Here is a 57,671-nt window from a genome sequence, read left to right on the forward strand (position 1 = left end):
AGAATCATGAAAGGTTTCAGAGGCATACGCCAACCGGGCAAAAACCGGGAACACGAACAATCCGGGGAACACCGGACGGCCGAAGACAAAAACAACATGAGCATGTCCAACTTCAGTGTTAAACAGAAGCGCGTTCAAGCTTCGCGCAAATGGATCATCACGACAGCATGTGGATTGTTTATTGCTGCATCGATCGGATTTGCAGGGAAACAGTATGTTGCAGCCAACACGGTTCCATATTATAACGTAATCGTCAAAGGACAGGCTATCGGCAGCATTACAGACGAAGCGCAATTACAGCAGCTATTTGCAGACAAAACAGAGGAATACCAAAATAAATATCCACAAGCGGAAATGGTACTTAATACGGACGGTATTACCACCGAAACGGTAAAAGCATACAAACCGGAGATTAACAGTTATGAAACACTGAATAAACTCGACGATATGCTTACGGCTTACGCTAAAGGCGTGGAGCTGAAGGTCAACGGTGAAGTAATCGGCATTGTGAAGGATCAAGCAACAGCAGATGCGATTCTTGAGCAAGTGCAAAGCAAATACATATCGGCATCGGCTGTGCGTAGCTCGCTCAAGACGAAGTCGGTATCGGCGAACTCTTCGAAGAAAGCTGAAGGGCCGAGTACAACGTTGAAATCCGTAGATATCAAAGAAGATGTGGAGACGGATGCAGTTAAGGCAGATCCAAACAAAATATGGGATGTTTCTGAGGCGGTTAAAGCATTGACGGTCGGTAAAGACGCGCCTGTAACCTATGTGGTACGAGAAGGAGATACCATCTCTTCCATCGCTGCCAAATACGAGCTCACACAAAGTGAGATTCGTAAAAATAACCCTGGCATTAAAGAAACGTCTATGCAAATTGGAGACGAGCTGACACTTACCGTTCCCAAACCGGCGGTTACTGTGAAATCAGTCGAACAAGTTGTTGAGCAGATTGAGATCAAACCACAGGTTGAAGTACGTAAAAGTGCTGAGCTAAAAGCAGGGATAACCAAAGTGGTACGTCCAGGTCAAAGCGGCTTGAAAAATATGCAATATCGGATCACGAAAGAAAATGGCGAAGTTGTTCAAGAGGAATGGTTAGGTCAGGAAGTGGTTAAGTCAGCAGTGACCGAAGTCGTTCTTAGCGGTACGAAAGTAGTCGGCGAAGGTACGGGCGAGTTCGCATGGCCTGTCTCCGGCGCAACAATGAGCAGCAGCTTCGGTGAACGTTGGGGTCGTCAGCACAAAGGTGTAGACCTTGTTGGGAACCGGGATGTGAAATCCTCGGATGAAGGTGTAGTGACGTTTGCTGGACAGAAGAGCGGTTATGGCAATGTTATTATCATTAACCATCGTAACGGGTACGAAACATTATACGGACATCTGAACAGCATTGGTGTTAAAGTTGGACAGATCGTCGAAAAGGGCGAGAGCATCGGTGTAATGGGTAATACTGGACGCTCGACAGGAACGCATCTGCACTTCGAGATTATTAAGAATGGTACGGCAGAGAATCCAATGACATATTTGAACTAGTAATTATATAAAAGGAAAATTCCGCGATATGCTTGTATCAAAATGTGGGTTTTTCTTGTCATGAAGGTCAGCTTAGGCTGGCCTTTTTTCTATGGCGCGCTTCAAATATGTAAAAAAATATCATTTTGTCGCCGATCAATTGCCAATCGGGATGTGACACTGGTTCAGGTATGATAAACTATATATATTCAACCTAATAGATAGACAGCTAAGATGGACAACTAAGATCATAACTACCAATGATGACAGAACAACTTATATAAAGAGACAGACCGCATATGCGGATCAAGCAGGATACAGGGGTGAATACAGTCGATGCAAGGGAAGATTTTGGTGGTGGACGATGAACAGCCTATTGCAGACATTCTGAAGTTTAATTTGGAAAAAGAGGGATATGAGGTCATCTGCGCTTTCGATGGAATTCGCGCTGTCGAACTGGCGTTAGCCGAGAAACCAGATCTCATGCTACTCGATCTGATGTTACCAGGCAAGGATGGAATGGATGTATGCCGTGAGGTACGTGCACATCTGGAAATGCCAATCATCATGCTGACTGCGAAGGACGGCGAGATTGATAAGGTGCTTGGCTTGGAGCTGGGTGCGGATGATTATGTAACGAAGCCTTTCAGCACGAGAGAGCTGCTTGCACGGGTGAAGGCGCAGATGCGTAGAAGGCAGAAGCCTGCGACTACGACGGAAGCACAAGAGGATGAGAAACAGGTCATGCGGCTGTTTGACTTGGTGTTTGATATGGACATGTATACAGCGTACAAAGGCGGAGAGCCACTGGATCTGACCCACCGTGAATATGAACTTCTCTATTACATGGCTAAGCATTCAGGCAAGGTGATGACACGGGAACATCTGTTACAGGCCGTATGGGGATATGAATATTTCGGGGATGTGCGTACTGTGGATGTAACGATCCGTCGTCTGCGCGAGAAGATTGAGGAGAATCCGAGCAAACCGGAGACGATTCTGACGCGCCGTGGATTAGGTTATCTGGTGCGTAGTCCCAAAAGCGTGGGGATATAATGGGGCGATTCTCGCGATTTTCGTTCTTCCGAACGATTCAGGCGAAGCTAATTATTATATATGTACTGCTGATTCTCATTGCGATGCAATTGATTGGCGTTTATTTTGTCAGTGCGATGAAGAATTCTCTAACTAGTAACTTCACCGAGGATCTACAAGCGAGAGCGGAGATGCTGTCGGTGCTGGTGGGAGAGACGATGGCTGGCGGCGAAGTGGAGGCTGGCGAAGACAAAACGGAAAATCTGCGCGTACTGGTGAACAATCTGTTCAACATTAACGGGGCAGAGATTCAAGTGTTGGACGCCAGTGGTAAGGTGCTGACCACCTCACTAAGCTCTCATTCAGACTATGTTGGGCGTAAAAATACACAGACCGTTGTCAGCCGTGCGTTGCAGGGCATTCGAGACAATGAGGAATATATTGTTGACGAGGACAATGTCCGGAAAAAGGTGGTTGCTAAGCCGGTATTATCCGGCGGCAAGATCATTGGCGCGGTATATATTGCTGCATCGATGAATGAGTTATATGCCACTATGGAGGGCATTAACAAAATTTTCATTTCGGGCATTCTTATTGCCCTTGTGTTAACAGCGGTGCTCGGCGTCATTCTATCTCATACGATTACACAACCAATTAAGGAAGTGACAAGGCGGGCAACAGCGGTGGCTGAAGGGAACTTTGACCAACAGACCCCTGTATTCGGCACGGATGAGATCGGCCAGCTCAGCCGGGCATTTAACTATATGACCAGCCGTCTGCGTGACGCACTCTCTCAGAATGAAGAGGAGAAAGAGAAGCTGACCTCTATTCTGACTAACATGAGTGACGGTGTAGTTGCGACAGACGAGTATGGCAAAGTCATTCTAGTCAATCGCCGTGCAAGTAGCATTCTGGGAATGCGTCCGGCAGATATTGAGGGCAGGCACTTCGCTGTATTGCTCGGTATCGATCCTGAGGATGCGGAAGCACTGGCGAGTGGCTTCACAGGTTCAACTCTGTTGCAGATTGCTCCTGCAGGTCAGGAGGAGCCTGTTGTTATTCGTATGACGTTCACGCCTGTTCACAGGCGTGAGTTAGGGATTACCGGAACGATTGCGGTTCTCCAGGATGTCACGGAACAAGAAGAGCTAGAAGCATCCCGGCGTGAATTCGTGGCGAATGTATCCCATGAGCTACGTACGCCGCTGACCACCATTAAGAGTTATGCCGAGGCACTTGATGATGGTGCCCTGGAAGATCCACAGCTCGCTGGTCGCTTCGTAGGCGTGATCCAGAATGAGACAGAGCGAATGATCCGCCTGGTTACGGATCTGCTGCACCTCTCCAGACTGGATTCCAAAGAGGCTCTTCTGCGGAAACAACCTACAGATATTTTGGAGATGCTGGAGGAAGTGACGGATCGATTCTCATTCCAGATGCATCAAAAGGACATTCAGCCTGTGTTATCAGTGGAACGGGACCTTCCCGCGGTACCGCTGGATCGGGATCAGATTGATCAGGTGCTCGATAATGTTGTGTCCAATGCGCTGAAGTACACACTTGAGGGTGGTACGATCACGATGGCAGCACGGAAAACGAATGATCAGACGCTCGCAATCTCGGTAACGGATACGGGAATGGGTATACCACAGCGGGATTTGGATCGTATATTTGAACGGTTTTACCGTGTAGATAAGGCTCGTTCGCGTAGTATGGGCGGAACAGGGCTTGGACTATCCATTGCCCGGGAAATTGTAAAAGCACATGATGGCAGTATAACGCTTGAATCGGAGCTGGACGTTGGCACGACCGTAACATTCACATTGCCGATGCGTGATGAAGGAGGTGAGCACCGTGAAGGAACGGATTAAATCACTGGTGCTTACCACACTCGTTGTTGCCAGCTTAGTTCAGAGTTACTTTCTAATTTACCGTCTACCAGGCGGTGGAGATTCGGTTGTGACATCTGAAACGAACTATGTAAAGACCGAGAATATGGGTCAAGAGCGTAACATTGAGGAATTAATTTTTCCGGATCAGATGATTATTCATCTAGGTGAGGATAAACATACTGTGTTTTACCCAGGCAATACGTTCTATCAATTGATCTTCTCACGGCTGCAGGGACGAACGTTTGATGATTTTCAGCGGCGTAGTGTGCAGTCTGTGAACTGGGATCAGATTCGAAAGGACAACCCTGGCTTTGAGCTCTCCTTCAAGGAGGGTATTCCAGTGGCTTTGTTACAGCGCGTGATGCGACTAGGCACGGATTCCCTCTTCCAAGGAGAGACGATTAACCGAATTTCAATCTATACCGCCAAAAATGAAACGAAGGCGCATGCACTATTCTTCAGCGCCAAGGGAGATGTCGTTTACGAGGCTACGCAGGCTGACCTAACGGTACAGGATGTGCAGCAGCATGTGGACTTCGGCAGCAACTGGACGCCTTATACGCTGATGGATGGTCGCTACTATATTCCGTCCGAAGCTATTGAGACGATTGAAGCGAGTATGCCAACAAGCCAGTTTACGGTAGAGCAGATGCAGCGCAGCTTGTTCTTCGACCCTAGTATGACCCGGAATATTCGGGAAAAGGATGGGTCAGAGATCTACACGGATAGTAAGCGGAGTTTGCAAGTGAAGCAGGATCAGCGATGGATTAGTTACACCGATCCAGCTGCACCACCTGCGGGACAGATCGATGCGGCCAAAGACGCCTTATCTGCGGTGGATTTTGTCAATCAGCATGGGGGCTGGAAAGGACGGTCACGTCTGATGCTGGAGACAGCGGATAACAAAACACAGCTTCAGTTCCAGCAGTATTACGGTAGCTTTCCGATTATGGACTCGATGCAATTCCGTTTCGGTACGATCAACATGGAAATGCGGCAGGAGACCGTATCCAGCTATGAGCGTTCATTGGAGTATCTGAACGAAGGAACGGAGACGAAACAATCGGTCAAGCTGCCTGGCGGGGACAAGCTGAAGGCACTCATACAGAAGGTAGCTGGTGCGAATCGTGAGGTTGTAGATGTATATCCAGCGTATCGACCGTCTGCGATTGAGGATGGCCTCAAGCTGATCCCGGTATGGGTGATTCGCTTCGGCAATGGGGAGGAAACGACGGTTTCTTGATGGTTCGTAGGGTGGAGCAGAGAGCTAACGAATCTGACACACCTTAAATGGCGGAATCAGCATAGGAGCAAAATCTAACGAATCTCAGCGATGCTATTGTTGTAGAGTACCGGTGAAAAGCGATAGAAAGTCTATACATGCTAGAAATAACGTCTCTCAGGTTCGTTAGATTAGAAACTTGCGGAAAATGGAGCTAATAAGATGCGTGGAGTTCGTTAGTAATTGAGTATTTTATTCAGTTAACCAGTGGGGGTGAATGTTTTGGATTGGGGACGGGCGAAAAATGTATTAATCTATGCCTTTCTGTTACTGAATCTAGTGTTGGGATATCAGATCTGGATGGATGCACGGGAGACGGCCGGAGCCAATCTGGACTTCACCTCGCTGGCCGATAATACACAGCAGGCGATGGAAGAGAAGGGGATTCAGGTGCTCGCTCCTATCCCTAATGAAACACCGAAGCTACCGAAACTGTCCTATGAATTCATAGAGGAGGACGAGGCAGGTATCCGTGTTGAACTGGAACAGCCTGTAGACAGCAAGCTAATCTTCTCACAAAGTGAGCTGGAGGATGCGCTGCAAGGTGAAATTCCGCAGATTGGCACGTACCGGCTGGATCAACTGATGGCGGAGGATGGGGCATTTGTCCTTCACCCATTGGTGGATGGGAAATGGCCGCTCTTCAATGTCAGTCTGGAGCTATTCTACAGCGATCAGAAGATCACAGGTTACCTTCAGACTCCGGTGAAGATTACGACAGCGGAGGAGAGCGAGCAGCAGGTGCTTCCTGCGTCGAAGGCGCTGGGTACGCTGATCGAGAACTTTTTGCCTAATGATTCTATTGTCAAAGATATTCAACTTGGCTATTACGGCCAGTTGTTCAATTCAGATCTACAAGTTGCGATGCCGGCATGGCGATTCGTGCTGGAAAGTGGCGAAGTGTTGTACGTGCAGGGCATCAGTGGGGATGTATTCAGTCCCAAGACAGATAAACCAGGGGAGTAATGAGTTATGGGGATTTATTTTACCGTATTGTCTAGTGGTTCTACAGGAAACGCCACAGTCATACAGCATGGAGGCACGTCACTTATGATTGATGCAGGCCTCAGTGCGAAGCGGCTGGATGCACTGTTTCAGGAACGGGAGATCGCAGGAACAGAGCTGGACGGCATTCTGGTCACACATGAACATTCCGATCACATTAAAGGACTAGGCGCGATGTCTCGGAAATATAATTTACCAATCTACGCAAACACAAATACGTGGGCGGCGCTGGAGAAGTCGGTTGGGGCAATTCCAGAGGAGAACCGGCGGTTATTTGAAACGGGTGAAAAGCATGATTTTGGCTCGCTCCGCGTGGAATCCTTCGGTATCTCGCACGATGCAGCAGAACCTGTAGGGTACACGTTCGATGATGGCAGTGAAAAGCTGTCTGTTGCGACCGATCTAGGCTATATGAGCGACAAGGTTCGGGATGCCATCTCGAATTCTGACGTGCTCGTGCTCGAATCGAATCATGATGTCGAATTGTTGCGGATGGGACGTTATCCTTGGAATACCAAGCGCCGAATCTTAAGCGATATCGGGCATTTGTCGAATGAAGCAGCAGGGGCAGCACTCAGTGAATTGATGAACGGACGCATCAAGCGCACGTATCTTGCACATCTCAGCCGGGATCATAATATGATGGATCTGGCGAAAATGACCGTGCGCGATGCGATGGAGAGTCGTGGATGCTTCTATCGGGATCATGAGTTCAAACTCTGTGATACGTATTATGACCGTCCTACACCATGGGATAGGGTGGGTGAGCCATAAAGCTGTCTAGCTCAGCGGCTTTGCGCTCTACTTCCTCGCGGGTTAAGATGCCTTTGTCCACGAGTAGCTCAATGATGGTGCTTAGGGCTAATGTATTGCGGTAATGCTCTTCTTTGAGATCGGCCAGCTTGGCCGCCATATGAACCTCTTCCATGGCTGTGAGTGTACGTGTGCGTTCCATAAGTAAATCCTCCTTCTATGAACCTTCGAATTCTTCTTTAGAACAACCTTTTTACTATTATTGTAGTCAGGCTGGTTGGAAAACATTCCTCTTTTTGCCGCTATAAATGAAAGAAGAAGGCATGTATGCTGAAACAGTAGCTTATCGGAATAGAAAAAGTTTGCCTGAAAGGGTAAATATGCGCTTAGCGAACTGGATTTTGTGGTGATAGATATAGTATGAACCTTTATCGTTAGCTGCAAATTAGCGGAAATTTGCGATATTCTTCGTATTTATGCAACTTTTTCAGATTTAGCGTGTTTAGTATATAAGGAGCACTTGGAAATAGGCTGGAATGTGAGCGAACTGGTGAGTGTATTGGCATATCAAAAAAATGCGAGAGCGTGATTGATAGAGTCACTGGCAGAGTGGGAGACCCATTCTGTTGTACATAGACGCTTCATTTCGTGTACTTGGGAGTGCGGCGATATGCAAAAAAATGATTTTGGGAAATGCAAAAAAGCATGGGGAAAGAGCTGGTATTTACGCCACGCACGTAATGGAGGACACAGAACGAAGCTGGAGAAGCGTAGCTCAGAGCTTTCTGAAAGGAAGCTGTATCGGGAGCATTGACTCGCCTTCATCCCCGGATTTCACCTTTAAACAAAGGGCACAAGAAATCTAGGGGTAACAGCGATCGGAAGCTCATCTGTCGGCGGAGTGGGGTATGTGAGAACACCATCGACGTCCCATGCGACAATGATCAGGCGGCAGTCAGGATCTTGATGCGTGACAACGAAGGGGAGAGGATCACGATGGGATTGTTCGGAGACGATTTTTATTCAACTAAAGTTTCAAGACGCGCCGAACCTGTGCAGAAGGGCAAACTTCAGATTCTCCGCCCAGGAGGGCGTGATCGGTGGCAGAATCCGCGCAGATCGCGTTCGGGTATTAGCTCCACGGTCAAAGTAGCCGTGATCAGTTCTGTGATCAGCTCCATCGTTACCGTTACCCTGTTCAGTTTCATCATGCAGCCAGCATCTGTACCGTTATCCAATGCTGCAATAGGCAATGGTTCAGGTGGCGGTGCGCCCTCTGCTCAAGCGGTTGATCCGTACGACCGGATTATTCAGGCAGCTGAGAAGGTGCGTCCTTCTGTAGTGAGCATTGTGAATCATAAAACGGGCAGCAGCCTATCTATGGAGGACTCAGCGCTAGGATCAGGTGTCATTTTCAAGAAGGAAGAGGGCACAGCCTACATTATGACTAATCACCATGTGGTGGAAGGCGCGAGTGATCTTGAGATTGTAACGGTGGACGGCGAGACACATAAAGCAAAGCTGGTTGGAAAAGATCGGGTGAGTGACATTGCGGTGCTGTCGACAGAGGATAAAGGGCTGGGAGCTGTAGCGGAGATTGGCGATTCCAGTAAGCTTAAACGAGGTCAGACCGTACTTGCCATTGGTAATCCGCTCGGTCTGGGTGGTACACTGACATCCGGGATTGTGAGTTATACCGATCGCATTCTACCCGTGTCGATTAATCAGGATGGCGTGTACGACTGGGAGCAGAACGTGATTCAGACAGATGCGGCGATCAACGAAGGTAACAGCGGCGGCGCACTGGTTGACCTGAACGGCAAAGTGGTCGGCATTAACACGATGAAGATATCGGATACGGGCGTTGAAGGTCTTGGATTTGCGATTCCGATGAACGAAGTAATGAAGACTGTCGATTCGCTATTGCTACACGGTAAAGTATCTCGTCCATACCTGGGTGTGTACACTGTCGATCTGAGCAATCCTTATGCTCCGTTGGATGACGAGCAGCGGAAGGATCTAAAACTACCATCCCATGTAGATAGCGGTGTGGTCGTGCTCGAAGCATCGGGGCCTGCATCGGAAGCAGGTATGAAGCTCAACGATGTCATTACTGAATTTGACGGGCAAAAGATTACCTCTACGCTTGATCTTCGTAAGTATCTGTACGATAAGAAGAAAATCGGCGATACGATTGAGGTAACCTTTTATCGGGACGGCAAAGCCGAGAAGGTATCGGTGAAGCTGTCGGATAAACCGGAGTAAAACATATATCCAACATATGCTATGGTGAGATTGTGTTAGGGAATAATAGAAAGAGCTGGTCAGGTGGCTGATCAGCTCTTTTTTAACATGATAGGAACTATACGTTACCAAGGTTCGCGCAATGTTCTGAATAGCAGCTTAGCAAAATTTTTATTAATTTGGATTATGATAAATATTTGGCTGTCTATCGTCATTTTTGCTGTCGAAATGGTTCAACATTCCGGGACAGAGGTTATTCTTTTGACAAATGATCGGACAGGATCAGAGCCTAAGACTCAGTTACATTAGACCTTTGCTATGATAAACTGTTGTCAATGTGTCCGTAATGCACGGTGTGCAAGTAACAGGTCTTTGACGATCTGGATGTTCTAAATCATAGAAGAGGGGTTATTCAATCATGAAACGTACAATGAAAGGAATGCTGGGGGGAACGGCTCTACTTGTGTCGCTGACTTTCTTATCTGCATGTACTTCCAAGGAAGCTACACCTGGGGCTGTAGATACAAATGGGTTGGAGGATAAGATTGCAGGTCTAGAGCAGCGGCTTGCGGAGCAGGTTCAGAAGAGCGGGGAGCAGGATAATAAGATTGCAGAGCTGGAGAAAAAGCTGAATGAGCTTAATACGACTGTTATTGCGGTAAAGGACGCTGGAGGAACAGCTACAGGCGCACCTGCCAATAATGGATCGGCCGGAAAGGGCGATGGGATACTCATTACCTTTGCACAGTACGAGAAGCTTGAGGTGGGCATGACGGTGGAGGAAGTAATCGCGATCCTCGGCGGCGAAGGCGAAGCATTGAGTGAAGCTGAAAATATGGTGGTCTATAACTATAAGGGTACCGGGGATACGGGAGCGAATGCGGTTATTGCTTTTCAAAGTGGCAAATTGCTGACAAAGGCTCAATCTGGGCTGCAATAATAGAAAATAGGTTTATAAAGAGAACCAATCAGAATATTCTGGTTGGTTTTTTTGTGATGTTTTCGATGAGTATGGTGTGGGATTTATTTCTTAAAAGTAGGCTGTCAGAATGAGAGTATCCAAGAGTTTGGGTTATACAACTTCCGGTGAGAGTAGTGCCTTCGGTTGATTTGGGTGCACCTATTGGAGTGAAAGATGCTTGCTAGAGAAGAGCTAAAACTTTAGATTTTTAAAAAAATGTAGAGATAAGTCCTTGACATGCAGTTTAAGTTGTAACTATAATAGTCACATATTAAAAGTTGTAACTACAGTAGTTACATAAAAGTGGGAAGGGGTCTTGTTTGATCAAAGTAAGAGAGCGTTGTGTGTATTGCGATGTGTGTTATGAATCGGACTATTTCCGTCGTTCAATGTTAATTGTGAAGTCAAGATTTGAATTGTAGACATCGTAGGAGCAAAAGCTAGATCAAAATGTAATATCCAAAAAGGGTAACCAAAAAGCAAACCCAAAAAGCGTAAGATAAGACGTTTAACCAAAAATGCAAAAACCAAAATTAAAAACATACTGCACTGCGCCTTATTAATCTAACTGGCGACAGTATTATGAGAGGAAGATGAATAAAGTGTTTCGTAAAAAATCATCCATTGGAGTCATGCTACTCCTCAGTATCATGTTAATCTTGAGCGCTTGTACAAGTACCGCAAGTAAAACGGAAAGTACGACAGACACCTCGTCCAACGCGGCAGGTGCGAACAATACAACGGGCGATGAAGCAAATACATCAACGGCTGAGCTTAAAGTGACTACATTTAATCCAGGGGAGAAAAGTATTTTTGGTGTTTCCTCTAACCTGATTGAAGGGCCTACTGAGGTGGTGCTCGTCGATGCCCAGTTCCAGAAGAATGATGCGGAGCAACTGGTGAAAATGATTAAGGATACAGGTAAGAAACTTACGACCGTATTTATCAGCCATAAAGATCCAGATTATTACTTCGGTCTGTCGGTCATTCGTGAAGCATTCCCAGATGTGAAGATTGTCGCAACGCCGGGAACAGTGGAAGGCATTAAGGAAACAATCCAAGTGAAGAATGATTACTGGAACCCAATTCTGAAGGAAAATGCACCAACAGCACAGATTGTGCCTGATGTTCTGGATGCAGATCAATTTACGGTAGATGGTGAACCTGTACAGATTATTGGTCTGGACGGGCCAGATCCGTCCCATACCGTTCTGTGGATTCCATCCAATAAAACGGTTCTTGGCGGTGTTCCTGTGTATGAGAATGCTCATGTCTGGATTGCGGACAACCAGACACCAGAGAGCCGAGAGGAATGGCGTGGATTGTTGGACAAAATCACTGCGCTGAATCCGGAGAAAGTCATTCCAGGACATTATTTGGGCACGAGTGCTGGCGATCTATCTAGTGTGACGTTCACTCGTGATTATATTGCGAAGTTTGAAGCAGAGGCAGAGAAAGCGAAAGATTCCAAAGAGCTGGTTGCCGCAATGGAAAAAGCTTATCCAGACTTTACAAATACAGGCGATCTGGAAACGAGTGCACAGGTAATCAAAGGTGAAATTTCTTGGCCATAAGTAGTTGCAAGAGCGCGGTAATTTAAGAAATGAAGTAGGGTCTAGTGGATATGGAGAGCTAAAATGTGCTTGTACATTGATTAGTGCTGTTTATAAATGTTATAAGCAATGAGATTAAGAGCAACATCTGTCCCTTTAGTTGAGGGAATGGATGTTGTTTTTTTTGCTTAGGTGTAGTGGGCGAGCATCCGTCCTGACTCTGAATGATTCATTCTAGTTATGTATTTTCAACCGATCTCTGCGGGAATATTCTATAAGGGGTTTCTTTTACGTCCCAGGTGTGATAGAACAGAGAAGTGGCTATCCTATATGGATAAGCGGTTGTGAATCGGGAGCATAGCTGGTTACAGAAAGGATGCTTGAACGGATGTACGTTGTATGCAAAGAACACGTGGACATTGCGATCGACAAGTTTGTCGATGAGTATGAGGACGCTCCAGATATCGTGGATTTGAAGGAGACGGAATTTGCCGACTGGGATCCGCCTGCGAAGTGCGCTGAGTGCGAGCAGCATGCGGAATTTCTTGTCGTTTAGCGTACTGTAGGAATTGAAGGCGGCAGAAGGCGTCACATAGGTGGTACTTCTCCGCTGGAACTCACTTTCCATCCGGTATGAACATCACAGCAAGGAGCGAAGAGAGCGTGTTGAGCGCTCTTTTTGCTTTTTTGGTAGGGGAAGATGGGGCGTTGGAGTGATGGGGTGGAGATAAGGAAACCTGATTACACTAAATGCGTGTCCTGCCTGACATGTGCCTTAACGAGTTGGTCGTGGAAGGTGGCTAGCGCCTTACGGATTAACTATGAGTTGAGGTAATAGTAATAGGGTGCTCAGCCGCGTAAGGGAAGCCTATGTGAGGTGGGAATTGTGGCGTGCGAGCGATAGCGTTGTGTGTTGTAATATGGTGGTAACTTTGCATTAGTATTGTAGTAGCTGTGCAGTAGCTTTAGAGCTCTAACGAACCTGAGACCTCTTATATGGTGATATTGCTTCCTGGTTGAAATCTAACGAATCGTAGGCACGCTATTTAATTGAAATGACCTTTAAGTGTTGGGAAACGCTTGTTTCTACTGTGATAACATGTGTGAGATTCGTTAGATTTTAAAAGAGGCTAAATTGGGCTGAATAAGGTGTCTGGGGTTCGTTAAATTATGCGGATGCGAAGATATAACGTGTAACTGAAACAGTAGATTGAACGATGCACTGATGCATCTTACTTATAGATTTTTTTGCAGGACATTTAGGAGGAATGGATATTTATGTTGATTCAAATTATTGGCGTAGGCAAATTGAAGGAAAAATATTTAACGCTCGGCATTCAGGAATATGCCAAGCGGCTCGCCCCGTACATCAAGTTTCAGATGATCGAGGTCGCAGACGAGAAAGCGCCCGATACCCTGAGCGAAGCTGAGGTACGGGCGGTGAAGGAGCGCGAGGGCGAACGCATCCTCGCGCATGTGAAGAGCGAGGCGCATGTTGTCGCGCTCGCACTCGATGGCCAGCTCTGGAGTTCCGAGGAGCTGGCTATGGAGATCGACAAGCTCGGCACGTATGGGACGAGCCATGTCGTTTTTGTCATCGGAGGCAGCCATGGGCTCTCCGATGAGGTGCTGCGCCGCGCGAAGCAGCGCTTGAGCTTCGGGCGCATGACACTGCCGCATCAGCTTATGCGGCTGGTGCTGGTGGAGCAGATTTATCGTGCGGTGAAGATAAATCGTAATGAACCGTACCACAAGTAGGGCGGCGAAGTTTCGTTATTTTCACAAAAGGTGTTGGAGGAGTGGTAAAATTAGAAAGAGTTATTAAAAAGAGGGAGGACTCTCCATGTCGACCACCGTTCAGAATGGGGAAACAGTCTGGGCATTCGTATTTCAAGCCAGATCGCAAAAAGAATTGCGATAAGTCAAGGCTCCGAAGTGGAATTAGTTGTAAGGGATGATCATACACTCATCATAATACCTATATAAGATAAAGCCGACATTGGAAGAATTGCTGGCACAATGTAAACCTGAGAATAAGTCTCCTTTTCTTAGGTCTTGATTTTTTTGGGAACTCCTCCAGCAGATACGGCTGTGAGCGTTACGCAGTCTTTTTTTTGCTTCTCTTAATCTACTCTTAAACTGAAGCCGATACTATTGGTATAGTACCCCTATTATGTCTGATGGGCATCTGGAATGCTATGAATCATTCTTTTCAATTACATATATAACAAAGGAGAAACTACGAGTGAATACTAGTCTGGAAACGGTAACCCTGAAAAAGATAGTTGCGGTCATCCTCGCTTTGGCAATCATCTTCAACGTTTATTCGGGGAGCGCTCAAGCTCAAGATCAGGGGACGGCGACACTGAAGATTTCAACAACGTCCATAGACTCCACTTTTGGGGAGGAGGTAACCTTTAACGTTACTGCACTCGATCCGATCATCGGTGGCAGGACTCCCAGCGGGACAGTTACCATTAGGGATGGTAATCAGGATCTTATGTCAGTTGGACTAACTACGGCCGAGCCATTGATTACGACTACGGCCTGCGGTTCTTCTTGCCCTCTTATACAATGGGGGGAATACACCTTCCGGGCTTACAGTTTTGGGGATAATCGCATTGCGATGAACATTGTTACTTACGACGCATCCGGGATGATGATTCACCAATTGGAAAAGCCAGGCGCACGGTATTTATCGGACATTAAGATGGATGCGGCTGCTCAGACATTTACCTTCTGGGGTCAAGATAACATGACGGTCACGGTGGGATGGGGAGAGCTCTTAAGCGCCACGTCCAGCGCCAGCTTTACCACATCCGATCTGGCGATCGGTACACACACGATTACCGCTGCCTATTCAGGAGATGACACCCATCCTGCTAGCGAAACGACCACTACAGTTACCGTACACCCTAAGTATACCGTGGTGTATGACGGCAACGGCAGCACCGGAGGAGACGTACCCGCTAATAGCAGCTCCTATAACGGCATCAAGGCCTCGATTTCTTCCAATAACGGAAGTCTGGTGAGGTCAGGCTACACATTCGGGGGCTGGAATACGCAGGCGGACGGACTTGGGGTGGACTATAGCGCAGACGCTGAAGGCGTGATCACGTCCGATGTGACGCTTTACGTGAAATGGATCAAGACGTTAGACGTTGGAACGGGCACGGCAAGTGATCCTTATCAGATTACAACCGCTGAGGAGCTGAATACGGTCAGGAATTATTTGGATCCCGATCTGTATTTCAAGCTGGCGGCGGATATTGATTTGAGCAGCTATGGCGAAGCATGGTTGCCAATCGGCGAGGGGGTTCATGGCCGATTCAGGGGGCATATAGATGGCAATGGACACAAAATCACAGGTTTAACGATCAATAGACCGAATGATAATTACGCCGGACTGTTTGGTTACATAACCTATGATGCAAGTGTTTCCAATGTGATTCTGGAAAATGTAAATGTTACAGGCAGACAATATGTAGGCGGCTTGGCTGGCCGTATCGATGGCGGTGGGATAAGCAACAGCTCTGTATCTGGAAGTGTAAAGGGAACAGGTACTATGGTAGGTGGTATGATTGGCTACAATTACTATGGAACCGTGAATAACAGCTTCGCAACAGCTCATATAACAGGCAACAGCAATAATGTAGGTGGTTTGGTGGGCAGCAATTTTGGCGAGATCAGTTACGGCTATGCAGTAGGAAACGTAACAGGAAACGGCAATAATATAGGCGGCTTGGTGGGCAACAACGGTGGAGAAATCAACTATAGCTATGCGGCAGGGGGTGTAACAGGAAGCGGGAGCAATATCGGCGGTTTGATAGGTAATAATAGCAGTGGACCGATCAGCAACAGCTTCTATGACTCGGGTACGACAGGGCAATCGGATGTAGACAAAGGTATTGGCCGGTCAAGCACGGAGATGAAGACACAGAGTACTTATGAGGATTCAAATTGGGACTTTACAAGCAGGTGGGGGATAAGCCCATCGCATAATAACGGATATCCCTATTTGCAGGCCATACAAAAGTTCGTGACCTATGACGGGAACGGGAATATTGGCGGGAGCGCACCAACGGACAGCAAGTCTTATGCGCCAGGAGAAACTGTCCACGTATACAGTGATACGGTCACTTTGATGAAGCCGCATTATACGTTTGCAGGATGGAATACGCAAGCGGATGGGTCGGGAACAGACTATGCTCCTGGCGTTGCGTTCAGTATGAGCTCGTCCGATCTGACGCTCTATGCCAAATGGATACCGAACCTGACCTATAAGGTGACGTATAACGACAATGGCAGTACCGGAGGAAGCGTACCGACCGACAGCGGCTCGTATGAGGAAGGCGATACGGTATCGGTATCCGGCAATAACGGCAATCTGGAGAAGACGGGCTATACGTTTGCAGGTTGGAATACAGCGGCAGATGGAAGCGGCATTAGCTATGCACGTGAGATGAATTTCCTTATGGGCACTCAGCATGTTACCTTGTATGCTCAATGGGTGTCAGCGAACGCTTTATTGTCCGGCCTGTCATTGGAGCATGGGGTGCTCCAATTCTCTCCAACGCAGACGAATTATGCTGTGCGGGTTGAGCATTCGGTTACTAATCTTAGCCTTTTTCTAAATACAGAGGATGCAACCCAATCCCTGAAGGTGACGGGGGCGGACTACGATTCGGTAACGGGTAATAAATATACCTACAATGCTTCAAGCTTGATCGTCGGGCCAAACACGGTTCAGATTACAGTGACGGCGCATGATGGCTCACACACGACATACGTGGTCACCATCACGCGAGAAGGTATTCTGGGAGAACCGATGCCATTAGATCCTTCGGTTCGTACATTGGCATTCCCGGGCGGCCTTGTCATCGAGCTGCCTGACGGACTGGTGATTCCCGAAGGGGCGATATTGACGGTAAGGAATTCGGACGCTGTTCCTTCCGGGGAGATTAAGCTGGCTAAAGCCGGACAAGTGATCGATTTCCAATTTGAAGGCATGACCATTACTCAACCGGTACAGATTACCCTGGGGTATGACGAGAGTGCAGATCGGAGTAAGCTTGCTATTTATTATTACAACGAGTCTACAGGCAAATGGGAATATCGTCCTTCTCAAGTAACGGACCACGGCGCTAAGACGACAGTCAACCATTTCTCCACCTACGGTGTGCTTGCGGACACAACCGCACCGGATCAGGTCATCATCACATCGGGCGCAAAAACGACACACTCGATTACTCTTCATCTTGCCGCGAACGACGATTCGGGTGTGGCTAAGTATAGGATCTACCGTGACGGGATACTCCTTGTAGAAACAACTGAAAGTACGTTTGTCGATACCGGACTTTCTGCTTCCAAGCAGTATATTTATACGGCTAAGGCTGTTGATAGGCTGGGAAACATCTCGGATGCCAGCGAAGGCATCACGGTTAAAACGAATAGTGATGGCGGCTCAAGCACCCCTGGGGGCGGCTCATATACGGCACCCCCGCCAGCAATCGGCCCCAAGGTGGCCGGCACAGATGGGCGCTTGACGCTACCAGCAGGCCAAGCGGGAGAAGTGAGCTACAGCGATGAGATCAAGATCGTCATTCCTGCTGGCGCTGCCAGCAGAGAGTTAATCGTAACGATCGATAAGGTCTCGGATTCGGATGTAAAGACGTTAATCACAAGTAAGGATGCTCTGGTTAGCCCGGTATTCGAAATTCAAAAAAATGTTGTGGAGAATTTCGACAAACCGGTCAGCATCTCATTCACATTGGACTTGAGCAGCTTGAAGGACAATGAAAAGCCGGTCGTCTTCTATTATGAGGAAGCTAAGAAGGAATGGGTGAGGGTCGGCGGCACAGTGAGCGGCAACAGCATTACCGTAGAGGTTGACCACTTCACCAAATTCGCCGTATTTGCAGTGGCCGATGCGCCCCTTCCCACAACGGAAGACACAACGAAAGTGAGTTTTAGCGATATTACCGGACACTGGGCAGAAGCCCGGATCAAGCAAGCGGTAAGTGCGGGCATCGTGGGCGGCTATCCGGACCACACTTTCAAGCCAGGCCGCACCGTGACACGCGCGGAATTTGCGGTCATGCTGATGAATGCATTGGGCCCGCAAGGAGCTGGCGCCGCCTTGGCGTTCACAGACAAGGCCTTGATCGGCGCCTGGGCGCAGCAATCGATCGCCCAGGCGGTGAACGCGGGGATTATTACTGGTTATGAAGACGGCTCCTTCCGTCCGAATGCGGAGATCACTCGTGCAGAAATGGCTACGATGATTGCAAAGGCCTTGGGCCTGACGGACAGAACAACGGAGACATCTGGTTTTGCAGATGATCAAGACATTCCGGACTGGGCGCGGGGCGCAGTGGCCATTATAAAAAATCTGGGTATCATTGAAGGCAAAGGCGCGAACCAATTTGCTCCAGGAGATAAAACGACAAGAGCAGAGGCGGTATCGGTACTCTTAAAAATGCTGGAACAAAAAAACAAGTAAAGCTCTAGACCAAGGCTGCTCTGAAGTCAAATTCAAAGCAGCCTTTTTTTGATATATATGCGTTTATATGTTTCACCTATTTATCAGCTTATACATCAACGGAATAAAACTGTAATGAATTCCTCAAACATAAGCCCGGCTGTTTCCAGCCTCGTCAAATGACAGGGCTTTGTACATTGCAGACAGAGCCAGGAAAAACAACATGAATAATGGATGCATTTAAAATACCTTGAAAGATCCGAGGGTAAACATAATGAATTATCATTATATACATAACACTTCGCTCCACCCTATAAATTCACTACCCTATGAGGTGGTGGATTTTTTGCTGTTCGGGGACTCTTTGCTATTGTTAAAAGCTATGACCAGTCATGCGTTTTTCATATAACATGTAATTATTTCGATCATGCTATACTCAGGAAACTAAAAGTAAGAAGGAGATTTTTTTATGATACCATTTCGTAATGATCATGTAGGTAGCTTTCTACGTCCTGCAAACTTAAGCCAGGCGCGTGAACAATATAAATTAGGCAACATCACATATGAAGAATTAAGAGCTGTGGAAGATCAAGAGATTATTCGAATTATTGAGAAGCAAAAGGAAAATGGTGTATTTGCAGTTACGGATGGTGAATTCCGCAGAAGCTGGTGGCACTTTGATTTTCTGGGCGGATTGGATGGAGTAGAGCTGTATGAGGAGATTGATGGGCCTAAATTCCATAACATGCAGACTCGCAAAGGCGGGATTCGCGTTGTTGGTAAGGTTGATTTCTCAAGCCATGCCTTTGTTGAGGATTTTAAGTTTTTGAAAAAGCATGCAGGTGACGCGGTAGCCAAACAAACCATTCCAAGTCCGAATATGCTTCTGTATCGATTGGAGAATGGCGCTAATAGTTATACGGATCGAGAGCAATTCCTTCAGGATACGATTGTGGCGTATCAAAAAGCTATTCAAGCCTTCTATGATGCGGGATGTCGATACCTGCAATTAGATGATACCGCTTGGGCAGATCTGTTCTCAGAAGCTGGTCACGACAAGCTTCGTGCTAAAGGCCTCGAACCGGCCGAAGAGTTGAAAACGATGCAGCGCATGATTAACGAAACGTTGGCTCATAAACCGGCAGATTTAGCGGTGACGATGCATATTTGTCGGGGTAACTATAAATCCAATTATTTCTCAACTGGTGGTTATGATTACGCGTCTAAAGTTATCTTTGGCGGTTTAAACGTAGATGGATTATTTTTGGAATTTGATGATGAGCGTTCAGGTAGTTTCGAGCCATTAAAATATGTGAATCGTAAAGATTTGAAAATTGTGCTTGGTTTACTGACATCGAAAACAGGCGAGTTAGAGGACAAAGAACAAATTAAAGCTCGAATCGCAGAGGCGGCAACCTATGTACCCCTTGAGCAACTTTGTCTGAGCCCACAATGTGGCTTTTCGTCTACGGAAGAAGGCAATATTCTAACGGAAGAACAACAATGGCGGAAACTTCGTTATGTGAAAGAAATTGCAGAAGAAGTTTGGAAGTAATCCATCTAAATAACGGAGGGGATGTAAAATGGCAATTCAAGCAGACCAAGAGACAGTTATCGTTGAAGCGTTCATTAATGGTCAAAATGTAAAATCCCTTTCACAGTTAGCAAAAGAGAACCCGACAAACCCAACGGAGATCGTAGGTTATTTCCCTGTCACTACGAAAGAACAAGCAGTTGAAGCGATTGAAGCGGCGGCAGGGGCTTTTCAAACATGGAAGCAAACCTCCATTGATGAACGCATTGTCAGGATGCGCAAGGCGATTGAGAAGATTAGAGTAGCTGAGAATGAAATTGTTCATCTGTTGTCCAGAGAGCATGGCAAGCCCCTGTATGATGCACATGGTGAGATTTATGTTGCGTTAATGTGGATGGAGTTTGCTTGTAATGAAGCTACATCGGCTCTACAAGAAGAGATCCAAGAGCATGACCATGGTAAGACGATTCTTTCCTATGATCCAATGGGTGTGGTGGCAGCAATTAGTCCTTGGAACTACCCTATCGCGTTATCTACGATTAAGATCGCTCCTGCCTTACTTGCGGGCAACACGATTGTGCTTAAACCAAGTCCATTTGCACCACTGGCGGCGGCGAAAGTGGCAGAGATTATCGCGAGTGAGTTCCCGGCTGGTGTAATCAATGTCGTTTATGGGGATGCGGATGTGGGAGCAGAGCTGACTAGTCATCCTCTTGTGTCTAAAATCACCTTTACAGGTGGAACCGCAACAGCGAAACATATTATCAAAGCTGCTTCGGAAACGATTAAGGATATGACGCTGGAGCTTGGTGGTAATGATGCGGCTATCTTCTTGGAAAGCTTTGATGTTCATGATGAGCGAGCAATGCGCCGGATTGTCATTTCTAATTTTTTGACAGCAGGCCAGATCTGTATGATTGCCAAACGTGTATATGTACACCGTTCGATTTATGATGAATTTGTGGAAAAATATATAGAGGCGGCAAATCGCTGGATCCGAATCGGGGATCCGTTTGATTCTAATACGACGGTAGGCCCGTTGAATAACCTTAAGCAGAAAAACTACGTGCTTGGTTTGGTTGAAGATGCGCAAAAGCGCGGGGCTAAGGTCATCCCTCTCGGCCAAATTCTCGATCAGAAGCTGTTTGAACAAGGTTACTACCTCCAACCTACGCTTGTTTTGGGTTGCGATGTTCATGACCCGATTGTCGTGGAGGAACAGTTCGGTCCTACGGTTCCGATTCTGCCATTTGACGATGAAGAGCAGGTTGTTCATCTACACAATGAGAGCATATATGGGTTGACGAGTTCTGTGTGGGGGAAAGAAGAGGATGCCATCTCCGTCGCACGTCAACTCGAAGCTGGAACGACCATGATCAATACAGCTGCTGTACAGGGGCTCGACGTTCGATTCCCATTCGGTGGAGTTAAGCAATCCGGTATTGGCCGTGAATACGGCGCGGAAGGCATCCGTACTTATACCGAAAAGCATGTCATCAACGTTCCGCAGACACTGGATCTTCCGTATATACCAGATTAATAAAGAAGCCACTCCATTTTTGGAGTGGCTTCTATTCGGCTATATACGATGAAGTACTGCTATTTTCTACCTAGTGTCTCCCAAATTCCATGGAGCCAGGAGTCGAACTCAGCATCTTTGTCGCCCTCGTAAGTATCATAAATATCCAAACGAGTCTTTTGCAGTTTTTCCTTAAACTGCTCGAATGTGTGACCTTCAGGCAGGCTTTTTTTAATCCGTAGCAAAACTTTGTTAAGACCTTTAAACAGCTCGCCTTTGCTTTTGGCAGGCATTTGTACGTCTTCATCCAACTGCTTAAGCTTGCGATATGCGGCTTCGCGTACTTGAAACACTTGATCATTTTTCAAAACATTATGCAACACCTGAATGGTAGGGGCTGTATCCCAGTTTCCCAATTCGTTCACCGCATTGAGTCTGTCTCTCCAGCTAGACGTCCGATTAGCCGCCCGTTTGAGCTCATCAAAGTTTTCAGGTAGTTCGTTAACTGCTCCAGTATCATGGTTGTTCGTCAAAATTCAATCTCCTTAATCATCGCCATCTCGGCAGATGATGAATGTTATTTATGTGAACACTATTATAGCACGAACCTGACTAAACTACTCCTATGAAGCCGATTAGTTAACCTAAAAGTCACATGCACCAATTCATGTTGTTGCAAGTGTAACAGGATGAAGGCCGCGTGTTTCTGTATGCAATCACTCATAATGATGTACAACCGTCCTCCTTGACATTCTATTTTTTCTTAATGAAGTCCACCATATACACCCAACCAATAAGTCCACATAAGACAAAACCAAACGCATGCAGAGATCCGTAGATGGGAATGAAATCGAGTATGGTTAAGGAAAATAGATTTTTCAGTAACGGATAGAAGATGGAAAGGACGATAACTATGTAAAAGGCTAGGCAGGAAAGGCCTAAAAAGAAGGTTGCAGTATTACTTAAACGTAAAGCGTTTTTCCTCAAGTAAGCAAGGAGATAAGCGGTGTAAACCACAATATTGCAGGCGAACAACGTGACACCGATGTATTCAATGGGCTTGGAGAAAATCATCCCAATGGCAATCAATATCGGTCCGACGATATCGATGACAACGACCCAGGGATACCAGCTTTTTTTCGTCATGATCCGTCCCAATGCACCAATAAATATCGGAACGATCGCAGATGAAAAATGAAAGTGGATCGAGCTTAACGCGTGCGTTGCAGGGGTGGCTTGAAAGAGGTTAACTTGGTATTGATATAAGGTAAACCATATACCCCCGATAAAGAAATAAACGAGTCCCGCGCCAATTGCTATTTCCGCTGCTTTTCCTTTAGCAATCACAATGATGGTCAACCCATAGATGCCAAGTAGTAGTGTGAACAGTAGCCACCCAAGGGAGAGAAGCCCTGGTACCGTATTTCCTAACCCCCACATCTTGCTGCTCATTATCGAGGCCAGGGTAAGAAGAGCTGCGGGAAATTGAAGCCATTGGATAGCAGTATAAACCATTCGTTGCTGTTTATTCTTGTCGTCATATTTCAATAGCAAGATTACAAGAGGTACAATGACGAAAGCGGCAAACAGTAGAAATTTCTCAACAAGTTCGAATTGGAAGTAATCCAAATAAAATATAAGAATAGTAATGATTCCACCGGGGATGACCGGTACTAATAATGACTGCGTTAGTTGTTTTAGAGAACTATTCATGGCGATCCTTTCTCAATATATTTGGCGTATGACTGTATACATCCGATTGTGTATTGTTTTTTAGTATAGATAGGTACTTCTCGTTGTAGTTTAACACATTTATTTGCAGTATATTGCCTAGGTGATTTGTTCCGGTATAGTTTTATTAGACCAAGATACAAAACATAGTGAGGCGTACATATGTAGGGCGAAATGAATCACTTCGATATGTTACATTTGTAAGTAGTAAGACTTATAACGAATTAAGTTATTGATATATTGCATCAGGGACATACTATGAAACAATGCTCTAATAAAGGAGTTGTGGTGCCAAATGAGTAAGAATGAAGGTTCAGAAATGAAGCTTTCTTCAAAAGCAGCAGACATCCTATCACAGATCAATAGTAAAACGAGGCTTGGCGACTTACGAAAAATCGCGAAAGAGATTAAAAAGGATCACGAACTAGCTATGGAACTTTGGTCAACCGAAGAGTTTCTGCCTAGACTATTAGCAATCTTAATTATGGATAAAAAACTTCTTTCACATGACGTGCTAGATAAGCTTGATCAGGATATGCAGAATCATACTTTTGATGAGCGAAATAACTTAATGGATTGGTTAATGGCTAATCAGCTCACCAAAGACAAGAAGACCATTGCATTGATAGAGTCATGGGAAAGTAGTCCTTCTGCTCTTCAAAGGCGAACTTTCTGGTATTATCAAGCGAGATTGAGATGGACTGGACAAGCACCACCTGATAACACCGAGGACTTACTAGCAGCAATTGAAGCTAATATTGAGCAGGAAGAACCGGAAGTTCAATGGGCTATGAATTTTATTGCAGGCTGGATCGGCGTTTATGATCCAAAGTATCGAACACGTTGCATTAAACTTGGTGAGAAAACGGGTCTTTATAAAGGCGAAATGGTATCAAAAGGCTGTACCCCTAATTATTTGCCAGAGTTCATTGCAATTGAAGTTAACAAGCGAAACAAGAATTAGTATCCCTTTTCGCTTGGAGGGCAATTTCAAAAGTTTATTCTAAAAAAAGAACCTCAACCTGGTGAGGTTCTTGAACATTATAACGATGTTACTCCTCACTATAATTTGTCGTAAACCATTCTTTCAATTCCTCACTCATGATCTCATACTTCGTTTGTGTAGCATCTGGATGCAGTTCAATCCCTCCAGAGGAGCCCCAAATCACAAGTTCTACGCTAAGCCCGTCCATAAATGTAATCTTACCCGCATTACTCGATCCAAAGGCATTGCCTGTATCAAAAGGTCTAAGTTCTGCATGTTGTATCAATTGCACAACGGTATTTGTTTCTTCCTCGCTTAATGTTGTGGGATTAAACATGCCGATACTAATTTCTTTCACTTGACCTGCATCAAGTTTCTTTTTAAATTGTTCCGCCCACGTATGATTCGATTGGCTGCCTGTGGAGCAGCTTGAAACGATTAGAATAAGACCAATGATGACCAAGACGACACCTAGAATCCGGTCAACACTTAAGGCTAAATCACTTGGCTCCGCGTCTTTAAGCCTCCATCCCAGTCTTAGATACCATCCTAAGTAAGGCCAGATCGCGAATAATGCTCCTAATATTAAAGCCAAAACACCGATAAACGCTGACATACAATCACACCCTCAAATATAGTTCTATGAAAAATAGCGAGAACCCCGCTCTACATGTTTGCTCCCATCACAGATTCAATGATACCGTACCTTCACTTACCCTGGAAGCCACTTCAGAAACGACAAAATGAATCTATATCATTTTGTTCAGTATTTGTTCAGAGCGAATGAGTATACTAAATTTCGCAATTCACTTTTGAGATAGGAAGAAGGTCATAAGAGCTGCGAGAGTTATTTGATGAAATACGCAGATGGCAGACAAAGAAAACAGGTGCTTACGCTAGTTGAATTTTGGGAACACGAAACTATACTCCTAAAGTCATCTGCTTTGCTAGAAACGTACATGCATGGATCTAACATGGATTACGGCGTTCATAATTAGATATCTAGCTTACATGAACTGGAAGCGGATTCAGGATAATCTACCAATGGAAGTTGTACGTTTCAATTCAATACTAATTTATACGGAGGCATGAAGTATGAATAAAAGTTTCACCAAATTGATTTCAATTGTGCTTACGGTGTGTCTACTATTGGGGATTAGCGGTCTATCTCCTTTGGGTGGCTCAGTAGCCCATGCGGCTAATATTCCGACGATGGCGGAGACGAACTATGGCCCGTACCAGGTCAAGTTAACTGCTGACCCAGTTACAGATACAGCACCTAGCGGTTTTGGTACAGCCGATTCGGACGGACGAATCTGGACTGACAAGAGCGTTACGGCAGAGAGTGACGGCAGCTTCAATGTGAAGCTATCTGCATTGGCACAAGAATATAAGACGATAAATACGACCAATCCAGGTGTTGGTGGAAGCACTAATATTAACGGGCCTGCAGCGGACGTCACTTTTGTTTTGGACATGAGCTCCTCTATGGGAAGTATGAATGGCCAAGAAATAGCTGAAACAGCGGGTGGGCCAGGGGTTTACTATCGTGTGGAGGCTATGGCCAAGGCGGCGAATGATGCAATTCGCACTGTGATGGATGCAAACCCCAATAACCGTGTCGGGGTGTATTGGTTTGGTGGAGCTGCTAACTCGGCCCATCTCGGAACGTTTATGGAACTAGGGCATTACGAATTTAATTCAGGTCATGGAACGGAGAAATATTTGAAGTATGATAATTCGAACCAGACCATTACAGTGAATGGTAATTTAACCAAGGATGGTAGCATCGCAGTGCAGCCAACGGAGGTAAGGCTAGGGGGAGGAACGCCCACACAGGACGGCATTATGTATGGTCTCTCCAAGACGATGAGCAATGTGGGAAATAAGGGATCAGGGCCTAAACGTCAACCTTATATATTCTTGTTATCGGATGGGGCTGCAATTCATGCGAAAAAAGCATGGTTTTCTTCACCAAGTGGTAGATCGTTCGAGACCAACTATAATAATGCGTTAACCGATGCTACAACGATTGCAAACTATACTCAGAGTGCAAATGATAACGCAAAGTTTGTGCCAGGCAGAGCCTCTGACGGTTTGAGTTTGGCAAGTACAGGAGACCCTGAGATCGCTGCATTAACCATTCTCACGGGAGCCTATATGAAGGATCTGATCGATCGTAGATACACGACCTACAATGAAGGAGAATCGACTCAGGCAAAAGTATATACGGTGGGATTAGGCTCCTCAACAGCGATCAACGGCCCTTCTGGTAATAAGCCTGTCTACGCTTGGGCGGGTTTGGATCCGAAGAGTGTCAAAGACAATAAAGACAGTGATTTTAGAAACGGTTCAGCAAAGAGTGCCTATAACAGCTTGCAGACCTATGCAGCTCAAGGGCCGAGTGGCTTTAACTATGCAGATGCATTTGTTTACAGCAATTATTATACATTTGCTCCGACGTATGACATTGTCAGTTCAGCCTTCGCTGGATTGGCAAACGATGTAGAAGCTACCACAACGATACTTCCGCTTCTCAACATACCGGAAACTACCGATCTTGGCTCTGAAACCGCTGATATAGCGAGCGCCATCGTCGTTTCAGATGAAATCAGTAATGACTTTACTGTCGATCTGTCCACGTTGAAAATTGGCGATGCCGTTGCATCGGTGGACACAAGTACGACGATCTCCGGCGGTACAGCATATAAGTTTGCTGGATACGGGAGTCGAGCCGTGATCAAGACGGTGTCAGGCGTTAGCAGCTTAACTTGGTATATTGATGCAAGCGATATGCAGCCACACATCTACCGCTTTAAGAACCGGACGAGTCCACAGTCGGGGGAGTATAGTCCTCCAGCAGAAGGTACTTTTAAGCTAAGCTATACCGTAAAACCGACATTTCAGGTACCACCTGATAATGTAGGAGAGATAACCCGCTACCTTAATGCGGGCAACGACGCCGATGGGGCTAAAACAGCAGCATATTTCTTCCCACCGACCGACAGCCCGTATTACGATGCCTTAAAAAGTAAGCAGACGGTATCCAAAACGAACGGAATCGGTGCAAGCTATGTTAGTGAGGAGTGGCTGAGTGATACAAAAGCCACGATGAGACTGGGCAACAACGGTAAGCTTGATTTGTTAATGGGAATTGACAAAAAAGGCCCAGCAACGGTTCAAACTAACGGATCTATTGACTATACGGTTACAATTTATAACTACACAGATACAGTGAAGACAGGTCTTAGCGTAACTAGTGACGGTCAAACGCAAACGGGGATCGATGTTCCCGCGAATGACAGCAAAGAGCTGACATTCACGATAACCGCACCAGGCACGCCACAGTCTGTAACGAGTGGTACGGCTATATTGTCTGGCATTGGGCTTGTATCTAATACAGTTACTACCGATGTAACGAATGTGACAACAGCGGTAATCAACACACATATCATCGGAGGTAACGGTGGTACGACGACAGGAGATAACACGTATAACATTGGTGACCTAGCTACAATTACGGCAATACCAATGCTAGGTTACGCATTCACGGGATGGTATGACAACCCAGCAGGATCAGGTAATCCTGTGAGTACGAATGCAGAATATGATGTAACTGTTCAGACAGATACAGATTATTATGCAAAATTTGTGATGATGCCATATGCCGAAGATGACAGCTATAGTGTGGTAAGAGGAGAAACACTCACAGTTCCGGCGCTTGAAGGTATCTTGTCGAATGATTCGGATACAGAGGGTCGTCCGCTCACAGCGGCAAATCCTAGCACTCTTAGCGATCCAAGCAAGGGTACGCTGACTACAGTAGATTCTGATGGATCGTTCACTTTCGTGGCTGATGATGAAGCATCCGGTACGGTGACGTTTACGTACCAAGCCGATAACGGCATCGCCAAATCAAACGTAGCTACAGTAACGATCACGATTACTTTACCCGTGGCTACACATGAGCCTATCGCAGAGAATGACACCTATCGGGTGAAAAGGGGAGAAACGCTCAATATTACACCTGAACTAGGTATACTTACAAACGATAGCGATGATGAGAATCATTCACTTACAGCGGAAAGAATCAGCACCTTGAGCGATCCAAGCAAGGGCACGCTGACTACTGTAAACCCTGACGGCTCATTCACATTTGTAGCTGATGGTGAAGCGTCCGGTACGGTGACATTTACGTACCAAGCCTTTGACGGAACTGCTTATTCGAGCGTGGCTACAGTGACGATTACAATCACGCTTCCCATCACGACGCATGTCATTGTAAATGTTGGTGGTACGACTGCCGGAGATGGTGACTATGCACCTGACGAAGTAGCAACACTTACGGCTAGTTCATACGACGGATACACATTTGTGGGATGGTATGACAACGAAGCAGGTACAGGCACTCCTATTAGCACGAACACGACATATACGTTTACGGTTGTTACATCAGCCGGAGAGTATTACGCCAAATTCAGAGTATTACCTTTCGCTCAGAATGACAGCTATCGAGTTGTGAGAGGTGACACTCTAACTGTTCCAGCCGAAACGGGCATTCTAGCGAATGATACAGCCACAGGGAATGGTACACTTACAGCTGTAAGTGTTAGTCCACTCAGTGATTCCAGCAAGGGGATTTTACTGACAGTCAACGTCGATGGATCCTTCTCATTTGTGGCGGATGATGAAGCATCCGGTAGTGTGACGTTCACGTATCGAGCTTCTGAAGAAACGGGCCAGTCGAACGTAGCGACGGTAACCATTACGATCACATTGCCCATCACAACACATGTGATAGGAGATGTTGGTGGAACGACCGAGGGTGACGGTACTTATGGGCTCGGCGAATCAGCAACGGTTAAGGCTATTCCAGCCTCAGGTTATGCATTTGTAGGATGGTATGATAACGAATCAGGAACAGGTACTCCTGTAAGCACGAATGCCATATATACATTTAACGTTACATCAGTCGGAGACTATTATGCTAAATTCAGTTCTTTACCTGTCGCCGAGAATGACAGCTACCAGGTGGTTAGGGGAGGTAAACTGACTGTTCCAGCGGCAAATGGTATTCTAGCCAATGATACGGTTGTAGGCAATAATACACTCACAGCCGTGAGTATTAGTTCAATTAGCGATCCAAGCAAAGGTACGCTGACTGTAAATACCGATGGTTCATTCTCCTTTGAGGCGAAAGAAGATGCGTCAGGCAGTGTGACATTCACGTATCAAGCCTCGGATGGCGTAGGTCAGTCAAACGTAGCTACGGTGACGATCACGTTTACCAATCCAAGTATTAACGGAACGGTGAAGGATAAGAAAACGGGAGATCCGATATCCGGTGCGACAGTAATTTTGCGTGATCTTGCAGGGAAAGAGAAGGGACGGGTCACAACAGGTTCAGATGGTAAGTACAACTTCAATAATGTTGTGATCAATAAATATATTTTAGAAGTCGTTAGTAATGAGTATAGCCCCGCTCATAGAGAGGTTTCAGTATCTACAGTCAACGGCAATGCGAATGGCATTGTTACCGAGGACTTTGAGCTCGTCGAGTACAAAATTACACTGACAGCTAATCCATCGTCCATACTCGGGAATGGTACAGCGACATCGGTCTTCAAGGCGGTAGTGACTGATATTGAGGGCCGTCCTCAGGCCGGAGTTCAAGTTGTATTTGATGTGCCGGATACAATGTACGGTCATTTTACAGGTAACTCGAATACGGTGAGCGTCTCAACGGATGCACAAGGCATCGCAACCACAACCTTCACCGCAGGAACCCTTGGAGGTACAGACCCAATATCTATACCGTTGACGGCAACGGTTGATGATAGTCAAAGAGGTCTCTATGTGAGTAATACCATCTATATTACGTTCACTCCAGGCGTTATTACAGGTGTGGTGACAGACTCACTGGGTCATCCTATAGCAGGTGCAAGTATTACCGTAAGTAAAGATTTTGACGGTGACGGTATTGTTGATTTTCATGCTGTCGCAGTTACTGAGGCTGACGGAGCTTACACCATAGCTATACCGAAGGGCAGTGAGACATATGATGTCTCCATTACCAAACCCATTGAGATTGGTGGCAAGAAAACGTCCGTTACGTTTCATCAGAGCGTTCCGGTGAATGCCAATATTGATGGACAATCCTATAAAGCGAACAAAACGGTATCGGGTGTTGTTTTGATTGGATCACCCCAGAATGGTACCTCTGCGCTCAACGGAACGGTAGGCGGAGGTTATACCATCTCACTAACCGATGGTAATGGAGCCCATACAGGCTCAATCGACCTTAATGGCGTATTCAATATCGATAGCGTGCTAGATGGTAGCTATACTGCCGATGTGATCTATAACATTCCGCTGCCAGAAGGCGGAACCAAGCCTGTTGTTATTGGTCATACGAAGGTGGAAATCAGTTCAAATGGACAAATCAGCATCAGTGAGGTACTTATTGACCCATACGGCACAATTACGGATTCCGTTACGGGTAATCCAATACCAGGTGCAGTCGTTAAACTTCATTATAGCAACGGAACAGAAGTCATCTTGCCGCCTGTGAATGGCTTCCCGCCAGCGGATAATGCCAACCCACAGACGAGTGATGCAACAGGACAGTATGCATACATGGTATTTCCGCATACAGATTATTATTTAACAGCAACCAAGGCAGGATATAAGGATTTTGACAGTAGACTTGTTGACCCAAGTCAGCCACTGATTCATGTGGGTACGGAGATTGTGCTGTATGACTTTAGCATGACACCTTTATCTTCATCCGGAGGGGGGGCTCCAATCGGAACACCTGCTACTCCACCAGTGGTGACAAATCCTGTTACACCGCCAATTGGCACAACACAGCCTGCTGACCCAACATCAGGAACGGCAGATTCGATTGATCTTGCTACAGCCATTCTTGTCGATAAAATGAAAGTCAGAGAAGGCGATACGGTGACCTTCACCGTTATTTATGCCAATAAAACCTTGACTGAGGCAGACGATGTTTATGTTAAAGCGAATATCCCAGCAGGAATGAGCTTAGTTGATGCAAACGGCGCTGTGGTAACAGGTCAAGAACTGAAGTGGACACTCGGTAAGCTGGCAAGAGGCACGCAGGGCAAACTGACGTTCAAGCTCAAGGTCAATGAAATGAATGCAGGCGAGAACTACGCTGCCGTAACGGCCTCCATTGGTACAGATGATAAGCGTAAGCTGGCAAATATTCAGGATGACACATCTTTAATTAAAGTAATGATGTATTCTAACCGTTACGAGCATCAGCATGATCGATACATTATGGGTTACCCTGATGGCAATGTGAAGCCTGAGAAGCTCATAACGCGTGCAGAGATTGCTGCTATTTTTGCCCGTACACTGAAACTGCAAGATGAGGTTAGACATGTGAAGCTGTTCGATGACGTTGCTACAGATTACTGGGGCGCTGAGTATATCGAAGCAGTGACAAATAAAGAAATATTTAAAGGCTATGCCGATAATACATTCAAACCGGATCAGCCTATTACAAGAGCAGAGCTCGCAACAGCCATTGCCCGTTATCTTGGCGTTGCCAAAGAGCTGCGGATTGATCCTATTTTGAGAATAAGCTCGTTTACAGATATTGAGAAGAACTGGGCGGAGCAGTCGATTGAGGAAGTGTTCCGTTTCGGTATCGTATCGGGTTATAAGGACGGTTCCTTCCAGCCTGAAAGTCAGCTCACTCGTGAAGAAGCTGTTAAAATGATTAACGGTATGCTGTACAGAGGTCCTTTAACCGGAGTTGAACCTTCGTATCCAGATAACCTTCAAGACAAGTGGTCATTCGGACAGGTTGAGGAAGCAACAAGAACGCATACGTACCAAATTAATGAAGATGGTTCTGAAACGATGATCAAGTATATCCCAGAAGATCTGTGGTAATCTTGTTTTATCCATAAGAAGAGGCAATCCCTTTGTGATACAGCGGGGTTGCCTTTTTTGTTGAGGTTTTGTATAGGTCTCTACATTAGAATGGTCGAATATGCCAATAAATTGGCTCACTTTGTCACTTTCTTGAGTGTAAGAGATCAGGAGAGAACGTACATAAGTGGCAGACAGCAACTAAAATTTTCAGAAGTGGAGGAGATTTCGATATTGAAACACAAACGCAGTATAGGTAAAACAATGCTGTCCATCTGCTTGGCAATCATGCTTGTCTTGCAGACCGTAGCATTCCCTGCTGCTGCATTGGCGAATGACGATTCCGGCTCAATGAACGTAGTCGAATCGCAACCGACATCAGAGGTCGTGGACGACGCAACAGGCGGGCTTCCATCGGACAATTCTTCCTCGGAAGCGGAGGAAGTGAGTGATCCGTCAGATGAAACGTCGGAGAACAATCTGCCGCCAGCATCAGAAGAAGAGGAAGCAAACGATGCAACAGAAGAACCTTCTTCAGACAGTCCAACGTTGACACCTGAGGCGGAGCCCAATCCGCAGGCTAATAGCATGGTGGGGCTAATGGCCGTCGATCCATCGGACAAAACAGCAGTATTCATGGATGCGAATGCAACCTTTCCACTGAAAGTAACGCAAGGAACTGAAGTTGCTCCAGGCGGTACCATCCAGGGGAGACAGGCATTTACCCTTACATCAGAGGGGCTCAAAGTGCCGGTAATGGGTGATTATGTTGGTACACAGGATCAGAACGATCCGACGAAGTACATGCAGAAGGGTGACTTCATTGAGCTAAAAAGAGACACCTACTTCAAGGAAGTCGTTCTGCCAACAACGACCAGAGACTTGAATGCCACGACTGAATCTGGTTTGAAAAAGCTTGGTACCGTTTATTTCACTCCGAATAGTATCCGGATTGTATTTAATGGTGATGATCTGTTTTTCAATGGTATTGGTAAAGCGGTCACATTCAGCTTTGATACCACTGCCAATTCGGATGTAACAGGCTTGAATTATGGTGATAGCAAGCCGATCTCGATTTTTGGTGGAGCATATCAGCTGAAGAATCCGGATGTTACTCCAGCGTATAGCATCAACTTGGCAGGAGATAACTGGCCTAAGAACGGAAGTTGGACTTGGTGGTATATAACCGTGCCAGCCTATCAGGATGGTTATCTGACCATCCAGTCTACTCCGTCCTCGTTTGATGTGCTTGATGCAACTAACAAGCTATCGCTAGATGGAATGACATTCTATTCCAAGCCTTCTGATTACCGTACGGTCTATGTACCTGGATCTTTCAAGGTAAACGGTAATGCGGTACAGCCAACTATTGATGTAGATGGTGGGCTGAGCTATATCTTCCCGGCGGAAACTGGAATAGATCCAAAAGTTGAGTATAAAGTGTGGTTTAATAAAGACTTATTTTATAAAGAGTATCGTGACGTAGGCATGGATCCTGGTCGATCTGGGGGACAACGCTTTGATCCGAAAGTTGAACTGAGGGATGCGAATGCCAGTGTAAAAGCTAGCGCAGTACGGGAAACGTGGATAGCACCCGACTGGATTCAAGCATCTGCTTCATATGACCACTCCAGTGAAACGATCACATGGAAAGTTGTAGTTAACCAGTATAACAAAAAAGGGTTGAAGGACTTTACGATAACCAATGTACTACCTCAAGGGCTGGAATTTGAATCAGCTACGTGGCAGACATGGGTAGATGGCGTTGGATCTGAAGAAGCAGGAATTATACCAGATCCGAACGGAGTTTATTCCTTTGGCACGATTAACGGTAAGGTTGAATTGTTGATTAAGAGCAAGGTTATTAGTGGTTCTGGCTTCAGAATCGATCCTCGCGCTAACTGGAGTATGGACACACCAGGCGGCATACAGAACAACGATGTAACTGCGGGTACAAGACCTAGTGCGGTTACCGATGAGGCCACCGTCACTGTTGGCGCTCATACGTTTACCAAAGCAGGCGCTGTATCGACAGAAGATTTTAACCTGGGTGGTATTACGTGGACTGTCAATCTAGCGCCACAGTATGCTTTGCCCAATGCTGCCGTATACGATGTGTTGGTGCATGGCGGGAATCTGAACGTCTTGGACAATGCTGTGGATGACACTGGTGAGGTCAGTGCAGACACGATTGCCAAAATCAAAGCCAATGTAACCAACGCGCAGTTGTGGAAGCAGTACCACAAAGATACCATCAAGGGCACAAACGGCTTAAACATGAAGGTCATCCCTTTGAAAGTGAACGGTGAAGTCGTGGCAGATCTGGTCAAAGTGACTGGATATACAGACCAAGCATCGTCATTCAGTTTCCGTTCACTTGAGACTAATCCTAACATCCTGTTCAGACAGGATATTAATGCAGGGAAAACAATTTCAAATCGGGCTTTACTGATTGATGGCGAAACTGTAAAGCAAGCGCAAAACAGCGCCAACTTGCACCTGCGCATGCTGAACAAGGATATGCTTGCGGCCTCTTACCCTGTTAAGGTGGACGGAACTACTGATACATGGTATACCCCGAACAATGTCCAACGTTATATCGGCTATGACGGCTCATCAAGTGGGGACGAATACACCTTAGCTGGTTACGACCGGACAACAAAAACGGTTACTTTCCGTTTAGGTGTCAATATGCCAGGTTATAACACTGACGAGATGGCGAAAGACGGTGGGAATCGGGTTATCACCAATGTAAAACTGGTGGACACGTTGCCAGATGGTTGGGAATTCGTACCTTTTGGAAATGGGAAAGATTACGAGCTGTATAAGGGCAACTCTAACAATGATGGTGGCACTAACTATGGCGTTCGTAACAACGCTGTGTCCATTATCGAGCCAAACGATCCTGAGCATGTGGTGAATTTTACTCATAGCGGAAACGAAGGTATTTTCACATTTTCCAAATTGCAAAGTCCTTATGTCATTTTGGTAAAGGCGAGACCTTCCAATGAAGCTCTGGCGCAATATATAGAGGATTACACTACGAATGGTACTGATAAACAAGTGATGTACAACAAAGCCGACCTACATATGACCTGGGGCGGGGAAGAGAAGGTTGCTACGGAACAACGCAAGATTATCGTACCTATTCAGACGTTAGGCAAGTCGGTAACTAAACCTGTTCCAGGCGTGCTGGAGTGGACGGTAAATTATACCCCACCATTCAACATGCAGCAGGGTGCATATTTACAGGATACGTTAGGTGCAGGTATGAATCTACGTTATGAAGTAGATGGCAAGCTTGTGCTGTCAGCGCCAAGTATGGCAGTTTATCCGGCTACACTGACTGCTAGCGGTGCTCTTGAGCGAACTGGCGCTGCGCTCGATCTTAGCGATTCGAATGCTGAAGTCAAGGTAGAAGCTACGCCTGGTGCAGACGGTAGGACTGTTTTGTTATTCAAAATGGATGACCCTAACAAGTTCTATCAGTTTGTCTATCAAACCGAGGTTGACCCAACTACAGCCAAAGCTGGAGATAAAATGGGCAATGAAGTTAAGCTCATGGGCGATGATAAGCTGACATCGGTTAGTGCGAGAAGTGAAAGCACGCTGGACAACTCAGACGTAGCCGGCACTTCAACATCCAATGCATTGCTGCCTTTGAGAAAGGTAGATCCGAACAACAATCCGCTCAAAGATGTGGAATTCACGCTCTATAAGAAAAGCAACGGGGAAGAAGTCACTCACGGAACAACTGATCGTGATGGGAAACTGAATCTACTCATCCCAGACCCCGGATATTATGAGCTGAAGGAAACATATATTGATACAACAACATGGCTGCCCATGACCAAAATTTATCAAGTGTACGTAGGTAATACACCTGGTAAACCAATCTGGGTAGACGGTGTGAAAGTGAACTCTGAACTTCCACTGATCGTGCCTACGCCAGCACAAGGTAAGTTAACGATCAGCAATACAGTGCAAGGAAATGGAAGTGATCCTTCCAAGGACTTCGAATACACTGTGAATTTTGATGGTGAAGGCAAGGATAAGGAATATGCCTACACGAAGTCAGATGGTACCTCTGGCAAGATCAAGAGCGGAGATAAAATTACGCTTAAGCATGGGGAATCTGTGACACTCGCAGCATTGCCTGCGGATCTAATGTATACCGTGACAGAGGCCGATTATACGACTATTGATGGCTATACCACCACACCAGAGACAAGAGAGTATTCTGGTACAGTCGTGAATAAAGGTGACCATAAGGCAGATTACATCAATGAACGTATCGTTAACAAGTTAACCATCAGCAATACGGTGATGGGCAATGGCGGTGACCCAGCGAAGGAGTTCGAGTACACCGTTATCTTGGAGGATGCGGGTAAGGATGGAAGCTACACTTACGAGAAATCAGATGGCAGTACAGGTACAATCCAATCCCGTGATACCTTCAGACTTAAGGATGGGGAGACACTGGATCTGGTGGGTTTACCTAAGCATCTGAAATACACGATTACCCAAAAAGATTACAAAGCCGATGAGTACGAGACCATTCCTGAGGAACGGTATTATACCGGAATCATGGATGGCAAAGATGAAGTTGCGCCGTATACAAATATCCGAATGTTAAAAGGTGGCCTAATCATCAGCAATACCGTTAAAGGTAAAGCCGATGACAAACAGAAACCGTTCACGTACACCATCACCTTCACAGGTGAAGGAGAAGACGAATCCTATGTTTATGTGAAGTCAGACGGCAGCACGGGTGTTGTCCGTAACGGAGATACCTTTGAGCTTACCGATGGACAGACGCTCGGTGTACAAGATCTCCCGACCAATCTGGCGTATACGGTAACCCAAGAGGATTACACGACAGATGGTTACGTGACAGATCCAGATAGTTTTGTCCGCACAGGCACGATTCCTGAGAAACAAGTGTCGAGAGCAGAGTTTGTAAATACTCGTCCGTATCTGGAAGGCGTCCTGCGTAACAACAATACAGGCGAAGTCATTCCTAATGCACCAATTACGGTAACTGATCTGAAGACAGGTGAGAAAATTCAGACAGTGACAAATGAGATAGGTGAGTATGCAGTTCCAACTGTGGCAGATACGGACTATACCATCACTTATACGAAGCTGTATCGCGTAGGTGGTAAGGATGTACCTGTCGAGTTTACGCAAAAAGCAAATGTAGATGGCAACGTGACGGACGAGACTGTTCCAGCAGACATTACGGCAGTAGGAATTGTACTGTTCAAGCAGTTGAATGGAACAACAGAACTGTTCAACGATGAGTTTGTCAGCCATATGCGTATCTATTTGAAGGATAGTGCCGGCAATTATATTGAAGAAAATGGCCGTCCTAAGGCATTCCCGATGGCTTCAAATGGAACGTTCTCCGTGGAAGGGCTAAACGAACAGAAGTACATGATGGAAGTTCGCTATGAAGCGGAAACCGGTGAAGAATTGCTCCTCAAAGTCGCACAACTGGATGTAAAGGCGAACGGAGAGCTGAATATTTCTGAGGAATTAGTTGACCCTTACGGTACGGTCTACGATGAAACGACAGGCAATGCCAGCACGGGCAAGAAAATTGAAGGAGCCATCGTTACACTGTATTATGCGGATACGCAGCGGAATCGAGATAAAGGTCGTATTCCGGGTACAAAAGTAACCCTGCCTGCGGTTCCTAATTTCCCGCCGCACGACAATAAGAGCCCAGAGCAGGATAGCGATACCAATGGCTTTTATGCGTACATGGTATTCCCTGAAGCCGATTATTATCTGATCGTAACGAAGGATGGATACGAGACACATCGAAGTGATACAATCTCTGTCGATTTCGACATTGTCAGATATGATGTACCGATGAGACCTATTGGTTCTGGCGGTGGTAACGGTGGTGGTGGAACGACTAACCCAGGAAGCGGAACAACTGACCCGGGTAATGGCACCACCGATCCTGGAAGCGGAACGACGAATCCGGGTAACGGAACAAGCGATCCGGTTAATGGCACGACGGATCCTGTTAACGGAACAACCGAACCAGTTACCGGAACTACCGATCCGGTCAATGGAACCACTGAACCCGGTAATGGAGGCGCCGAGCCAGATCAAGGAGCTACTGATCCGGATATCGGAACGATTGAACCGATTGACGGAACGACAGAACCAGGTAACGGAGGCACTAGTCCAGTGAATAATCCGACCAACCCGGTTCAAGGTACGACAGAGCCAGATAGCATTGACAACGAAACCGACATTGCTAACCCTGAGCCTGACAACGTCAACAATGTCAGCAATGAGCTGGACGATGCTCCGAAAACAGGAGACAACAGCGTGACACCAATGATTTATATGGCACTGGCACTATTGTCCTTGATGACGATTGTGCTCTGCCTGTTCGGTAACAAGAAGAAAAAGCATATTTAATGACTGGAAAGGCGGTAAGAACATGAGCAAAACGAGAAAAATTCTTATCGCCATTTCCCTCCTCGTATTGGTCTTTTCTCTCGTCAATATAACGAGAACGTATCTGAGAGATTATGCTGAGCAGCAGAAAATCACAGAGTTGGCCAAAGTGTGGAAGGACAGTTCGAGCAAAGGCGGAGGGGATAAATTCCCCTCCCTTTTGTCTAATAAGGCGACTGAACCAGTCATACTTCCCGAATTCCGAGAGCTGTACGAGCGAAATTCGGACATTGCAGGCTGGCTGAGTATTGACGGCACTCGTATTGAGTACCCCGTGATGCAGAATCCACAGGATGCAGAGTACTATCTCGATCATGATTTTGATAAAAAAGAAACCGAAGCCGGTCTCCCATTTTTGGACAAGCATAGTCAGATCGACGGTTCAGACATTCTACTCATTCATGGTCACCATATGAAAAGTGGCTGGATGTTTAAAGACTTAATGAAATACAAGAGTGAGAGCTTCTATAAAGAGCATGCAACGTTCCAGTTCAGCACGCTTTACGAGAAGGCAGAGTATGAGATTGTAGCCGTTATTGTGTCGGAAATTTACCGCAAATCGGATGACGTTTTCAAATACTATCAGATTGAAGATGTAAACACGCCAGCCGAGTTCGATTCCTATGTTCAGAACATCCAACAACTCGCTCTATATAACACGGGGGTAACAGCACAGTATGGCGACAAGCTTGTTGTCCTTTCCACGTGTGAGTACTCGACTGAGAACGGACGGTTAGCGGTGGTTGCCCGCAAAATTTCATGACGATACTGAAAAGCCAAAAGAATACTTCATATGTGATATCCCCTTTGGGAGATCCATAATCCATGAACTACCTTTGTACATACAAGGGTAGTTTTTATATTTTTTTAGATGAAGCTCATCGTTCCTATGAATTCGATTTCATTAAATTTCGAGCAACGACAATCAATGAATTCAGTTTTCTATCAATCTCGCAAAAATTTTACATTAATTTAATATATTTTGTACTTATAATGAATTGAACTATGGTAAAATATCTCAGGATCAGAAATTGGAGAGGGGTTTTGTTAATTCATGTCTTGGAAAAAATACGTGGCTAAAAGCACCATTCGTGTGGCTGCTACTGCACTATTGCTCGGCCAACTATTCGGTGCGGTTGGTGTCTCTGCTGCAGACGCAGATGTAGAAGTACACTTGATTGGAATCAATGACTTCCACGGTCAGCTAGATACGACCTCTATCGTTAGTGATAAAAAGGCAGGAAGCGCTCCAATTCTAGCAACTTATCTGAAAGAAGCTCAAGCCAAATATGAGCACTCCCTGCTCTTCCATAATGGAGACTCGGTCGGCGCATCTGCTCCAGTTTCATCTCTAGATCGTGATGAACCTACCATGGAATGGATGAACATGATGGGCTTTGATGTAGGTTCTCTAGGTAATCATGAATTCGACCATGGGATCGCTGCTCTAAAAGCACAAATCTTTGGTGGTCTTGATCCCAAAGAAGGAAAAGTAACGCATGCTGGTGCTAAATTTGATTATGTGAACGCAAACGTGATTGAAACGGCTACAGGCAAACCATTGATCAAGCCTTATGTTATTAAAGAAGTGGGCGGTGTCAAAATTGGATTTATCGGATTAGTGACGAAATCTACACCTGCCAAAGTATCTCCATCCGGTACAGCAGGCGTAACTTTCTTAAGCGCTGAAGAAGAAGTCGAAGCCGTTAATAAATATGCAAAAGAATTGCAAGACCAAGGTGTAGAAACGATCATCGTACTCGCGCATGATCCAGCAACCACCAAGGAAGGCGTAACAACTGGAGAAGCAGCTGATTTGGCTAAAGCTCTGCCAACAGATACACCTGTTGACGTTATCGTTGCAGGCGACAATCATGCACTGGCTAACGGTGAAGTAAATGGCATTTTGATTGTTCAAGCGTATTCATATGGTACGGCATTTGAAGATATTAAGCTGATGATTGACCCTAAGACTGGGGATGTAACGGAGAAATCAGCTACAGTTACAACGACTTTCCAAGAGGGTGTGAAAGAAGACCCTGAGACTTTGGCGATCATTAAAAAGTCTTTGGACAAGCATCCTGAGCTGACTAAGCCAGTAGGTACAACGGATGGTTCTGTTACACGTACGGATGCTTATAATAATGAAGCTCCTCTTGGTAACTTGATTGCAGATGCAATGCGTGAAGCAGATTTCGGCGATGATGCAGACGCTGCTGACTTTGCATTTATGAATCCAGGTGGTATTCGTGCAGATCTACCACAAGGTGATGTGACTTTTGCTGATCTTGCGAAAATCCAACCTTTCGGTAATACGCTCGTGAAACTGGAGTTGACTGGTGCACAGGTCAAAACATTGCTAGAGCAACAATGGGGTACGAATGCGGACGGTACACCAAATACGAAAACTCTTCAAATCGCTGGTTTGAAGTATACTGCAGATTTCAATAAACCAGTTGCAGAACGTGTTACAGGTCTGAGTCTGGAAGATGGTACACCAATTGATCCTGCAAAAACATATACGGCTGTAGTGAATAACTTCATGGCTGCAGGTGGAGACAACTATAAAGTGCTGCTGGATGCTAAATCATCCTTAGCAGGCCCTATCGATCTGGATGTATTCTACCAATACATCGTAGATACGTTTAAAGGCGATAGCATTGTTGCTAAAAATGAAGGTCGTATCACGAACCTGGTAGCTGCAGAGCAACCAGAAGCACCGGTATCCAATGAATCTATTACGCGTGCTGAATTTGTAACTGCACTAGTGGAGATGCTGAAGCTGAACGAAGCAACTACAGCGCCAACATTCAAGGATGTTGCTGCTAATGCTGTCTATGCTGATGCAATTGCTGAAGCTACACATGCTGGTTTCATTCAAGGCTACGGTGGTAACTTCAACCCGGATCGCGATATTACCCGTGAAGAAGCTGCTACAATTCTCGCTAAATTGCTGAAGGATCAAGCTACAGATAAAAATGCGGCTACGATCATCGCAGGTTTCGAAGATGGTTCAACCGTTTCGAAATATGCCGTTGATTCTATGGCAAAACTGATCGACAAAGGTATTTTTGGTGCAGATAGCAAACAGCTTCAACCAAAACAAGGTCTTACTACGAATGATGCTAAGGCTCTAATTGAAAAAGCAGTTGCAGCCAAAGCTTCATAATTAGAACTCATTCTTATCTTTTCGTAAGATAGCAAAACACATCCGTATGGGTATATAGCTACTCTCCTGTGGTTTATTCAGAGCGTACTATATCCCAATGTGGATGTGTTTTTTGTTGTTTACTTACATGATTATAACTGGTTCTTTGCTAGTGCCACTTCTATTTTATGCAGAAAATAACGTGTTAATATTCCCCTTTAATCACAAAAAATGAGGACTCTAAACCAATCGTGGATACTTGTTTAAAATCTACCGTATATGACATGAGCACACCTCCAATTTCCCAATTATTTCTTAACGACCGGAATCCACATTTCGCCGTAAACGGAGCCATTGCGTGTGCCCATCTCAACCGTTGCATTCGGCCCGCCAACATAAGCAAAGTCTTTAGCTTCCGGCAGGATTTGACCAAAAGCGATACCCGTAAGCGTATTACTCAGAGCATCTGCTGTCTCCGCTTCTCCTTGGATAACTAGGTAATCTCCCTTAGGGAACTGAATGACACGGGTAGCATCAGGTAGAGTTTCATCCGTTAGCACACCAGCATAATGCATCATTTTGTGGTTTACAGCTTCGTTCACAGCAAAAATGTAATCATTCTTGGCTACCGCTTTGAGCGCATTCAGCCTTCCATCTTCTTGAACCGCATGCCAGAAGTCCAGTTTTTCCTTGTTAATTCCAGCATAATCGGTATAGTGGCTTTTCAAGTCCGTTCCCATTCCTAATACGGTAAAGCTTTCTTTTTGCTCAAGAGTGTACTTTCCCATTTTTCATCCGTCCTTTTTTTAGAGGTATTTTCTTAATAGTGTTTCTTTCGCTTGATGAGTTTATAATAACTTTTAATCATGTCAAAAAATGAAACTGTTTAGGAGGCCGTGATGAAAAAAGTTGAACGGATTAACCTCATTATGCGGTACATCAATAACCGAGCCTCCTTCACCATTTCCGAAATCATGCGGGAATTCGGTATTTCCCGTTCAACAGCTATTCGGGACATCAGAGAGATCGAAGCCATGGGAATGCCGCTCGTCGCTGAAGTGGGTAGAGATGGTGGCTATTTCGTCATGAGCAATTCTGTCTTGCCACCGGTTCGTTTTACGGATACGGAGATTAAGGCTCTTTTTATTGCCTTCATGGCAACACGTAACCAGCAGCTTCCTTACCTGAAGAGTCGACAGTCTCTGGCTGAGAAATTGTTAGGACTTATCTCACAAAGCCATCAGGATGACCTTATTCTCCTTAATCGAATCTTACTGTTCGAAGGAACCAACCCCAATAATACAGATCTACTGGAGTTATCAGACCTTCCTCACCCTATATTGGAGAAACTGATTCAGATTCTTCTGTTGGACAGTTACTTATGGATCACGATTAGAGAAGGGGAGGTCATTAAGTCTTATCCAATCTATCTCATGCACCTCTATCGTGAGAAAAGCGTTTGGTTAATTGAAGGCTTTGATTTAAGAGAAGAGAAACGACGCCTTTTCTCCGTCGATTATCTTACCGATGTAGAACCATACTCCGTGAATAAGAGGTTGAGTCGTAAGAAGATCCAAGAGAAGCTGCGGAAGGAAGAAGAAGCATTTAACATTGTCCTTGAGCTTGGATCTAAGGCAATAGAACAGTTTAAAAAATATCATCCTCTACAAGTCTCTATTTCCTATATTGACCCTTTTCAATCAAGAGCGATTGTAAAAACACACGTCAATGGTGACCATGCAGAAGATCTTTCCGAAATGCTCAATTGGTTGTTGTTCTTGGGTGAAGATATTAAGTTCAGAACGTTGCCAGAAGGTTTGGCAGATTCTTTACATGTAAGACTGACCCACTGGAGCAATTGATCAATGTCTTTCAGTTTTAACTCCTTGGATTATGATCATTATAGAGCAGAGATTGGTTATGACCTCGCTCAATCACACTGGGGAAGAGGATTCTCCTCAGAATCAATCCGTGCCATGTTAGAGCATGGGTACTCTATCTTGAAGATGAATCGCATCGAAGCTAAGGTAGATCCAGATAATGTGAATTCAATCAAGCTTTTGGAGAAGCTGGGCTTCATCTGTGAAGGAACACTTCGACAGTATGAGAGAGTAGAAGGTGCGTTTAAGGATATTCATATGTACTCTAAACTAAGTTCAGATTGAATCTAGTAAGAAAGCCTCTCTGTAATTTGGAGGGGCTTTTGCCGATGAATAGAATAGAAGAAATTTACCCCAATAATAGCTAAGATGATGGGCAGTTTACACGCTTCTAACCGTCTTAAAAACGAGTCGTTTTTATATGTAAAATCAGCCAAAATTTTTACCAAAAAGGTTGTGATTTATTCGTTTACTGCCAACCTTTTCGGTGTTATACTCTCAATATTCCAAGAAAGAATTTTGTGAAAATTTGTCGAATTGGAGCTTATGTAGGATGATGAAAGGTGCACAACATGGCGAAACGATCATCCTTATTCCATCGCTTGAGCCAGATGAGAGACTTCCGCTCTATGTGAAGCAATTGCGAGAATATGGCTTGACTAATATTGTTATTGTGGACGATGGATCTGGTGAAGCATACCAGTCAATCTTCGAGGAACTGCATGATAACGGTTGTGTCCTACTTCGCCATTCGAAGAATCAAGGTAAAGGTGATGCACTGAAGACTGGTTTTCAATACATTAGCCAAAACTGTGATCCCTCTGCCTTTGTAGTCACAGCTGATTCGGATGGACAGCATGCTGCAGAGGATGTATACCGTCTTGCTGTGGAGGCTAGACGCCATCCTGATGCGCTAGTTCTTGGCGTAAGGAACTTCAGCGAGGGAGGAATCCCACCGAAGTCATTGCTGGGCAACCGGATGACTTCGTTCATTTTTGCAATGTTATATGGTAAGAAGCTGTCAGATACCCAGACCGGGCTCCGCGCCTTCGGCCCCGGGTTACTTGCATTTATGCAGGAGGTTCGTGGCTCTCGCTTCGAATATGAGCTGCAGATGCTAATTTCCTGCATCCAGTCCGGTATACCGATTCATACGATGCCGATTCAAGTCATCTATGAGAATGGAAATGCAGGTACACATTTCAAAGCTGTTCAGGATAGCGCTCGGGTGATGGGCGTGTTATTCTCTAACTTTTTCCGCTTTATTTCATCGTCAGTAGCCAGTTCCGTCGTGGATTTGGGTATTGCTTGGTTTTTGATTGACTTCTTAAGGTCTATATTAGGAGAGCAACACTATTTAAGAATTCTACTAGCTACAGTCATTGCGAGAATTATATCGATTGCGGTTAATTATGTATTAAATAGACATTTTGTATTTCGCAAAGAGGACAGCCAAGGCAGTCTATGGCGGTATTTATCGCTGTGCGGATTAGTCATTTTGCTTTCTAGTACAGGTGTATATGTATTCCATACTATTTTCTACATAGATGAGAAGATAGCGAAATTTGTCTGTGATGCCTTGTTGTTCCTGCTTAGCTTTCAGTTGCAGCGTAGATGGGTATTTGCAGCAAGGAGGAAGCAGTTGTAGTGCAAAACGAGAAACGGCAAAACATCTTTTTTGTCATCACCATGATCTTAATGACGATCTACTTACTATGGCGTATGTTCTTTACACTGCCGTGGGGCGAGGGCGTGCTAAATGTCATTTTCGGCATGCTGCTCATTGTAGCGGAAACAGTAACTGTACTTACAACCTTTGAATTGTTCTTTCAAAAAATGCAAAAGAAGCGTACACAGCTTGATTTTCCCATTGTTCCGCCAGATTACTATCCACATGTAGACGTATTTATTGCGACCCATAATGAGCCAGTCGATCTGTTGTATAAGACGGTGAATGCCTGTACATTCATGGATTATCCGGATAAGCAGAAGGTTCATATCTATTTATGTGATGATGGTGCAAGACCTGAGGTGGAGGAGCTTGCCAATCAATTTGGTATCGGATATTTAGGCTTTCCTGGAAATAAAGACGCCAAGTCCGGTAACTTGAATAATGCACTAAGCAAAACGACATCTCCACTCATTGCTACCTTTGATGCGGATATGATTCCACAACATACTTTTCTAATGAAAACCGTTCCTTATTTCCTACTCTCAACATTCATCAAAGAGGGGGAGGAGTGGCGTCTTCGCCGAGAGGATGAAATGGATGAGAAGTTTAAGCTTGGACTGGTGCAGACACCACAGAGCTTCTATAATCCAGATCTATTCCAATTCAATCTGTACGCGGAGCAAGGGATTCCGAATGAACAGGACTTCTTCTCACGAGAGGTCAACATTCTGCGTAATGCTTCCAATGCAGTAGCGTATACCGGAAGTAACACGATTATTTCCAGACAAGGCATGGTAGACATCGGTGGTTTCCCGCTGAATACGATCACGGAGGACTTCGAGACAAGCATCCGCTTGCAGCAAGAAGGGTATATCACCTATGCGACGCAAGAGGTTCAGGCTGCCGGGCAGACAACAACAACGGTTCCGAGCATGATTAAGCAACGGATTCGTTGGGCTAGGGGCATTATTCAGAGCTTGCAGAATACCCGTGCTCCCTTTTCCGAGAAGCTTCCATTCTGGACGAGAGTGACCTATGTGAGCAGTTTCTTATACTGGTGGTCGTTCTTTAACCGATTAATTTTTATCTTGTCACCGATTTTGTTTGCGTTATTTGATTTCCAGATCGTCAATACAACCTTCTGGCAGATTCTAATATTCTGGCTCCCGTCGTATTTCTTCTATAGTCTGTCCATGCGTTACCTGTCTAGTAACATACGAAATCAACGCTGGAGTCAGGTTATCGATACGATATTTATGCCCTACCTCATATGGCCGGTAATCCTTGAAACGTTAGGAATTCGGGAGAAGAAGTTCAAGGTTACGAACAAAAGCAGGTCTAACGGTCGCAAGTGGATGTCTACTCTGTTATATGCGCTTCCGCATATTTTCCTGCTCCTGTTATCCATTGCCGCTATCATACGTTATGCAAGCGGAAAGTATGGTATTGCCCTATTTTTCAGTAGCATCATTATCTTCTGGTTAGTCCATAACATGATTGCGCTATGCTATGCCTTATTCTTCATGATTGGCCGACGTGCGTATCGGGAGACAGAACGAATTCGGGCACAGGAAAATGTGACCATCCGTTACAAAGCGAGAAATTTGCAGTATGAGGCCAAGACCGTCGATGTATCCGAGCAAGGTATTGCCTTCTATGTACCCTATCCGATCTATTTGCCCGAAAAAGAAACGATTTCTCTCGTTGTAAAAAGCGAGCGGTATGAGGCGAATCTTGATGCGGTCATCGTATATGTGAAACAGGATGGAGCGGGCTGGCGTTATTCGGCAACGGTACAACCGATTGACGAGACAGACAACCGAGAGTATATGCAGATTATTTATGATCGTAAACACTCGCTGCCAGAGCAGATGAACCTCTGGGATACGGCGTATGACGATATGCTACGTAATGTGAAAAAGCGGGTTGTTCAGCAGCGTTCGGATCAGCGAAAACTGCCGCGCCTTTCGATGGAGCTTCCGGTCACTTTTACAAATAATGCAGGCTGTATCCTGCGTAGCTTCAACTATCGTTTCTTCTCGGCGACGGGTCTACATGGCCATATTTCCGCTGGAACCATCGTTACGTTTATGACCAAAAGCAATATTGAAGTGATTCTGAAACATACCGGCAATACAACTGCCAATCATCGTGAGGTGCTTCTCTCCGTTGAGAATATCGATGACATCGTGGAGCGCGGCCTTATTAATCAATTGTTGAATGATTTGACTCCCCCACAATCCGAGAGTTTCATCCGAGAGGGTTAGGAGAGATAGAGATGCTCAGTTTGCTTCAATTTGTGATGGGAGTTTTGTTGATAATCTCCTTTGTTGGTTATATGCAGTTTGTTCGGAAGGTACTTTCACTACGCTGGGAGTTCATCCCGATTTTTGTGTTCTCCGCAATAGCCTGTATCGTGTTTTTGATTGGCCTCGTAGGTCAACTTTTTATAGGAAGTATTGTGGTTTTGATTATAGGTTTGTTGCTGTTCAGAGATACGTTGGCGCAAGCTGTACGGCTCGGGGCAAAGCCACAATTCATGTTCTCGTTATTTCAGCTTAGCTTTCTAGGCGGGACGTTTATTTTTTTGCTGATTCTGTTCCAAAATGAATTAACACACTACGATAATTTCTCGCACTGGGCGATTGTATTGAAGCAGATGCTCAGTACCAACGCGTTCCCGACGCCGGATTCCGACCTGATCGATTTCAAAAACTATCCGCTCGGAACATCGTCGTTTATCTATTACGTCTGCCGGTTCATGGGACATGCGCAGTCCACGATGTTGCTGGCACAGGCGCTGCTGATCTTTTCTTGTTTCTATGCGATGTTTGGTGTTGTGTCAGAGAAAAAGAGGTTCCTGCTGTATGCCTTTCTTGGTTTCGGCTTATCGACATTGTCTTTCTTCAACCTGACGATTCGGATCACCAATTTGCTGGTGGATTTCATGCTTCCGATTTATGCACTTGCCATTCTGGCAGCGATCTATCAGTATCGTCATGATCTCAAGCGGGCGTGCATCATTGTTCTTCCACTGGCGGGTGTGCTGACGGTGATCAAGAGTACGGGAATCATCTTTGCAGCCATTGGCCTGATCTTCCTGGTATACACTTGGCTGAGAAATAAGCAACGCTCGAACTGGAAAATCGGTCTGGGTGTGCTTGGCACGATTGGTGGTGCATTGTTGCCGTATTTCGGCTGGAGCTGGCGTATGGCAACGGTGTTCCAAGGGATAGATAACAAGTTCGAGGGTGCAGGTTCGGCGCTCAAAGCGGGCAAAACGGCAGAGCAGAAGTGGGAGATTCTGACGCTCTTCCTGAAATCAAGTATAGATATTACGACTAGACCCGTGATCGGTATTGTGCTCTTTCAGCTTGTGGCCATTGCAGCTTCCATTGTGGCGTACGTGGTGCTGAAGAAGAAATGGAACCTGTGGAAAGTGCTGATTGCCCTGAATGTTGTGTTGCTGCTGTACTATGCAGGGATACTGGCGCTCTATCTCTTCTCCATGCCGGTGGATGAAGCAGTGAGATTGGCTGGATTTGAACGTTATGCTTCCAGTATTGTTGTGCTCTTTGCGGGCGGATTAGTGCTCTGTGCTGCCGTTGACATTGAGCGTTCGTTTCACTATCGGATCGGTGAAGTACCAGACTACAAGGCGTTCAGATCGGTTCAGTCGAAGGGACATTATCAAAAAGGAATCATTGCATGTATGGCACTTGCAGGCACCATTCTGTTGTCAGAATACAACGGTATGGCTTCCATTGCGAATAGCTATGATACGACACTTCCCTATAAAATTCATGCCGTGACAGGGGATCGGTGGTACGCAGGTGGTCAAGAAGATACACAGCGGTATCTCTTCTACGGCTCTGATCGGGATCAGCAGGTTACGAATTATTACATGCAGTATGTCGGCAAATACTTCTTGTATGCACCACATGTCGACGGCATCGTGTTGTTCTATGAGGATAACATGGACAACCTGCTGAGCAACTATGATTATCTGGTAGTCGTCGAGACCGATCTCAATGCCAAGTACCTGCTGAAGAAGCATTACGGAATCGACATGCAGGAGGGTATCTATAAAATCACCCGTTCAGGCGAACAGATTGTTCTTACATTAACGTAGATCATGTTCCAATATAAGATTAGGTTACCATTTTTGGTTAAATAGTGTAAAATGGATAGAGAAGAGGTATATACGGCGTTAAGCTTGTATAGCCTCTTTTTTTGTATAGGAATAAGTACACTACTGATCATTGGAAGAGTATAGCCGAGTCGTATAGGTGAACATAACGTAACTTATAGGAATGGGGGGATATGGGGCATGAAATCTTTTAAACTCCTTCTAGCCATCATGTATGTCCTGACAGTTGTGACTATAATATGGTTTACGAGTATTGAAGGATCAGTGAAATATATGGCGGTATTAATCCCAATATTTCTGTATGCATCTGTCATGAAGATCTATCAGGATAAGCAGCAAAGCGAATAGATGAGATTGAGCTAGAGCTAGAGCTAGCTTCATTCCATATACCAAAAAAGAAAGAATGAACTGTCCAAAAAGGAATTCATCTTCGCTCTACGTGCTAACCAACCTAACGCATCTTAATAAGCGGATTATCTTCGTATGCAAAATTTAACGAACCTCAGTAATTCTATTCCTTCATAAAACGGCGCCAAAACCCAAAATATGGAGTGGATCGACAAAATAATGCCGCTGTGATTCGTTAGATATCCGATTCGATAAAATGGAAGCGAATAGCATGTGTCAGGTTCTTTAAATCCAAATAAAGTTAAAGGGGATGTCCTCGTCATAATGATGACTTATGGGACATCCCCGTTGTTTCAGTAACCCTTTTTTTCATCCTTGTAACCATTGAAGTCAGTCTCATATTTATAGAGCAACCAGCCTAATGAGCACCATGAACGTGATATCTTCCCTTCGGTACAACTAAGGGAGATCGCGAGATCGGATCTTCAATAACCGTGCAATCCAGTCCAAAAATATTCTTGACCTGTCCGCTTGTAATAACTTCAGAAGGCGTGCCTTCAGCGACAAGCTTTCCAGTGTGGAGTGCAAAGATATAGTCTGCATAACGTGCAGATAAGTTGATGTCATGAAGTACCATAACAATCGTTGTTCCGTGTGTGCGATTTAGTTCAGTAAGCAGATCCAGAATCTCCACTTGATAGGTAATATCCAAGAACGTCGTCGGTTCATCCAGAAACAGAATGTCGGTCTGCTGCGCTAATGCCATGGCGATCCAGACACGCTGACGTTGACCGCCGGAGAGCTCGTCGATGTTATGATTGGCGAACTCAGTAATATTCATAAGGGTCATTGCTTCGGCAACCGCCTCGTAATCCTTTTTCGTCCAACCACTAAACAAGGTTTGGTGTGGAAATCTGCCTCGACCAACGAGATCGGCTACGGAAATACCTTCTGGAACAATGGGAGACTGCGGGAGAAGACCGATTACACGAGCCAATTGCTTGGGCGGAATCTTACCGATGGCTTTGCCATCCAGCGTAATACTGCCAGATGTCGGCTTAATGAGCCGAGCCATTGTCTTCAGGAGCGTGGATTTGCCGCAACCATTCGAACCGATAATCACGCTGATTTTATTGCTGGGAATAACCAGATCGACGCCATGAATGATCGTTTTGTTGTCATATCCAGCAACAAGTTGTTTGGCTTCGAACACATGTGTTGGTTTCATTATAATTCCCCCTTTCGATTCATTCGCATTAACAGGAAGATCAGATACGGTGCTCCGACTAGTCCAGTAATGACGCCTACGGGGAATCTGTACTCAAAAGCAAACTGCCCGATCAGATCTGCGCCTAGAACGAGATTAATGCCAACCAGACCTGCAGGAATGCTGTTCAACGCACCCGCACCAACGAGCCTTTTCGCGATTGGTCCCGCAAGGAAGGAGACAAAGGCGATCGGACCTGTCGTTGCTGTAGCAATAGCAACCATGCAAACAGAACTCACGATTAGAGCGATCCTAGTTCTGTCTGTATCCACGCCGAGTGAGAACGCGGACTGTTCACCAAGCTCCAGGATACTTAAATGTTTACCTAATAGAATGATAATCGGTGAACAGATGAGTACTGTAATCACCAGAGGCGGCAGTGCACTCATCTGAGAACCGTTGAGGCTGCCTGTAAGCCAGCGAATCGCGGCCGGAATATCTTTCTCAGAGCTAACTAGAAGTAGATAAGATATGACCGCATCAAGCATCGCCTGGATACCAATTCCGATTAGAATTAAGCGTCCGATGGAGAATACTTTTCCTCTAGAGAGTACATAAATGAATAGTACAGTAGCCAGACCTGCAATTACAGAAGCTAAGGAAACGACTGCCCCACTCGCATGAAGCACAACGATACAAAAAACTGCCGCCGCACTTGAACCAGACGTTATGCCGATCACATTAGGGTTCGCTAGCGGATTGCGTAGCATGGTCTGAAAGGTATGCCCTGCAATACCGAATGCAAATCCAGCAAAGAGACCTGTTAGCATCCGTGGTAAACGGATCGTATTTACAGCAAACGTAACACCTTTGATTTTCTCCCCCGAGAGGGAGGCGATAACATCTTTTACCGGATAAATGGTATTCCCAAGTAAAAGCATAGCGCAGCATAATACACAGGCTAGTGCAGCAAGAAGACTAGTGACGAGTATCCAGCGGCGACGTCTGTGACGTCTGCCCGCCATAATAAATTCAATGGATTGATCTCTCATAAGGATCGCACTTTCGATCGCATCGCTAGGATGATTAGTATTGGAGCGCCAATAAACGCTGTAACGACACCCACCTCAAGCTCCCCAGGGTTGCTGATGAGCCTGCCACCAACGTCGGATATCGTCAAAATAATAGCTCCGGCAACGGCCGACATCGGTATGACAAATCGTAAATCAGGCCCCAGAATCAGGCGAATGACATGTGTAGATAACAAGCCGATGAAGCCAATCGGACCCGCAAGAGCTGTCGCTGCTCCGCACAATAGAACCCCTGCAAGTGCGGCAATGAAGCGCAGCGTTCCGGTTCGAACGCCGAGTCCTGTTGCAACATCGTCGCCTAGCGCCAGTGCATTGAGTGCAGGAGCCGTAAGTAATGCAATGATCACACCTACAATAAGGAACGGAATGAATGTACTGATTCCACTCCAAGTAGCGGAACCCACGCTTCCGACTTGCCAGAACCTAAATTGATCCATGACATAGGATCGTGGAATCATAATGGCAGTGACGAGGGAAGAAAGTGCGGCACTGATAGCCGCTCCGGCCAAAACAAGCTTAATGGGCGTGGCTCCGCCACGCCCCATTGAGCCAATACCGAATACGAACACAGCAGTGATTGCAGCCCCGGCGAGTGCTAGCCAGATATACTGATTAGCACTGCTGATGTTCAGGAACGCGATACCAAAAACCACAAACAAGGAAGCCCCTGTATTGACGCCTAATATGCTCGGGTCAGCGAGGGGGTTCCGAGTTACGGATTGCATCAGTGCTCCTGAAATGCCAAGAGCGGCACCGCATAACAAACTGAAGACTGTTCGCGAAATCCGCTTGCGCACAATATTTGCTCCATAGGAGTCTACTTCCGGGTGAAATAATCCGTCGATTAACTCATGAAACCTCACTGGTCGAGAGCCGAAGACCAGTGAGGCAATTAGAGTTGCACCGAGCAGAATTACGCAAATGCTCAAAACCAGGATGAAGTTCCTGGGCATATGTGCTCGTATTTGGTTATCATTCGAAACGGATGTATTATTCATTGACCTTGTCGATCGCTGCGCCAATGAGTTTCAGGTAATCATCAATGGTATAGGAAATGGACAGTGGGTTTGGTGTACCTGCAGCAACCAGAGGTGTATCTGCTTCAATAAATGCAACAGAACCTCTTTGAACAGCAGGGATTTTGCCTAGAAGTGGATCAGCTTGAATAGCTTTCAACAACTCAGCATTTCCGTAACCAACGAGGATATCCGCATCGTTCAGAGCTTCTGCATTCTCTGCACTTAGGCTCAGAGAGTAGCTGTTAGGATCGGTAATTTGGCTAGTGATGCTATCTGGAATAACCAGTCCCAGCTCCTTCAAGAAAGCAACACGGGAATCTACAGGTGTATAGATGTGTAATTTGGACATGTCTTCAGCGGAGAAGTTAACCCATACCACTTTTTTGTCTTTGATCTGTGGGTATGCGCTGAGCTTCTCATTAATCATTTCTTCTGTATCTTTAATCAGTTGTTCGCCTTCTGCTTTCATACCCATACCTTCAGCATTCAGGCTAACCTGTTCACGCCATGTTGTTGCCCATGGAGCTGTTGGATAAGCGACTACCGGAGCGATTTCACTTAGGAGATCATAGTCTTCTTGTGTAATGCCGGAATATGCAGCAAGGATCACGTCAGGGTTAGAGTCAGAAATAGCTTCAAAGTCCAGTCCGTCTGTATCCATGAATACGTTTGGATCAGTTACGCCAAGCTCTTCGAGCTTCTTGGCCGTCCAAGGCAGAAGTCCGCTGTCATCTTGTACACCGAAGTTTGCAGCAGAGAAGCCCACAGGAACTTGTCCAAGTGCAAGAACAACGTCATGGTTCGCCCATTGTACAGTAGCTACACGCTCAGGCTTTTTCTCTAGAACTGTTTCGCCCAATGCATGTTTGATCGTAATTGGATAGCCTGCATTGTCATCTTCAGCGGCTGGTGTCGCTGTCTCTGTTTCAGTTGCTGTGGTGTCACTTGCAGCAGGCGTAGCTGCAGGTTCTTCTGGCTTATTCCCGCACGCGGCTAATACCATGATCAGCATAAGTGAGATAAGGAGTGTTCCGATCGATAGCTTTTTCTTCGTGTTCATGTGTTTCCCCTTCCTGAACCCTTGAATGTATTGGATGGTGCTGAATCTCCGGCGTATGTAGCTAAACATGGAAGATTAAAGAGTGGAAATTCGAATAAGAACATAATAAAACGTTTTCTAATTATGATAATGATTATCAACGTCAATAAATATATCGTTTTTCTAGAGAGGGTGTCAATGAAAAATATGGATGTTAATTAATTTCATAACCCAGCTGCTGGGAATCAAAAAAACCGCAGGGCAAGTTGGATTACCTGCCGAGCGGTTTCGATCTTACATATAAAATGGGGGAGATTCAGTCCCATATAACCTGTACTACTTTAGTGTAAAGGAAGGATAGGATTCGCCTCCACTAGCTTATTGCGTGAAGCATATAATCTCAGAAATCCTTTTAGATTTACACTACTCCACCTCAATCTCCCTCACCGTCTCCCCTTCTACCAATACGGGTTGATAGTAGGTATTTGTTGGCAGATCCTTTTTGCCTTGCAGCTTCTTAATCACCCAATCCGCTGCATCACGTCCCATTTGCTCTTGGGGATGGGTTAACGTGGTGAGCCGGATATTAGCGTTCTTGGCAATGTATGAATTGTCCTGACCGATGATGGATAACTCGTGCGGGATGGAGATGCCCAGTTGCCGGCAGGCGTTCACCACTTCAAGCCCCACTTCGTCGTTGTAGCAGACAATCGCAGTGAGTGCATCCCTGTTTTCGTTCAGATAGGCAGTCACACTGGAGGACAACTCAGGTTTGGATGCTGTATCAAACGAAAGCACCTGCTCGGGATGGAAACGTAATTTTGCTTCACCCAGCGCTTTGATGTATCCCTTCATCCGGTATTTGCCCTGTAAATCATCCATCTTCGCAATAATGCCAATCTGGGTATGACCTTTCGCGATCATCTCCCGGGTAGCGAGATAGCTAGACTGCACATCATCCAGACAGAAGAAAGGCACCTCCAGTTCTTCATAGAACGCATTAATCATCGTAAAGGGCACATCCTGCTCTTTGAAAGACAGGTAATACGCGATGTTCGGGTTGTATAGATTACTCTTGGTTGGTTCGACGATCAGACCATCGACGCCGTAGGAGAGCATCATTTCAAGTGCTTTTTTCTCCTGTGCGACATCATTGTTGGTGCTGGCGAGCAACAACGAATAGTTGTCCTCATTCAGACGACTCTCTATGCCACGGATAATGGATGGAAAGATGTAGTCTGAGATATATGTCGTAATGACACCAATCGTTTTCTTCGATGTGTTACCACCCGAACGTGATCGATACTGATTGCTTACATACGTTCCCGAACCTTTTTCACTCCGCAAAAATCCTTCGTTAGACAATTCCAGAATGGCCTTCCGCACTGTCTGGCGGCTTACATTGTAACTGTCTTGCAAAGCCGACTCTGTCGGAATCTGTTCCCCTATGCTGTACGCTCCCGAGAGGATATGGCTCTTTATATCATCAATAATGACTTGGTATTTAGGCTTCACATATTCCACTTCTTTCGTCATGACTTATCTATATTAACGTGTAGAGTTCAAATAGTTGTACGTACATATTCTAGCATGATTTGATTTAGATGAGAATGAAGCTGTACATTTTTCGCAATGTTGCGTACATTTCATGCTATTTTCAATTGATGTGTACCTTACAGCATAACCGGTTTATCCGTCAATAAGACACTATTATCGCAAAATACAGATCAATATGTGGTTATTGTAGGTATAACTATAATATATAATTGACAAATGTACGTACAAAAAATATACTAAGGCTGTCAGATTAGGAAAGCGCATTCTTAGCAAAAGAGGGCATGACACTACTCCCTGATGGAGAGGAATCGTGTGAATCGGGATGCTTGGATATGAAGCATAGCGTGGATTAAGCCATTAACGTAAGTGAAGCAGCATTTTTTCTAAGATGCTTCTTAATCGTGTGAGTTCACAAAGGGTGATTTTCAACTTTTGGAACAACATCTAATAGATACGATCCTTCGCACGTAAATGGCGACCAGAGAGGGGATACGCGGAATATGAGTCATCTGGATATGAAAGAAGCCATTGCCAAGGGAGCAACCTCACTTGGTATTGAACTTGGATCAACACGGATTAAAGCGGTGCTGATCGATGAACGTTTTGAAACGATTGCGTCAGGCAGTTATGAGTGGGAGAATCTCCTGAAAGATGGATATTGGACGTACAACCAAGAGGACATCATCACAGGTCTACAGACGGCTTATCGCGAGATGAAAGAGGATGTGCAGCAGAAGTACGGCATTACGCTAACAACGATTGGTTCGATCGGATTCTCAGCGATGATGCATGGATACATTGCTCTAGATAAAGCAGGAGAACTGCTGGTACCGTTCCGGACATGGCGGAACTCCACCACTGGAGCGGCGGCACGGGAATTAACCAACCTGTTGCAGTTCAATATTCCAGAGCGCTGGAGTATTGCCCACCTGTACCAGGCTATTTTGAATCAAGAAGAGCATGTGCCTCAGATCGATTACATGACTACGCTGGCTGGTTACATTCACTGGTTACTGACAGGTAATAAAGCGATTGGTATTGGTGATGCATCGGGGATGTTCCCAATCGACGAAGCTACGCATAGTTATCATCCATCCATGGTGAACCAGTTCAACGAACATATCGCTGGCAAAGGGTATCCGTGGAAAGTGGAAGACTTGCTTCCTAAGGTACATCTGGCAGGTGAACATGCAGGTGCGTTAAATGAAGCGGGAGCGAAGCTACTTGATCCTTCAGGGGATTTGGTTTCGGGAATTCCGCTCTGCGCGCCAGAGGGTGATGCAGGTACGGGTATGGTGGCGACGAACAGTGTGCGGAAACGTACAGGGAACATCTCGGTCGGCACATCCGTATTCGCGATGATCGTACTTGAGAAGGAATTGTCCAGTGTGTATCCCGAGATCGACATGGTAACTACCCCAGATGGTAGCCCGGTCGGCATGGTGCACGCCAACAACTGTTCCAGTGACATTAATGCGTGGATCGGACTGTTCCGTGAATTCGCTGAGGCAATGGGTATCGAGGTGGATTCCGGCAAACTGTTCAGCGTGTTGTTCAACAAGGCACTAGAGGCTGATCCAGATGGCGGCGGATTGCTCAGCTACGGTTACTACTCGGGTGAAAATATTACAGGTCTGGAGCATGGTCGTCCGTTGTTTGTCCGTTCCCCAGAGAGCAAGTTC

General features: G+C 45.7%; 38 protein-coding genes (1 of these 38 only partly in view). 28 read left to right on the forward strand and 10 right to left on the reverse strand.

All coding sequences use genetic code 11. From position 1 onward, the window contains the following. Positions 1 to 6: 6 nt before the first annotated feature. The 6 genes from MH215_RS13790 (at position 7) to MH215_RS13815 (ending at position 7,506) form a co-directional block, all read left to right on the forward strand. Positions 7 to 1,539: a M23 family metallopeptidase gene (locus MH215_RS13790; protein ID WP_239290885.1), complete on the forward strand. Its 1,533-nt coding sequence runs from the start codon at positions 7 to 9 to the stop codon at positions 1,537 to 1,539. Between the two features lie 315 nt (positions 1,540 to 1,854). Continuing rightward, positions 1,855 to 2,574, forward strand: coding sequence for a response regulator YycF (gene yycF, locus MH215_RS13795; protein ID WP_239290887.1), 720 nt, complete (start codon positions 1,855 to 1,857; stop codon positions 2,572 to 2,574). Then, the gene (walK, locus tag MH215_RS13800) at positions 2,574 to 4,424 is read left to right on the forward strand and encodes a cell wall metabolism sensor histidine kinase WalK (protein WP_239290889.1); all 1,851 of its coding nucleotides are present in this window, start codon (positions 2,574 to 2,576) and stop codon (positions 4,422 to 4,424) included. Before yycF ends, walK begins: the two co-directional genes overlap by 1 nt. Next, positions 4,408 to 5,688, forward strand: a complete 1,281-nt coding sequence (locus tag MH215_RS13805; protein ID WP_056697497.1) for a YycH family regulatory protein — start codon at positions 4,408 to 4,410, stop codon at positions 5,686 to 5,688. Before walK ends, MH215_RS13805 begins: the two co-directional genes overlap by 17 nt. A gap of 261 nt (positions 5,689 to 5,949) precedes the next feature. Continuing rightward, complete coding sequence (gene yycI, locus MH215_RS13810; protein WP_239290891.1) at positions 5,950 to 6,693, forward strand: two-component system regulatory protein YycI; 744 nt, start codon at positions 5,950 to 5,952, stop codon at positions 6,691 to 6,693. 6 nt (positions 6,694 to 6,699) lie between these two features. Further along, complete coding sequence (locus tag MH215_RS13815; protein ID WP_239290894.1) at positions 6,700 to 7,506, forward strand: MBL fold metallo-hydrolase; 807 nt, start codon at positions 6,700 to 6,702, stop codon at positions 7,504 to 7,506. On the opposite strand, the gene MH215_RS13820 is transcribed toward MH215_RS13815, so the two are convergent. Further along, the gene (locus MH215_RS13820) at positions 7,475 to 7,687 is read right to left on the reverse strand and encodes a hypothetical protein (RefSeq protein WP_056697491.1); all 213 of its coding nucleotides are present in this window, start codon (positions 7,685 to 7,687) and stop codon (positions 7,475 to 7,477) included. The genes MH215_RS13815 and MH215_RS13820 overlap by 32 nt on opposite strands. A 468-nt stretch (positions 7,688 to 8,155) precedes the next feature. On the opposite strand from MH215_RS13820, the gene MH215_RS13825 reads away from it, so the two are divergent. The 10 genes from MH215_RS13825 to MH215_RS13870 all read left to right on the forward strand — a co-directional run bounded on the left by MH215_RS13825 (position 8,156) and on the right by MH215_RS13870 (position 21,798). Further along, positions 8,156 to 8,299, forward strand: a complete 144-nt coding sequence (locus MH215_RS13825; RefSeq protein WP_239290896.1) for a hypothetical protein — start codon at positions 8,156 to 8,158, stop codon at positions 8,297 to 8,299. A gap of 182 nt (positions 8,300 to 8,481) precedes the next feature. Then, the gene (locus tag MH215_RS13830; RefSeq protein ID WP_145045076.1) at positions 8,482 to 9,750 is read left to right on the forward strand and encodes a S1C family serine protease; all 1,269 of its coding nucleotides are present in this window, start codon (positions 8,482 to 8,484) and stop codon (positions 9,748 to 9,750) included. Between the two features lie 397 nt (positions 9,751 to 10,147). Further along, positions 10,148 to 10,669, forward strand: a complete 522-nt coding sequence (locus MH215_RS13835; protein ID WP_239290898.1) for a hypothetical protein — start codon at positions 10,148 to 10,150, stop codon at positions 10,667 to 10,669. Positions 10,670 to 11,292: 623 nt separating this feature from the next. Further along, the gene (locus tag MH215_RS13840) at positions 11,293 to 12,264 is read left to right on the forward strand and encodes an MBL fold metallo-hydrolase (RefSeq protein ID WP_481857443.1); all 972 of its coding nucleotides are present in this window, start codon (positions 11,293 to 11,295) and stop codon (positions 12,262 to 12,264) included. 367 nt (positions 12,265 to 12,631) lie between these two features. Next, the gene (locus MH215_RS13845; RefSeq protein ID WP_082560598.1) at positions 12,632 to 12,799 is read left to right on the forward strand and encodes a CxxH/CxxC protein; all 168 of its coding nucleotides are present in this window, start codon (positions 12,632 to 12,634) and stop codon (positions 12,797 to 12,799) included. A 722-nt stretch (positions 12,800 to 13,521) separates the two neighbouring features. Beyond that, the gene (gene rlmH, locus MH215_RS13850) at positions 13,522 to 14,001 is read left to right on the forward strand and encodes a 23S rRNA (pseudouridine(1915)-N(3))-methyltransferase RlmH (RefSeq protein ID WP_053781980.1); all 480 of its coding nucleotides are present in this window, start codon (positions 13,522 to 13,524) and stop codon (positions 13,999 to 14,001) included. A gap of 159 nt (positions 14,002 to 14,160) precedes the next feature. Beyond that, positions 14,161 to 14,229, forward strand: coding sequence for a hypothetical protein (locus MH215_RS29230; RefSeq protein WP_239291341.1), 69 nt, complete (start codon positions 14,161 to 14,163; stop codon positions 14,227 to 14,229). Between the two features lie 259 nt (positions 14,230 to 14,488). Then, positions 14,489 to 18,745, forward strand: a complete 4,257-nt coding sequence (locus MH215_RS13860) for an S-layer homology domain-containing protein (protein WP_239290902.1) — start codon at positions 14,489 to 14,491, stop codon at positions 18,743 to 18,745. Between the two features lie 448 nt (positions 18,746 to 19,193). After that, complete coding sequence (locus tag MH215_RS13865) at positions 19,194 to 20,279, forward strand: 5-methyltetrahydropteroyltriglutamate--homocysteine S-methyltransferase (RefSeq protein WP_239290903.1); 1,086 nt, start codon at positions 19,194 to 19,196, stop codon at positions 20,277 to 20,279. Between the two features lie 28 nt (positions 20,280 to 20,307). After that, the gene (locus MH215_RS13870) at positions 20,308 to 21,798 is read left to right on the forward strand and encodes an aldehyde dehydrogenase family protein (protein ID WP_239290904.1); all 1,491 of its coding nucleotides are present in this window, start codon (positions 20,308 to 20,310) and stop codon (positions 21,796 to 21,798) included. 59 nt (positions 21,799 to 21,857) lie between these two features. On the opposite strand, the gene MH215_RS13875 is transcribed toward MH215_RS13870, so the two are convergent. Continuing rightward, positions 21,858 to 22,310: a HEAT repeat domain-containing protein gene (locus MH215_RS13875; RefSeq protein WP_239290905.1), complete on the reverse strand. Its 453-nt coding sequence runs from the start codon at positions 22,308 to 22,310 to the stop codon at positions 21,858 to 21,860. Positions 22,311 to 22,530: 220 nt separating this feature from the next. Continuing rightward, positions 22,531 to 23,490 (reverse strand): YndJ family transporter, encoded by a 960-nt coding sequence (locus MH215_RS13880; protein WP_239290906.1) that lies wholly within the window; start codon positions 23,488 to 23,490, stop codon positions 22,531 to 22,533. A gap of 313 nt (positions 23,491 to 23,803) precedes the next feature. On the opposite strand from MH215_RS13880, the gene MH215_RS13885 reads away from it, so the two are divergent. Continuing rightward, positions 23,804 to 24,472, forward strand: coding sequence for a DNA alkylation repair protein (locus tag MH215_RS13885; RefSeq protein ID WP_239290907.1), 669 nt, complete (start codon positions 23,804 to 23,806; stop codon positions 24,470 to 24,472). A gap of 88 nt (positions 24,473 to 24,560) precedes the next feature. Here the strand turns inward: MH215_RS13885 and MH215_RS13890 are convergent, their stop codons facing one another. Next, the gene (locus MH215_RS13890; RefSeq protein ID WP_239290908.1) at positions 24,561 to 25,109 is read right to left on the reverse strand and encodes a DUF6199 family natural product biosynthesis protein; all 549 of its coding nucleotides are present in this window, start codon (positions 25,107 to 25,109) and stop codon (positions 24,561 to 24,563) included. A gap of 479 nt (positions 25,110 to 25,588) precedes the next feature. On the opposite strand from MH215_RS13890, the gene MH215_RS13895 reads away from it, so the two are divergent. The 4 genes from MH215_RS13895 (at position 25,589) to MH215_RS13910 (ending at position 42,047) form a co-directional block, all read left to right on the forward strand. After that, complete coding sequence (locus MH215_RS13895; RefSeq protein ID WP_239290909.1) at positions 25,589 to 32,419, forward strand: Ig-like domain-containing protein; 6,831 nt, start codon at positions 25,589 to 25,591, stop codon at positions 32,417 to 32,419. A 213-nt stretch (positions 32,420 to 32,632) separates the two neighbouring features. Continuing rightward, on the forward strand, positions 32,633 to 38,839 hold the full coding sequence (locus MH215_RS13900; RefSeq protein ID WP_239290910.1) for a DUF7601 domain-containing protein: 6,207 nt from the start codon (positions 32,633 to 32,635) through the stop codon (positions 38,837 to 38,839). A gap of 22 nt (positions 38,840 to 38,861) precedes the next feature. Continuing rightward, positions 38,862 to 39,641, forward strand: a complete 780-nt coding sequence (srtB, locus tag MH215_RS13905) for a class B sortase (RefSeq protein ID WP_239290912.1) — start codon at positions 38,862 to 38,864, stop codon at positions 39,639 to 39,641. A gap of 291 nt (positions 39,642 to 39,932) precedes the next feature. After that, positions 39,933 to 42,047 carry a 5'-nucleotidase C-terminal domain-containing protein gene (locus MH215_RS13910; protein WP_239290914.1) on the forward strand — a complete coding sequence of 705 codons (2,115 nt, stop codon included), beginning with the start codon at positions 39,933 to 39,935 and terminating at the stop codon, positions 42,045 to 42,047. A 287-nt stretch (positions 42,048 to 42,334) separates the two neighbouring features. Here MH215_RS13910 and MH215_RS13915 read toward each other — a convergent pair whose 3' ends face one another. Beyond that, the gene (locus MH215_RS13915; protein ID WP_239290916.1) at positions 42,335 to 42,814 is read right to left on the reverse strand and encodes a GyrI-like domain-containing protein; all 480 of its coding nucleotides are present in this window, start codon (positions 42,812 to 42,814) and stop codon (positions 42,335 to 42,337) included. 111 nt (positions 42,815 to 42,925) lie between these two features. Here MH215_RS13915 and MH215_RS13920 point away from each other — a divergent pair, with 111 nt between their 5' ends. The 6 genes from MH215_RS13920 to MH215_RS13945 all read left to right on the forward strand — a co-directional run bounded on the left by MH215_RS13920 (position 42,926) and on the right by MH215_RS13945 (position 50,076). Further along, on the forward strand, positions 42,926 to 43,888 hold the full coding sequence (locus MH215_RS13920; protein WP_239290917.1) for a helix-turn-helix transcriptional regulator: 963 nt from the start codon (positions 42,926 to 42,928) through the stop codon (positions 43,886 to 43,888). A 3-nt stretch (positions 43,889 to 43,891) separates the two neighbouring features. Next, a complete protein-coding gene (locus MH215_RS13925; RefSeq protein WP_239290918.1) occupies positions 43,892 to 44,191 on the forward strand; it encodes a GNAT family N-acetyltransferase in 300 nt (99 codons plus the stop codon). Between the two features lie 268 nt (positions 44,192 to 44,459). Next, the gene (locus tag MH215_RS13930) at positions 44,460 to 45,554 is read left to right on the forward strand and encodes a bifunctional glycosyltransferase family 2/GtrA family protein (RefSeq protein ID WP_239290919.1); all 1,095 of its coding nucleotides are present in this window, start codon (positions 44,460 to 44,462) and stop codon (positions 45,552 to 45,554) included. Beyond that, entirely contained in the window at positions 45,554 to 47,845 is a 2,292-nt protein-coding gene (locus tag MH215_RS13935; protein ID WP_239290920.1) for a glycosyltransferase family 2 protein, read from the forward strand. Before MH215_RS13930 ends, MH215_RS13935 begins: the two co-directional genes overlap by 1 nt. An 11-nt stretch (positions 47,846 to 47,856) precedes the next feature. Then, positions 47,857 to 49,710 (forward strand): hypothetical protein, encoded by a 1,854-nt coding sequence (locus MH215_RS13940; RefSeq protein WP_239290921.1) that lies wholly within the window; start codon positions 47,857 to 47,859, stop codon positions 49,708 to 49,710. A gap of 198 nt (positions 49,711 to 49,908) precedes the next feature. Then, on the forward strand, positions 49,909 to 50,076 hold the full coding sequence (locus tag MH215_RS13945; protein WP_239290922.1) for a hypothetical protein: 168 nt from the start codon (positions 49,909 to 49,911) through the stop codon (positions 50,074 to 50,076). Between the two features lie 418 nt (positions 50,077 to 50,494). Here the strand turns inward: MH215_RS13945 and MH215_RS13950 are convergent, their stop codons facing one another. From MH215_RS13950 to MH215_RS13970, 5 genes are all read right to left on the reverse strand, one after another. Then, the gene (locus MH215_RS13950) at positions 50,495 to 51,304 is read right to left on the reverse strand and encodes an ABC transporter ATP-binding protein (RefSeq protein WP_239290923.1); all 810 of its coding nucleotides are present in this window, start codon (positions 51,302 to 51,304) and stop codon (positions 50,495 to 50,497) included. After that, positions 51,304 to 52,335, reverse strand: a complete 1,032-nt coding sequence (locus MH215_RS13955; protein ID WP_239290924.1) for a FecCD family ABC transporter permease — start codon at positions 52,333 to 52,335, stop codon at positions 51,304 to 51,306. Before MH215_RS13955 ends, MH215_RS13950 begins: the two co-directional genes overlap by 1 nt. After that, positions 52,332 to 53,372 (reverse strand): FecCD family ABC transporter permease, encoded by a 1,041-nt coding sequence (locus MH215_RS13960; RefSeq protein ID WP_239290926.1) that lies wholly within the window; start codon positions 53,370 to 53,372, stop codon positions 52,332 to 52,334. The genes MH215_RS13955 and MH215_RS13960 overlap by 4 nt, the downstream gene beginning before the upstream one ends. Then, the gene (locus MH215_RS13965; protein ID WP_239290928.1) at positions 53,365 to 54,453 is read right to left on the reverse strand and encodes an iron-siderophore ABC transporter substrate-binding protein; all 1,089 of its coding nucleotides are present in this window, start codon (positions 54,451 to 54,453) and stop codon (positions 53,365 to 53,367) included. The genes MH215_RS13960 and MH215_RS13965 overlap by 8 nt, the downstream gene beginning before the upstream one ends. 402 nt (positions 54,454 to 54,855) lie before the next feature. After that, positions 54,856 to 55,947: a GntR family transcriptional regulator gene (locus MH215_RS13970; protein WP_239290930.1), complete on the reverse strand. Its 1,092-nt coding sequence runs from the start codon at positions 55,945 to 55,947 to the stop codon at positions 54,856 to 54,858. Between the two features lie 542 nt (positions 55,948 to 56,489). Between MH215_RS13970 and MH215_RS13975 the strand changes: the two genes are divergently transcribed. Next, positions 56,490 to 57,671, forward strand: partial view of a xylulokinase gene (locus MH215_RS13975; protein ID WP_239290932.1) — the 5' portion only. The gene runs 444 nt beyond the window's last position; 1,182 of the gene's 1,626 nt are visible here — the first part of the coding sequence; its start codon is at positions 56,490 to 56,492; its stop codon lies beyond the right edge, outside the window.

Origin of the sequence: Paenibacillus sp. ACRSA (assembly GCF_022346845.1) — a bacterium.
Lineage (GTDB): Bacteria > Bacillota > Bacilli > Paenibacillales > Paenibacillaceae > Paenibacillus.

Excerpts from the sequence above, each read along its gene's own strand:
- MH215_RS13790 (WP_239290885.1), top strand. The coding sequence starts at position 7 with ATGAAAGGTTTCAGAGGCATACGCCAACCGGGCAAAAACCGGGAACAC.
- yycF (WP_239290887.1), top strand. The coding sequence starts at position 1,855 with ATGCAAGGGAAGATTTTGGTGGTGGACGATGAACAGCCTATTGCAGAC.
- walK (WP_239290889.1), top strand. The coding sequence starts at position 2,574 with ATGGGGCGATTCTCGCGATTTTCGTTCTTCCGAACGATTCAGGCGAAG.
- MH215_RS13815 (WP_239290894.1), top strand. The coding sequence starts at position 6,700 with ATGGGGATTTATTTTACCGTATTGTCTAGTGGTTCTACAGGAAACGCC.
- MH215_RS13820 (WP_056697491.1), bottom strand. The coding sequence starts at position 7,687 with ATGGAACGCACACGTACACTCACAGCCATGGAAGAGGTTCATATGGCG.
- MH215_RS13825 (WP_239290896.1), top strand. The coding sequence starts at position 8,156 with ATGCAAAAAAATGATTTTGGGAAATGCAAAAAAGCATGGGGAAAGAGC.
- MH215_RS13830 (WP_145045076.1), top strand. The coding sequence starts at position 8,482 with ATGGGATTGTTCGGAGACGATTTTTATTCAACTAAAGTTTCAAGACGC.
- MH215_RS13835 (WP_239290898.1), top strand. The coding sequence starts at position 10,148 with ATGAAACGTACAATGAAAGGAATGCTGGGGGGAACGGCTCTACTTGTG.
- MH215_RS13845 (WP_082560598.1), top strand. The coding sequence starts at position 12,632 with ATGTACGTTGTATGCAAAGAACACGTGGACATTGCGATCGACAAGTTT.
- rlmH (WP_053781980.1), top strand. The coding sequence starts at position 13,522 with ATGTTGATTCAAATTATTGGCGTAGGCAAATTGAAGGAAAAATATTTA.
- MH215_RS13865 (WP_239290903.1), top strand. The coding sequence starts at position 19,194 with ATGATACCATTTCGTAATGATCATGTAGGTAGCTTTCTACGTCCTGCA.
- MH215_RS13870 (WP_239290904.1), top strand. The coding sequence starts at position 20,308 with ATGGCAATTCAAGCAGACCAAGAGACAGTTATCGTTGAAGCGTTCATT.
- MH215_RS13880 (WP_239290906.1), bottom strand. The coding sequence starts at position 23,490 with ATGAATAGTTCTCTAAAACAACTAACGCAGTCATTATTAGTACCGGTC.
- MH215_RS13885 (WP_239290907.1), top strand. The coding sequence starts at position 23,804 with ATGAGTAAGAATGAAGGTTCAGAAATGAAGCTTTCTTCAAAAGCAGCA.
- MH215_RS13890 (WP_239290908.1), bottom strand. The coding sequence starts at position 25,109 with ATGTCAGCGTTTATCGGTGTTTTGGCTTTAATATTAGGAGCATTATTC.
- MH215_RS13895 (WP_239290909.1), top strand. The coding sequence starts at position 25,589 with ATGAATAAAAGTTTCACCAAATTGATTTCAATTGTGCTTACGGTGTGT.
- srtB (WP_239290912.1), top strand. The coding sequence starts at position 38,862 with ATGAGCAAAACGAGAAAAATTCTTATCGCCATTTCCCTCCTCGTATTG.
- MH215_RS13910 (WP_239290914.1), top strand. The coding sequence starts at position 39,933 with ATGTCTTGGAAAAAATACGTGGCTAAAAGCACCATTCGTGTGGCTGCT.
- MH215_RS13915 (WP_239290916.1), bottom strand. The coding sequence starts at position 42,814 with ATGGGAAAGTACACTCTTGAGCAAAAAGAAAGCTTTACCGTATTAGGA.
- MH215_RS13920 (WP_239290917.1), top strand. The coding sequence starts at position 42,926 with ATGAAAAAAGTTGAACGGATTAACCTCATTATGCGGTACATCAATAAC.
- MH215_RS13925 (WP_239290918.1), top strand. The coding sequence starts at position 43,892 with ATGTCTTTCAGTTTTAACTCCTTGGATTATGATCATTATAGAGCAGAG.
- MH215_RS13930 (WP_239290919.1), top strand. The coding sequence starts at position 44,460 with ATGATGAAAGGTGCACAACATGGCGAAACGATCATCCTTATTCCATCG.
- MH215_RS13940 (WP_239290921.1), top strand. The coding sequence starts at position 47,857 with ATGCTCAGTTTGCTTCAATTTGTGATGGGAGTTTTGTTGATAATCTCC.
- MH215_RS13945 (WP_239290922.1), top strand. The coding sequence starts at position 49,909 with ATGAAATCTTTTAAACTCCTTCTAGCCATCATGTATGTCCTGACAGTT.
- MH215_RS13950 (WP_239290923.1), bottom strand. The coding sequence starts at position 51,304 with ATGAAACCAACACATGTGTTCGAAGCCAAACAACTTGTTGCTGGATAT.
- MH215_RS13955 (WP_239290924.1), bottom strand. The coding sequence starts at position 52,335 with ATGAGAGATCAATCCATTGAATTTATTATGGCGGGCAGACGTCACAGA.
- MH215_RS13960 (WP_239290926.1), bottom strand. The coding sequence starts at position 53,372 with ATGAATAATACATCCGTTTCGAATGATAACCAAATACGAGCACATATG.
- MH215_RS13965 (WP_239290928.1), bottom strand. The coding sequence starts at position 54,453 with ATGAACACGAAGAAAAAGCTATCGATCGGAACACTCCTTATCTCACTT.